The following is a 55,607-nucleotide window of genomic DNA, read 5'->3' on the forward strand; positions in this document are numbered from 1 at the left end:
TTGCATAAAATTCGTGCAGTTGGATTTGGGTGCAGGTGTTCAATCAAAGCATGGGACCTGGATACCCGTGGCCACAGGCCAAGCGGTGAGGCAACGCGGCTGATCCAGGAAAATGCGATCGGGATGGCGCAGACGCACCCGCCCTGACAAACGCTGTTGCCTTGTCACGGCGTTCGACGATGGATGATCTCTTCAATAAGTTTCGCGTCGGCTTCGTACTCCGCGGCCCGCGCAGCCATTTGGCTGGCCAGGCTGTGTCTTTCCCGCGCGGCTTCGCGTTTTGCCGTACGTTTCGCCAACTCAGCCCGCTGCTGGTGCGCTCTTAAAAGGCTCCAAAGAGCCTGTTCCGCATCGTCAGCCTGGGCCTGCATCAAAACGTCTGCCCCGAACGCATGTCCGGTGTGGCAGCGGTAACGGGTAATCGGCCCGTCTTCTATCTCCCATAGGGGGCCATGACATTCGGGGCAGACAAATGTCGAGGGGGCGCCAAGCTGGCCTTCGGTCAGTTCCATTGTGCTGTGCTCCTGAGCTGCAATCGCTGCCTCAAGGCGGATGCCGGACGGGATTTCTGGTGTCGGTCCTGCGATTTCGGAAGCAAGCCTGTGCAACAGGCCAGCCATTTCGGACAGAGGGACGCAATGGTCGATTTCCACATTCTGCAAGGCGCTCAGCGGCATGTCGGGTACTGCAGCGTCGCCGGGGTCCTGGACTACGCTGACGCCTCCGCACATCTTGATTGCGTGCAGGCCGGCGGTGCCGTCGGAGAGGCTGCCTGTGAGCACGACGCCGATCACGCTGCCGCCAAAGCTGCAGGCCGCCGATCGAAACAGGGGGTCGATGGCGGGGCGCGCCAGGTTCTCGCGCGGCCCGCGCCGCAGCAGCATATGATCGTCATGTAACAGAAGGTGAGCTCCGGGCGGTGCAACGAAGATGTGCCCGTTTTTAACCTTCATGCCGTTGGAGGCATTTGCAACGGGCATGTTGGCAGCGCGACCGAGAATGTCGCCGAGGTAACTCGTGGGACCAACGTGCTGTACGACGAGGAGAGCCGCCGGGATGTCCGGCGAAAGATCGCGGACAAGTCTCTTCAGCGCGTCAACGCCGCCGGCCGATGCTCCGATTGTCACGATGCACCGGTTCTCGCAACCGTCGGGACGGACCTTGTCCGGCTGGCCCGCACGCTCCGAATCTGATCGTGGTGCGGCGGTGGCCATGGTTGCTTCACCCACATTCAGCACAGATGTCGATGCGAGCGCTCCGGCCAGTCCGTTGCTGGTCGGGCGCCCTGCCTTCGTCGGTGTTAGCTTCCGGCCGCATCGCGGAACATAGATGCCCGCGTCGGCTCTGTACTAACGCCTACGTGCGCGTTTGACAGCAGCCTCTGCCACGGCCGGGGCCTCCTGAATGCTTGCCGCGCCGCCGAAATCGGCGTTCTTGGTACGGCCAGCTCCCGGGCCTGCTCCTAGATCAGCGCCTGTTGTCGGATCGGAAGCCGGATCGGAAAGCGTACGGTCGGCCATCCTGGCCACCACCTTCATGTCTTTGGCCCCCAGCTTGACAGTTGCCAGGCCGTCTCCGCCGTCGACGGGCATCACCTCTTCAAGGTCATCGATCCGATCCCACTCTTCGCCGGAATTCCATGGGCCAGCGACATCGCCGTCGCCTTGAGAGGTGTTGACATACATGCTGGCGTACTTCTCTACGCCTGGGAGCTTGCCGGAAGGGAAATTGTTTTCGATCGCGTAGAGTGCTTTCTCGAACGACTTCTGGTGCGCGATCTCGCGGGTCATCAGGAAGCCGAGCGCGTCCTTGATTCCCGGGTCGTCGGTGATGTTGATGAGGCGTTCGTAAACGATCTTGGCGCGGGCTTCGGCGGCGATATTCGACCGCAAATCCACCGTAGGTTCACCGCGCGAGTCGACATAGGCCGCGGTCCAGGGAACGCCGGCTGAGTCGCACAGCGCGGGAGCGCCGCCGAACAGAATTGATTCCTTGGCTGTTGTGCCGCTGGCGCCGATCATCAGGTAAAGGTCCGCTTCCTTCATTTGGCCCTCGGCCAGCTGTGCCTTGAGCCCCTTGTTGAGCATGGTGACGATTGATCCCACCACTTCGAGATGGCTGAGTTCTTCGGTCGCAATATCGAGCAACATGTCGCGACGGCCAAGATCGTCCTCGCCAAGCCCTTGCGTGAAATAGCGCATGGCCGCTGCAAGCTCGCCATCGGCGCCGCCGAACTGTTCCATGATCATGCAGGCCAGGCGAGGATTCGGCTCCGAGACGCGAACGGTGTATTGCAAGCGCTTGTTGTGCATGAACATGGACATCTCTCCGGTTAGATCATCCGAACATCCCGGCAAGTTGATTGTTCCATCCGGCCATCGGCCAGCGAGCATTTTTACGGCAGCTTCAGTGTTGAGCATCGCAGGGAGCCAGAGGCGGCATTTATTCTCCGACCGGTGACCGGCGGCAACGAGATTTCGATCGTGCTGCGCCATCACGGCAATGAGCAAGGCCGCGGATGGGCAAGAGGTAGACAAAATCTGGAGGGATACTGGCTCGGAAAAGTGAAGCCGGGCCATATTAATACGATGTCGGTGTCGACACCTTCGGCCCGTTTCGCCGCACACCTTACGCGGCAAACGCCGGGTTCGGTCACACGGCGAGCGTCGCGGGCTGTTGCCCGTTCACTTTCGATCCAGCACCTTCCGGACTTTCTCTGCCAATTCGTCGATCGTGTAGGGCTTGGTCAAAAGTTCGGTTCCGAAATCGAGCGTGCCGTTGTGGACAATCGCATTTCGTGTGTAGCCGGTGGTGTAGAGCACTTTTAGCGACGGGTGCATTGTCTTGACCTGATCCACCAGCTCCCGGCCCGACATCTCCGGCATCACCACGTCGGTGAACAGAAGCGACGGCACTTGCCCGCTTTCGACGGCCACCAGCGCTTCGCGTGGACCTTGCATTTCCAGCACGGAGTAGCCCAGTTCCCGCAGCGCTTCCGCGGCCATCAGCCGGACGCGATCTTCATCCTCGACAACCATGATGATCTCGTCTGCACAGCCGGGGTGCTCGCCTGCCACGACGTCGATTTGGCTGTCGAGCACGCCATGGTGCGAGCGCGGCAAATATATTTTCAAGGTGGTTCCGATGCCCTGCTCGGAATAGATCTTCACACTGCCGCCGGACTGGCGAACAAACCCATAGACTTGGCTGAGTCCCAGCCCGGTGCCTTTGCCGACCCCCTTGGTGGTGAAGAACGGATCGAAGGCTCTTGCGACAACATCAGCAGTCATGCCCGTTCCTGTATCGGTGACCGCTATCATCACATACTGGCCGGAGGGGATCGCGTTCTCCCTGGCATAGCGATCGTCGACGTGGGCGTTTGATGTCTCGATCGTCAGCTTGCCGCCAGCAGGCATGGCATCCCTTGCGTTGACGCAAAGGTTGAGCAGCGCGCTTTCCAATTGCCCTGCGTCGGCCTCGACATGCCATAGGCCCGCAGCGAGCACGGTCTCGATCTGAATGGTCTCGCCAAGCGTCCGGTTCAGCAATTCGCTCATACCGGAGACGAGGCGATTTGGATTCAGCCGCTTCGGCGCCAGTGGTTGCTGGCGGGAAAAGGCGAGCAGTCGCCTGGTAAGTTCTGCGGCACGTTGTGCTCCATCGATCGCGCCGGTTACGAATTGGTGGACGTTGGTATCGCCGTTTCTGAGCTTGCGCTGCACAAGGTTCAGGCCGCCGATGATGACGGCCAGCATATTGTTGAAGTCGTGCGCGATGCCACCGGTGAGCTGTCCGACAGCTTCCATCTTCTGGGCTTGGCGCAGGTGCTCTTCTGCTCTGGCGCGTTCCGCAACTTCATCTTTGACACGTTGTTCGAGCGTGCCGTTGAGTGTCTGCAGCGCCTTGAACAGCCGGGAGTTGTCGATGGCCGTCGCGGCATGGCCGGCAAGCCCCAGCAAGGCCGCTTCTTGCTGTTCGGCGAACACGCCGGTCTCTGAATGACCAAGGAAGAGGCCGCCCAGGACCTCGCCCGAACGCGAGACGACCGGCACGGCGAGATAGGAACGCACCGGCAGATGGCCCTCCGGCATTCCCTTGCGGGGCCAGTTCTTTCCGTAACGCGGATCGGTGAGGATATCGTCGGAACGCACCACGCTTGTGCCGCGGAAAGTGGGCTCGAACACCGCGGTGTTGCGCGGCATGGGAAAGTTTTCGAAAGCAGAACGAGGTGCCCCCGAAAGGGCGTAGAGCACATAGCTGTCGCCCTTGTCGTCGATCACATTGTAGAAGAAAGCTCCGAATTGTGCGCCCGACAGCACCACGCCGGCATCGGTTACCGTCTGGACAATTCGCTCTACGTCAAGCTCGGCCGCCACGGCTGCCGCAGTGGCGTTCATCAACTGAAGCTGATGCTCCACCCGCTTTCGCGCGGTGACGTCGACCACGGTGCCGATGAAGCGGATCGCACGGCCGGACTGGAAAAGCGCTTCCCCCGTTGCGGCAATCCAGCGCTCCTTGCCATCCCGAAGGCCGATCGTCCGGTATTCGATGTCGTAGCGGGAGGGGGTGCCTGGCGCGAGCGACTGGCGTACGGCCTCGTCGGCCCGTGCGCGATCTTCCGGGTGGAGGCCCGCCAGGAAGGCGCTTTCATATGTCACCTCCGCGTCCGGCGGCAAACCAAAAAGGGCTTTGCACCGGTCGTCCCAACGCAGCACTCCGCTGATGGGATCGTAATCCCAGGTGCCAATAGCGGCCGCGTCGGTGGCAAGCCTCAGCCTCTCCTCGCTGGCCCGTGCCGCCTGTTCCGAGCGAACGCGCTCGATGTGAGCCCAGGACCGCTCCGTCACCTCGGTCAGCAAGGACAGTTCGCGTTGCGACCAGACGCGGCGCTGCTTGTCGTGGATGGCCATCAGGGCAGTCAGTCGGCCTTGTTTGACCAAAGGCATACAGATGGTTGCCGTTATCCCGATATCCTGAAAGGTCTTCGCTTCCTCGGGAGCAATTTCCTCAAGGTTGTTGTTGATGATAAGCGGCTTGTTGGCGCTGAGGTTGGTGACAGCCAGGCGACCGAAATCGGCAAGACTGTAATATCCCCTGATGCTGGGCGAGCCAGGTGCGCTCCAATCGCCGCGGATGGTGAAATGGTCTTGGTCCTGCTCCATGTCGGCATAGGCGCAAATCGAGACGCCAAGATGTTCGCCGAGGAGCCGAGTGGTGATCTGCATGACAGCATCGGCGTCGGCCGCGAGGGCTATCTCCCTGCCGAGGCGGTCGAGAAAAGCAAGGCGTTCGGCGTTCTCGCGCAGGGCCAGTTCGGCGCGAAGGCGTTCTATCGCCGTACGCGTCCGGTCCGCGACTGCCGAAATGAGGGCTACTTCCTCCGTCGCCCAGCGTCTGGGCGCGGAGTGGTTCAGGTATAACAGCGCCACCAGCCCGCCATGCTCGGTAACGGGCATGTTGATGACGGATTGGGCGCTGATGGCTTTGAGTGCCTCCGCATGGCTGCTGGTTCGCGGATCTGTCTCGGCGTTTTCAAAGACAACGGTTTCGCCTCGCTTCAAATCCTCGATATACGAGCCGTAGTTCCTGAAATTCAGCGTCCCAGCCAGGCTTTTGATGCCTGGCGCGTTCCAGTCCCTGTCGATGGTGATCGTTTCTTTCTCTAGATCGATCGTGCCGTATCCGGCTCGGCTGATGCCAAAATGGTTCCCCAGCAGTTCCGCGGCTGCGTAGGCCAGTTCTGCGGGATCCGTAATCTCGCGAATACGGTCGCCCAGCGCTGCCAAAAGCTCGAAGCGCTGCAGTTCAGATCGCGGATTGCTTGAAGTGGCCCCCATTTCGCCCCCATTTTGCCCGGACTTAAATGCAGTCTGCGGCCAAGAGTTCCCCGCAGGACGGCAGTTTCTTTGGCGGGCCGGTCAGCCGAACACGCCGCACCGGTCATAGGTTAATGACAGCTTGGCGCGCTGTGGCGGATAAAGGGGAAACCAGCGGGCACTTGACGAGCTCCCGCTGGCTGGGTGCCCGAACCGCACTTCACTCGTTTGGAGACGTTTGATGCTTGACCGACCCATTCTTACGAATACGGACGCTCTCTATCCAGACGACCTGAAAACGCTTCGGTCGGTCTTCGACGCGCTGTGTCAGGAATTTGAGATTACGTCGGACACTACCGCGGCAGAATCCATCGCGAGAGAGCTGGTCAGACTTTTCCAGACCGGGATGACGGAAGCGGCCATGCTGATGATTGCCGTGCGCGCACGTTGGCTGGGTGATTGGAAAATGGGAGGCAGCAGCGCTGCCCAGGCTTAACGGTCCCAACTCCATGGAGAAGGCCTACTTTAGCCGCTTGAGCCGGTTGTACAGCGTTGTCTTGTCTGGCGGAACAAGCTTTCGCCCCGAGAGTTGGGGTCGGCAGATAGTTTCCAACAGGCACGGGCATGGCGTTCGACAGAGATGGACCGAAACTCGCGACCGGGTTGCTCGCGGCCTCGTTGGCGGCGCTGGCGGCATACAACGCCATCCACGCCAAACGTGCGATTGCCGGCCGGGCGTGCGGACGTGTGATGGAGATCTATGGTGTGCGCCTGCATTTTATCGAAGCCGGAACCGGCATGCCGCTCCTTCTCTTGCATGGCAATGGATCCATGGCGGAGGATTTCAAGTCGAGCGGCATCTTCGATGAGGCGGCAAAGACCTACCGGGTGCTTGCATTTGATCGTCCCGGTTTTGGGCGAAGCTCACGGCCGCGCGGCCGGCGTTGGTCCGCTCGCGACCAAGCCGACCTCATACATGCCGCGGCCTGCGGGCTGGGTATAGAGAAATACCTCGTGCTTGGACATTCCTGGGGAGCTTGGATCGCCCTCGAATTGGCGCGCAGGCATTCTCAATCGGTCGTGGGCATCGTGCTGGTCTCGGGCTATTACTATCCGCCACCGCGGCTGGATCTTGCACTGGCCGCACTCCCTGCACTGCCTGTGATCGGCACCGCGTTTCGTCACACCTTGCTGCCGCCGCTTGTAAGGCTTGCTTGGCATTGGGCAATGGAGAAGATCTTTAAACCCGCCGTCGTCGCCGGCGAGTTCGCCGCACTTGCCAAAGATGTCGCCAGCCGCCCTTCCCAACTGCGGGCGGTTTCTCTGGAGACAGCATCGATGCTGGCCGCGTCCCTCTTGGGAAAAGCCAACTATAGGGACATTGCCGTGCCCACCGGCATCATGGCGGGATCCGGGGACCGGTTGTTCGACGCGCAACGCGATGCACGACGCTTGCACGCGGAAGTCGGTGGGTCTCTCCTCGAGGTGGTTCCGGGCGCCGGCCATATGGTTCATCAGAGCGCCCCGCAGGCAGTGGTCGGCATGGTGCACACTATTGCAGGACGGCACGCCTTGTTCCAAGCGGGCCGTCGGCAGCGACCCAAGTCGTGTGCCGACGAGTTCAAGGCAGATCCGGCCTCGCGGGAGCCACCGGCGATAAGCGACGCCGCTTGCACGGAATGATCTCCAAACGGGGCTTTCAAATGAGCGACCAACGTCCAGCCGACATGCAGTCGGTGCTCCACCAGAACATACAGGCCCTGGTCGAGCACAGGCGGCAGCAAGAGGAGCACCAAGGCGTTCAAGCGTGGGTCGCCGGCGCTGTTTCGCGCTTCGCGGGAAGCATGACTTTCGTCTATCTGCACCTTGCAATTCTTGTCGTCTGGGTCCTCGCGAACCTTGGCGCGATACCAGCCGTCCCAGCCTGGGACCCGACTTTCGTGATCCTGGCCATGGTCGCCTCGGTTGAAGCAATCTTCCTGTCTACTTTCGTGCTGATCAATCAGAACAGAATGGCCGCCCACAGCGAGCGCCGAGCCGAACTGGATTTGCAGATCAGCCTTCTAAACGAACATGAAACCACGCGGCTGATCGAGATGGTGGCTGCCTTGACGGCGCGTCTGAATATCTCGACCCCGGCCGACAAAGAGCTGCCGGAACTCGCCGAGAATGTGGATCCCCAAAAGGTGATGACGCAGATCCAGCAAGCTTCTGGAGATCAGGAGAACGCTTGATCAAAGCGACCTCGTCGGCAACGGTTAAGCGTCGGCTACAACCTGTAATTCAGCCTCATTGTCCAAGGCTGTCGAAGCAGCTAAGCCGGTGTCGGCCTTTTCCAGGGTGGCTTCCCGACGTCACAAGTCCGCCGCGCAATCGAGGCAGCGTAGAGCTTCGATAACCAACAGGCTGCTGCGCGTCAGATGGAACCAAGTTGACGCCGAACTCGTATTAGCGGTGGCGGCTTGGGGAGATTCCGGATGAGCGAAGGTGCTGTTCTGATCGTCGAAGATGAGACAATGATCCTGCTCGACCTCGAGTCAGCTTTGGAGGAGGCCGGCTTCCAGGTCGTCGGCACTCGGAGTGCCGCCGAGGCGCTGGCGGCTTTCGACCCCGATCCGACCAAGTTCAAGGCCGTGCTCACGGACATCCGTCTGGGACCAGGACAGTCGGGGTGGGAGGTCGCTCGGCACTTGCGAAGGTCCAACTCGACCATCCCGGTTGTCAGTGGCGACAGCGCGGTACACTGGGGAGCGGAAGGTGTGCCCAACAGCATAATGATCACCAAGCCCTTTTTTCTGCCGCAGATCATAACTGCCGTTTCTCAACTTTTAAACGCGCAGCAAGGTGCAGAAACTCACCTCTAGGAATCGGACCGCGGCTCCACGAAAACCACGGAACATTCAATCGGCCAATCGGCGCCGTCCGGCGTAAAGCGTTCGCGTCTGCCTGGGTCAAATGTCGGCGGCCTCAACCAGATGTCGACCTCAGCTCCTTTCCCCTCGCCACCGGCTCGCATCCACTCGGGAGCCCTCCCGAAAGCAGGGGCGCTCATTGGTTGAGCTTTCGGTCGAGTTCGTCAAGCAATGACCGATGCTCGCTGGGCATGTCCGCGTCTGTCGGCAGATCCAGCAACTGGCGAAGCTGGCGACGATTGGCGTCCGATGAAATCCACTCCCGTATGAGGCGGGCTATGACCTTTTGTTGTGCCTTGCCGATTTCTTCCATGTTAGATTCCGAGCTTGTCCGTTGGACGAACTCGGCGGCTCTTTGATGGTTCCCCGTCCTGTACACAAATCGAGGCACAATCTATGGGTTAATGCATGTCGCTCAAAAGTGGCCCTGGTTTTGAGACACGACATGCCAGTGGATGTTTGCAGTCCCAGTCCGCTCGCCTAACGCTGCGCGTAGAGTGCAAATTTATACGTTCGATTTTACCCGAAGCGAGAGGCTCAGCCGCAAAATCTTGGCGCCATTTTCATCGCGCACTTCGATAAACAATTGCTGCCCGTCGACGCTCTTCAGTGACTCTCTCGTGAGGTCGACAAGGCCCTCGAATCCCGCGCGGCGGACCTCCTCGAGGCCAGCGCATTCGACACCTATTTCGTCCTCGAAGATGAGATCGCCATCGCCGCTGTCGAAGAAAAATCGTGCCATCGGAGAGCTTCCGTCACTGCTAATCTGCGGGGTTCCTTTGGTGCAGGTAGGTCGTGTCGAAATCTCCTGCGTGAGTGAGGCCAGCCCAGTCCAGTGCGTGAACTTTTGATCCCGAGGTGGCAATGAGGCCTCTGCGTCGTAGTTCCTGGAGCATCCGGTTGACGTGGACCGTGGACAAACCCAGTGCATCGCCAAGGGCCGCCTGGGTAATGGGAATATCTGCTACGTGATCCTCAATGCGCCCCATGGAGCGCAAGCGAAAAATCAGTTCGCACAGGATGTGAGCCATGCGGGTGTATGCCTCGCGTCTTCCCACATTGATGACCCACTCCCTGTAAATCGCGGCATCTATCAACGTCGACCGCCAAAAAGCGGTGGCGATGCGAGGGTGCTGGTCGCAAACGGCACGCAGAGTGTCATGCCGCATGAAACCTATTCGCGCCGGCGTAAGGGTCGAGAAGTTACAATCCATGACGGACAGATGCAGCCCATGCAGATCAGGAATGTCGCCGGCGACGAAGAATGATGTGATTTGTCGCTTTCCTTCGCCCGTATGTTTGGTGGAACCGACCAAGCCATCAAGAACGATAAACGAGTAAACAGGACGGTCGCCCTCACGCACCAGATCGTGGTTGGCCGAATATTCCTTCTCCTGGATCGGAATGCCTTTCAGAACGCCGATGTCGGCCTCTCGAAGATCCGAGATGGTCTGAAGCTTGCGAATGAGTACATCCGAGGATGAGGTGGGGAACAAATTGACTACCTGCCTGATGTTGGTGATCGAACTATTATCCGCGCCAAAAGTTCCGACTGGCATGGGGACATATGCGCGGCGGCAGAAGGCGCCGCCGTGCGGCATGGTCCCATGCCTGGAGCGTTTTGCCAGCGTCGAGCGTGGTTGAAGATCCCGGAATGATCGAAGCACCAGTTTTTTAGGACAGCCATAGGTGAGCAAGGCAGCAATGCATTAACCTATGACATAGGCTCGGTTAGAAATTTTCCCGCTGGGCAGCCAGCCCCAGGAGTTCGCCGATCACGGCGCAGCTTTGACCCTGTCGCTCCGCCCATTTCAAGGGCTGCACCCGCAGCCCGTCCTGGAACTCTTTGATGCGCCGCCAGGAACGGGGTGGCTCCGCTGACGTTGTCTCAGTGGCAAGGTGAGATTTCAGTGAACAGGCATATTTCGCGGACGGATGTCGAACAAATCGATCACACGGATGACAGCGGGTTTGCGATAGAGCATGGCGGACCGCCATCCTCAGCAATCGCGGTAGCGCTGGCCCGTGGCCTGGAGACCAGTCGGGATAAGCACATCATCCATATAGCTCCCTCGGAACGCAGTGCCGAGGAGATCGCCGGCGCCTTGCGTCAGTTCCTGCCTGACGCGGATATCATCTTGCTGCCGTCCTGGGATTGCCTGCCCTATGACAGGGTGTGGCCCACACGTGCCAATATGGGGCGAAGGCTTCGTGCGTTGCATGAGATCGCAACGAAGCCGGATCGCCCGCGCATCGCTGTAATGTCGCTCGAAGCCATTCTGCAGCGGGTGCCGCCTGCTCCCGTCATCGCTGGCGGTTTCACAATTCTGGAGGTAGGCCAAAAGCTCGACCGTGACGATTTCAGAACCAGGTCCGAAGCCATTGGCTATGTCGTCGACGAGAGGGTCGACGAACCGGGTGAGATAGCCTTTCGGGGCGATCTCATCGATATTTTCCCTGCTGGCGCGGATGGCCCCGTTCGCATCATCGTTGGTCCCGATGCCTGCATCGGCCAGCTCAAGACCTACGACCCGCTCAGTCAGCTCAGCGATCAGGTTCGAGACTCGGTTACGGTCGGACCGGCATCCGAGCTGATCTTTAAAGCTGGTGAGCATCCTGAGCTGACAGCGATGCGCGCGACGTCGATGGAAGAGCGCCTGGTCGCATCGTATGGCGCTATGCCATCCGTCTTCGATGCGGCTTCCAGCGCTTCGATCTCCTTCCTTGAAGGGACCGACGGGCAGCCGCTCGGCAGAATTCTGGATCTGGTCGAGGATGCACGTCGTGCCAGGCAGGAGGCAGCCGGAACGAAAAAACCTTTGCCGGGACGATTTTACCTATCCCGTGAAGAGTGGGACGCTGCTCTGCTTAACCGCTGCTGCGTGAGACTAGCCGTTTCTGCCGTGGGAGTTCCCAAATTCTTCCGCCAGGCCCGACCCGGGTATGATTTCGCGGAATTCATCAGAGGGCAGACGAGTGCCGGAGTCAGAGTAGTGTTCACCGGCGATGCCTCTGAACTGCAGCGAGCAGATCGCCTGCTCGATAGGAGACTAGGCCGGCGGGCAGAGGAAGCGGCCGACTTGCCGCAAATCCTTTCGGCCGCGAGGGGCTCTGTTCTCAAGGCTGAATTCGTCCTCGACGAAGGGTTTGTCGACGCGCAATCCAATATCGCCGTGGTGGCCGCATCCGACCTGTTTGGGCCCGCGTTAAAGGCGAGCGGGAGCGCGACCACGGGCATACTCGAACCCGAGTTGCGCATTGGCGATGTCGTCGTCCATGAAGACCATGGCCTGGGCGTGCTCGCCGCGGTCGAACAGGTCGAGTTGGCTGGCCAGCAACAGGATGTCGTCAGACTGGAATATCATGGCGGGGCTTCCTTGCTGGTTCCGGTCGACGACTTTGGACGAATATGGCGCTACGGCTCGGAACCGGAGGCAGTGTCGCTTGATCGCCTCAAAGGCGAGGGCTGGCCGAAGCGACGCGAAGCTGCGTTGCGCGAGATCGACAGGCTGGCCAAACGCCTCTTGAGTCTTGCCAAAATCAGGTCCAGCCAGCCTGCCGAGATCATAAAGCCCTCCCGCACGGACTTGGCCCGTTTTGCGGCGAGATTTCCCTATACGGAGACGCCCGACCAAGCGGCCGCCATCCGCGCTGTGCTCGATGATCTTTCGTCGGGAAGAACAATGAACCGGCTCGTCTGCGGCGATGTCGGCTTCGGCAAGACAGAGGTCGCCCTGCGTGCTTGCGCCGCCGCGGCTTTCTGCGGGAAACAGGTTGCTATCATAGCGCCGACAACGGTGTTGGCACGACAGCACTATGAGACGTTCAGCCGCCGCTTCGCAGGAACCGGGCTGCAGGTCGCCCACCTTTCAAGAATGGTCGGGGCAGCGGACGCGAGAGCGGCAAAAGAGGGTCTGCGGAGCGGCCAGGTTGCGGTCGTTGTGGGTACTCAGGCCCTGGCGTCCAGGAGCGTCACCTTCGCCAATCTTGGACTGCTGGTGATCGACGAGGAGCACCGGTTCGGGGTCAAGTTGAAGCGGGCCCTGCGGACCATGGCGCCTCGCCTCCATACGCTGAGCATGAGCGCCACACCGATACCCCGGACGCTGCAATCGGCGTTGTCAGGCATCCAGGACGTCAGCGTTCTAAACTCTCCGCCCGCCAAAAGACGTCCCGTTCGCACGATCTTGGCAGCGTTCGATCCAGCATCGGTGCGCGCGGCCCTCCTGCGTGAATTTCACCGGGGTGGACAGAGCTTCTTCGTGGTCCCGCGTATCGAGGATATTGCCCCGGCCTGTGACCAGCTGAACAGACTGGTGCCGGAACTCGGGGTCAAGACGGCGCATGGTGAAATGAAGGGGAGACAGCTGGACGAAGTCATGGTCGGATTCGCCGACGGTGATGGCGACATTTTGTTGAGCACCGACATCATCGAGAGCGGCCTCGATGTGCCGCGGGCCAACACCATCATCGTTTGGCGCCCCGACCGGTTCGGTCTGGCGCAGTTGCACCAGTTGCGGGGCCGGGTCGGAAGGGGGGCGGTGCAGGCCGTAGCGTTTCTTCTGACCCAACCTGGCGTTGAACTGGCCGAAGGCACCAAGGCCCGGCTTTCGACGATGCTTGCGCTCGATCGGCTCGGCTCCGGCCTGGCAATCAGTCAAAGAGACCTCGACCTGCGTGGCGCCGGAGATCTTTTCGGCGAAGACCAGGCCGGGCATATGAAGCTGATCGGAGTGGGCTTGTACGAGCACTTGCTGGAGCGGGCGGTCTCGGCGGCTGGCGGAGGGGCCGACTTCAGCAAGCAACTTGCCGAGATCAATGGCTCGGGAAAGGGGGCTTTTCCCGAGAGCTATGTCGACGAGCCTACGGTGCGCGTTGGCCTCTATGCGCGGCTCTCCCGCATCCGTTCGGAGCCGGACCTCGATACATTCAGCGAAGAGCTCGAGGACCGCTTTGGAGACATGCCTGGCGAAGTAGCCCTTTTGCTGGAATTTACCAGGTTGCGAATAGCAGCGTCGGAATTGGGCGTCGGCAAAGTCGATGTCGGTCCCGAGGCCATCGCGATCACCCCTCGGAACAAGCCGTCGGCGTCCCAATGGCGGAACAGCAAGGCGTTGGGCCTGGACTACCGGAACGGCCGCCTGATTTTCAGGCCTATCCAGCCCAGCGTCTCAGGCATCGATGCGGTTCGCTTAGCGCTTGATGCCCTACGCGCAGCCCAGCCAAAGCACGAGATCTGACGAGCCTTTTGTCTCCTGGGGCCATCCGTGCGAATGGCGCTGCGGGCGGCCGTGCGTTCGCGGGGAGCGTTCAAGGCATGGTTCCGGCTTGATGGGGTGTCATGGCAGCCATGTTTTCATTCAGATGGGCCATGATCCAGATAGAGCCCAGAACCACCAGCGCGACGATCAGCACGCCGAAGGCCAGCGCCAGGATGTTGTTGGTGTTGTCCGGCCCGGTGGTCAGGTGCAGAAAGAAGACAAGATGCACGCCCATCTGCGCAACGGCGAGCACCACCAGGGCCGAGATGACCGCGGGCTGGTAAATCAGGTCGGTTCGCGCCGCCAGGAATGACGCGATCGTGAGCAGGATAGCCAGGCCGAAGCCGAGCACATAGCCCGAGAGGCCCCCAGCCGTTTCGTGCTCGCTTATGTGTTCCTCGCCCGGCGCTGAATCGCGGCGGTCCTGCAACTCGCCGGTCTTGCTCTCGAACTCGGTCATGACGATGCTCCCAGCAGATAGACCAGGGTGAAGATGGCAACCCAGATGATGTCGAGGGCGTGCCAGAAGAGCCCGAAGCAGTGGAGCCGCCGCAAGATGTCGGGCCGAAAGCCCTTGACCCACAGCTGCGCCATCATCGTTCCCAGCCAGAGCAGGCCGAGACCGACGTGGGCACCGTGGCAGCCAACGAGCGCAAAGAAGGCAGAAAGAAATGCGCTGCGCGAGGGGCCTGCCTGCTCGCCGATCATTGCCGCGAACTCCTGTAGTTCCAGGAACAGGAACGCTGCCCCGAGCAACCCCGTGACGAGAAGCCAGAACTGCGTGGCAGCCATTGATCTGCGACGGGTGGCGAGTGTTGCCACGCCGCCGGTGAAGCTCGAAGTGAGCAGAAGGCCCGTCTGGACCGCAACCCGTGTCGGTTCGAACAGATCCTTGCCTGTCGGTCCGCCGGCGGTTGCCTTGGCGAGCACGGCGTAGGTGGCGAAAAATGCCGAGAACATGATGATGTCGGACAGGAGAAAGATCCAGAAGCCGTAGGTCACCGTGACGAACTTTGAGGCCGGGCCGCCTTCTCCGTGGCCCGTCGCAGAGCGCACCGCATGCCGACCGGTGTGATTAAGCCGATACGGGTCCCGTGCCTGGGTGCCGGCGCTGATGTCGCCGGGGAATGCGTGATCGCTCATGCCGGGCGCTCCCACCCGCGCAGCCAGGCAAACTGGGCTGCCTTGTGGTCATGATCGATGCGGGCGACCTCGTCGACAGGGATCTCGTAGTCTCCATGATCGCGCCAGGCGAATACGACGAAGGTTGCGTAGGCGCCGATGAAGCCGACGATCGCCAGCCACCATATATGCCAGATCAGCGCGAAGCCGATCAGTGTGCTGAAGAAGGCGGTGACGAAGCCAGTCGGGCTGTTGCGAGGCATCTCGATCGGCTCATATGCCTTTTCCTCGTCCGAGCTCTGTTCGATCCCTCGTTGCTTGATGCTCCAGTAGGGCTCTTCGTCTTCCACGTGAGGCAGCCGTGCATAATTGAAGACAGGAGGAGGAGAAGATGTCGACCACTCCAGCGAACGCCCGTCCCACGGGTCGCCGGTTTCGTCGCGAAACTTGTCGCGATGCCGGACCGAAACGAAAAGCTGTGTGATCTGCAGCGCCGCGCCGGCGATCATCACCACCACGCCGAAAGCGGCCACCACCAGCCACGGTGCCCAAAGGTCCATATCGATATGTTGCAGGCGCCGCGTCATGCCGAGCAGACCGACAATATAGAGCGGTACGAAGACCAGCATGTAGCCGGCCAAGGTGACCCAAAATGCCGCCTTTCCCCAGCCTTCGTGCAAACGGAAGCCGAACGCCTTGGGGAACCAGTAGGTGAAGCCGGCGAATGCTCCAAACAACACGCCGGAGATGATGACGTTATGGAAATGCGCGACGAGGAAAAGGGAATTGTGTAGCACGAAGTCGGCCGGCGGGACGGCAAGCAGGACGCCAGTCATGCCGCCGACGGTGAAGGTGGTCACGAAAGCCAGTGCCCAAAGCATCGGCGTGTCGAAACGAACGCGCCCGCCATACATGGTGAAGAGCCAGTTGTAGATTTTCACACCGGTTCCCACGGCAATGACCGACGTGGCGATGCCGAAGGCGGCATTAACGTCCGCTCCGGCACCCATGGTGAAGAAGTGATGCAGCCAGACCATGAACGAGACGATGCAGATGAACATCGTGGCCGCGACCATCGAACGGTATCCGAACAGCGGCTTCGATGAAAAAGTCGAGAAAATCTCGGAAAAGATTCCGAAGGCGGGAAGCACCAGGATGTATACTTCGGGATGGCCCCACGCCCAGATCAGGTTGACGAACATCATCTGATTTCCACCGGCTTCGTTGGTGAAGAAGTGGAAGCCGAGATACCGGTCCAGCGTCAGCATTGCGAGCGTGGCGGTAAGGATCGGGAAGGCTGCGACAATGAGCAGGTTGGACGCGAGCGAGGTCCAGCAGAACATCGGCATTCGCAGATAGCCCATTCCCGGCGCCCGCATCTTGAGGATAGTCGTCACCAGGTTGACACCGGTGAGCAGCGTGCCGACGCCGGAGATCTGGATCGCCCACAGATAATAATCGACACCGACGCCCGGCGAGTAGGTGGTTTCCGACAAAGGGGCATAGGGCAGCCAGCCGGTGCGCGCGAACTCGCCGATCACAAGCGAGATGTTGACCAGCAGGGCTCCGGAAGCCGTCAGCCAGAAACTGACGCAATTGAGCGTCGGAAAAGCGACATCGCGTACGCCAAGCTGCAGCGGCACGACGAAATTCATCAGGCCGATCATGAACGGCATCGCGGCGAAGAAGATCATGATCGTGCCGTGCGCGGAAAAGATCTGGTCGTAATGCTCCGGCGGGAGGTAGCCCGGCCCGTGAATCGCCAGCACCTGTTGTGTGCGCATCATGATAGCATCGATAAAACCACGAAGAAGCATGAGCATCGCCAGCACAATGTACATCACGCCGATGCGCTTGTGGTCGACCGAGCTTATCCACTCGCTCCACAGATATGGCCAGTACCCCTTCACCGTTATCCAGCCAAGCACGGCGGCTGCTGCCAGAAAGACGCCAAGGGCTGCGCCGAGGGGGATGGGTTGATCGAAAGGAACGGCCGACCAGTCGAGCTTGCCCAGCATCGTCATTCTGCGCCTTGTGGATGATGGGTCATCGTTGCCGCCGCCGCGGGTAATGCCCTTGGGCTCACCTGTGGCTCGCCGCTGGCTGCGCTCTCAGCAGGCCCCGGACCCGGTGGGAGCGTCTGCTGAACGACCGCTTCGAACAGCCCAGGCTGGACATGACCGAAGGAAGCCGGCGCCACATTTGTGCTTTGCCGGGCGAGTTCGCGATAGGCGTTGGCGTTGAGCACGCCGCCCCCGCCACGCAGCGATGACGCCCAGCGGGTGAAGGCATCGGCTGAAACCGCGCTCACACTGAAATTCATATCCGAGAAGCCGTCGCCGCTGAAGTGCGCCGACTGGCCGAAAAAGCTGCCCTCGCGGTCGGCCTGCAGATGCAATTCGGTCTGCATGCCGTTCATGACGTAGACCATGCTGCCAAGCTGGGGCACGAAGAACGTGTTCATCACGCTGGCCGAGGTCAACTTGAAACGCACTGGAACACCGGCGGGAATAACCAGTTGATTGACAGCGCCCACGCCCTGCTCGGGATAGAGGAACAGCCATTTCCAGTCGAGCGCCACCACCTGAATGTCGAGCGGCGGCTGGCTAGAAGGGATCGGTTTGCGCGGATCGAGCTGATACGATCCGTAGTAGATCAGACCGCCAATGAACAGGATGGTGAGCGTCGGGATCGACCAGACGATCAACTCCACGCGTCCCGAATAGGTGAACTCCGGGTTATAGCGGGCGTTGCTGTTCGAGGCGCGGAACTTCCAGGCGAATGCCAGAAGTGCAACAAGCGTGGGAACAACGATCACCAGCATCACCGCCAGCGAGTTCAAAAGGATCGTGCGATTGCCGACACCAATTGGTCCTTGGGGATCGAGCACTCCCCCCGCGCAACCGGGCAAGAATGCGCCTCCGACGATCCAGAGCAGTTGGCGTGTCAACTTAGGGCTGGATGGCAACAACACCGGCTCTGCAATCTCTCTTTGCGGGAACGCGGGCTAGAGGCATGCGTTCGTCGGGTTTCCATCTGAGCCTCCCCATGGCGCGGAACCTCGCGGCACTTCGCAGGGTGTCGCCACCTGAGCGAGTGCCCCAACTGTCGCCGGCCGGGTTTGTTCCGCTGGACCAAGTTACTCTGTCCGATGGTCCCGCCTTGGCCCAATCTGGCCATTCAGAACGATGGCGGCTCGATTGGCCTAGCTATCGGCGACGCTGGCTCTCGCACGAATTTCAATTTCGGCGGGACGGCGAATACCCTGAATCGCTCAGCCAGATTATCGAGAGCCTGACGCATGCCCACTCCCGCAGCAGCCGCACCGTGTCCACTGATGACCATCTGGGGGCCCAAGGCAGCCAGATGCTTCACGGACCTTTCCGCTGCATCCCAGTCTGGCGTGAAATAGCGCGGCGGACCGTGCATCTCGAGATCCTGAATGGCGACTTCATAGACCGACTCCTGACCGGTGGTGATGAAAGCGTCTCCTACGATGAGCGAGCGGTCTTGCTCGCGCCAGAGCGAGATATGCCCAGGGGCATGTCCGGGTGTGTGCAGCCATTGCCATCCGGGCATTCCGGGGATCGATCCATCGGCGGGCAAGGGTTGCAAACGGCTGCCAAGATCGATTGGCCCGCGTGGAAAAAGCGGTGAAAGCAGCGCCATCAGTCCACCCCCAACCCAGGGATCCGGTGGCGGATAGGATGTGGTTCCGTCCAAATAGGGGTGCTCGAGTGGATGGGCGAAGACAGGCACGTCCCAGCCATTTGCGAGTTCTAGAACCGTTCCCACATGGTCGAAATGGCCATGGGTCAGGATGATTGCAGCCGGCCGTGCGTTGACGCCGAACCGCTTTTCCGCGACCGCTAGAATGCTGCTGCGAGACGTCGGCAACCCGGTATCGATCAGCACCCAGTTCCGATCTCCGCTGCCCGGTGCGCCGAAGAACACGACATTGACGATTGCTAGCCGCAAGTAACCCAGGTCCGGTGCGATGCTCCAAGCGCCGTCGCCACGATCCTCGCGCCTGGCGTGGTCGATCTCGGAAAGTCGAATCTGAACGGTCATGTGATCCCATGCCTCTGTTGTTGCCGAGCAGCCGCTCGAGTGGATGACGGCGGCTGTACATCGCCCCGAACTTGGGACGGGCCTCCTTGTTCCTCATTTGCACGCGGCGCCCGGACAGTTCACCACCGGAACAAAGGCTCTACCAATGGGTTCGGCACTACCCGGCCACGCAAGGACGAGCTGGACTGAGCAACGAACATGGGGCGCGCCCGACTGAATTCGGTATTTCGCCAACGCGGTTCCCGGTCCGGACAAGGCGGCCGAGTTCGAAGCCGATTGCCCAAAGGAGACTTCGAAAAATGAGCGAAGTGGGACGCCAGACGGAGGCCTCGGTTCCGGAAGCTTCGCGCTTCGCCAGTTTTTTCATGGCAGGCTTTGAATGCTCCTCGCACCGGCGCAAGGACGGCGTTCGCCTCGATCTTATTCGTGCGACCTCGCATAATTTGCATGCCCTGGGCGACTACCGCGGCTGCGCCGAACTCGGCCTTCGCACCATCCGCGACGGCCTGCGTTGGCATTTGATCGAAACCGCTCCCGGAACCTATGACTGGTCAAGTTGGGCGCCAATGGTGGAGGCAGCCCGATCGGCAGGTGTTCAGGTAATCTGGGACATCTTTCACTACGGATCTCCGGACCATGTCGATCAGGGCTCGCTGCATTTCATCGACGCCTATGCCTCGTTCGCGGCAGAAGCCGTCAAGGTACACCGTTCGATCACCGGAACATCGCCTCTGTTGTGTCCCATCAACGAAATCTCCTTTTTCGCATGGGCTGTTGAGGTCGGCTATTTCCCGCGCGTGGGGCCGAACAAACGTGGATGGTTCAAGCGGCACCTCGTGAAGGCCGCCATCGCGGGTGTTCGTGCAATGCGGGAGATCGACCCCGCCTGCAGATTTGTCTGGGCCGAGCCGCTTATCCATATCGCCCCTCGCGACCGAACCCGCAGCGAACGGCGCCGGGCCGAAAACGCCCGACAGGGGCAGTTCGAAGCTTACGACATGTTGCTGGGCCGCGTCGAACCTGAGTTGGGCGGGAGCGAAGATGTTGTCGATGTCGTGGGCTTGAATTTTTATCCGCACAATCAATGGTACGTAAACGGGCCGACGATTCCGATGGGACACCACGAGTACCGCGCCCTGTCGGAAATGTTGCTAGAAGTTGCTCATCGATACGGCAAGCCGATGTTCATTGCGGAGACCGGCTCCGAGGGATCCGGCGGGCCGGCTTGGCTCCATTATGTCTGCGACGAGGTGCGTTCCGCAATCAGTCTCGGAGCGCCGATCGAGGGTATTTGCCTGTACCCGATAACGGCCTACCCGGGCTGGGACAATTCGCGACATGCCGAGGTCGGTTTGTTTTCCGTCATCCAGGCTGACGGCAGGCGACACCTGCGCAAACCCACAGCAGATGAACTGGCCCGTCAGCAAGGTCTTCTCGTGGCGGACACGACACCTTGAAGAGGCCTAAAACGAGGGAGGGGCGGGCGAGCGTCTGTCTCGAAACGCCGCCCGCGCCGGTGCGGTGCATCAGCTTTTTGCAGTCGCCCCAGCCTCGCGCAGCCTGGCATATCGCATGGTAACGTCGCTCAGATTTTCCTTGAGCCAGTTGGCCATGGCTTCCTCTTCGTTCAGGTTCTGCTTGAGGGCCCTTTCAGCATCCTGGAAGCCCCCGGCGTCGGCCAGTACCAGCAGCGAATTGTAGGCAGCGATCTCGTAGTTCTCGAATGCGAAATTCGCCAGGCTGTTCTTGATGATCTCGTCGCCGGCCATCGAATGTCCAATGGCGGCCACGCTGCCAACCATCGACAAGGCAGTGTCCTTGAGGGTGGAGTGCTCCTCGCCAAGGCCCTCCAGGACGGACTCGAGTCTCGTGATCTGGCCTTCGGTTTCCTGAATGTGCCGGCGCAAGCGATCGGCCACCTCCGGATAGTTCTCTATACGCTCGACCTGAGGCTTCATGATCGACAGCGCTTGATTTTCCATGGCGTGCGCGTTGCGCAAGCCGACGATAAATATCTCACGGCTTTCCGAGTTGAAGTTTGTATCCATCGAGTTTCTCCTTCTGATACCCGCCCGATCTTCCGTCTTGAAAGAAACTATCTTCTCGGCTCGGCCAACAACGGCTCGTCCGTGCGCGCCCAGGCCGGGAGGCTTTTTTGGATGCGCGAGAAAGTGGCCAGAGCCTGTCCGACTACCTGGTCCATGTTGTAATAGCGGTAAGTTGCAAGCCGACCGACAAACCAGACGTCTGGGCAGCTTGCCGCGAGCGCTTCATAGCGCTTGTAGAGCACTTCGTTTTCGGGCCGGGGCACGGGATAGTACGGGTCCCCGATGTCCGTGGGGTATTCGTAGGTCAGGCTGGTCCGCGAACTCTGCTGGCCGGTCAGATGTTTGTACTCGGTAATGCGCGTGTAATCTTCCGTCTGGGGATAATTGACCACGGCAACCGGCTGAAATTGCTCGCAATCCAGTGTAACGTGCTCGAAACGAAGCGAACGGTACGGAAGGTGCCCGAGCTGCCAGCCGAAATATTCATCGATCGGGCCGGTATAAACCATGCGCCTGAACGGTATCTTCTCACGAATTTCACGGAAGTCGGTCTGCAGCATGATCTTGATGTTCGGATGATCGAGCATGCGTTCGAACATCCGCGTGTACCCGCCGGCCGGCATTTTCTGGAAGCTGTCGCTGAAATAGCGGTCGTCACGGTTGGTCCTGGTCGGCACTCGTGCCGTCACGGATTTGCTCAGCTGACTGGGATCGACGCCCCATTGCTTTCTTGTGTAGCCGCGGAAGAATTTTTCATAGAGCTCGCGCCCCACGGTGCTGACGACGACGTCCTCAGCCGTTCGGACATCCTCCACCGTTTCGCGTCGCGACGCGAAGAAATCCTCCAGCTGTGCCGAGGTCAGGTCTAGCCCGTAAAGCCGGTTGATGGTGTCGAGATTGATCGGGATGGGAACCAGTTGCCCGTCCACGGCCGCCAACACCCTGTGCTCGTACGGCCGCCATTGCGTGAACTGCGAAAGGTGGTCCACGATCGTTTGGCTGTTGGTGTGGAAGATGTGCGGGCCGTAGCGATGGATGAGGATGCCGGCTTCATTGTAGCAGTCGTAGGCGTTGCCTCCCACATGGCTGCGGCGATCGATCAGCAAAACGCTTTCCTGACGCTGCGACGCTATCCGTTCGGCAAGCACACTGCCGGCGAAACCCGCGCCGACGATCAGCCAATCGAACATGGCTATGCACTCCTGCGAAGGGGCACGACCTTCTTGCGTTGGTAGGCGCGCTCAATGTGAGCTGCCATGGCATTCCATGTCCGTTCCCAGGACATGTCCGCAAGATAGGCATCGACTTGCTGCAGGAGCATCTGACGCGGTCGCGAAAGGACGGAGCGCAGCTTGATTTCCAGATCGTCACAGTCGGCGATTTCCACCAGCCCGGCAGCACCGTAACTGCGCACCACGTCGACGATTGCCGTCGAGATCACCGGCAGACCCGCCGCGAGAAATTCCGGCGTCTTGGTCGGGCTGATGAAACGCGTCGCCTCGTTGAGGGCAAACGGCATCCATCCGGCGTCCCAATGGCGCAAATAGTCGGGCAGATCGCAGTAGGCTTTCGGGCCAAGCCAATGCAGGTTTTCGGCTTGCGGCAGGCTTGCAGGGTCGATCTTGACAACCGGACCGAGCATGACGAAATGCACGTCCGGCATTGTCTTTGCCGCTAGCGCCACGAGATCGACGTCCAGCCGCTCGTCGATGACGCCGAAATATCCAACCCTCGGGGAAGGAATGCCCGCCTGGTCGGCTGGGTCCCTTCCTGGCCGTCTTGCGGTGTGAAAGTGCCTCACATCGATGCTGCTCGGAAATGGAAAGATGGCGGGATGGAGGTGACGCTTGGTCTCGAACAAGCTTAGACCACCGGTGAAAACCAGATCCGCGCGGCGCAGAAGCGCCTTTTCCATCTGGCCCAGCTCGGGGGGCGCATTCCTGAACGCAGAGAGTTCGTCCATGCAGTCATAGACGCATATGTCTGGGTCGAGGAATTCCGTAAAGCGAAGAGCCATTGGGGTGTAGTACCAGGCGATCAGCCGGCTATGCGGCATAGAAGCGATGGTCTGCTGCACAAATCTCCGCTGGACGGCATCTGCTTTCGCGGCCGACGTGCCAAGCGGCAGCACTGGTGTGACAATCAGAATGTTTTCCGATGCCACGCTCGTCCGCATCAGCGGCTGCGGCAATTCTTCGAAAACGGGTTCTTCAAAGTAGACCACTCGCTGCTGAGCGGATGCGAGAGTGAGGAGATGCTGCGGACGCTGGTGAACAAAATTCCATCGTAAGTGGGAGAAGCAAACCAGTATATTTTCGCGACGAACATATTGACTGCCGGTTACCCCGCCAAAGGCCGCTTCCATTGACATACTCCCTCTGTGACACTATTTATGTTACGATTAACATTTGTTAATCGCGAATGGAGAGAACTACTTAGTTCCAGCTCCTAACTTTCGATCAGGTGAGTTGTTCCAACTGAAATGAAGAAGGCCCGGTCGCCCGCTTGGTCCACGCACGAAGCGGGATCTGGTTGCGTAGGCGAGGGCGGCTGTCGGGACCCGGCCGCCACTGAAAGCGTGGTTGAACGACGAATGCTGGTGGACAGCGGCATTGCCGTATTTGCGTTCAACTCGTTGGCTATAGAATGTGCCTAACATCAATGATTCGCCTGTATCTCTGCGCGTCTCCGACTGCCGAGGCGAATTCCGGGGCTGACATGAACATCAACTTTGAAACCAACGTTTTTCCACTGTTTCATCCGCAAAGCGTGGATGATCTCAAGGACCCGTGTCCTGTCTTCGATGGCCGTGTCTGGCACGTCTTCGGGTCAAGCGGCACGGTCACCACCGAGACGTGGAGAATCTTGCATGCCACGGCGCCCGATCTTTATGGGCCGTGGGCCGAGCATGATCCGATCGAACTTCCAATCAACGGCACTGGTGTTGCGGCTCCCGGTGTGACCCACGAGTGCGGCGTCTTCCACATGTTCATTCAGACGGAATTCATGAAGTCGGGTGGCCGTTGCGAGCATGCGGTTTCCAACGACGGGTTCCATTGGGTAGTCCTCAGTCCGGCCATTCTGGCCATCCCGGACACGGAAGAGGACGGCATTTACGATCCGCATCCAGCAGTCATTGGCGGTGGGCGCTACCTGGTTTATTCGGCGATGCCAAAATTCACCAGGGTGCCTCAGCCCGACATCTATCTGGCACGTAGCCAGTCCGACTCGTGGTTCGGTCCGTGGAAGCGGATCGGCAAAATCCTCGACCACAACGATGTTCCCCACCATAACACCAGAGATGATCCCGACTACGAATGGGGCATTGAGGGCGCGCAACTGATCGAGCTGCCGGACGGCCGGGTGCTTCTCAACGCCACTTGCTTTCTTCCGAATGGCCTTCGGGGAAACCGGCAACGGGTGTTTTTTGCCATCGCCGACGAGGTCAGCGGGCCTTACGTTTCGATCGGCCCGGTGCTGGAGCCAGGTCAACCGGGCGAGAACGGCCACTCGACAGTGATGATCGATGGCAGTCAGCTTTCACTGTTCTACCAGAGCCGGGTTGCCACAACCGATCACCGATGGCGCTATGGTTTAGCCAGATGCGACGTCGCTCTCTTTTCAAAGGTCGCGTAATTTCCAGGCTGCCATTAGCGCCTTCAGGCGGATGCGCGTCATGCGGCCATGAAACTCCTGAGGGTTGAAGGTGATCCGCGTCGGTGACGGCAAGTAAAGTGTCATCCGACGCAGTAGGAGACACGACATGGCCGATGCGGATTGACGATTGCCGCGATCGCACTTGGCGGGCGGCAAGTCGGGAAGGCCGGCCCTAACTCTGTCGCTCTTAGCGAAATGACTTGAGCCGTTCGTCAATTTTCTCCGTGGCATTGATGACACCGCCAGATGCCCTGCCAATGAGCTCATAGCTATTTCTTCGGTCCCTTGACAGGGAATGTCGCGTCGCCGTCTTTTTTGCCGGAGATCACCCGCGGATCGGCGCTGGCGACGCCATCGCTTCCGCCGCCCTTGTGGTCCTTTTCCGACTGACCCTTTGCGTCCTGCTCGGGTGTCCGTTTTGATGTTCGAAGCGTCTTGTCCGCCATCATGGCCTCGCGTTTGCCATCCAAACTTCCGGCAATTTCGAAAGTTCCACCGCCGCTTAGCAGGTCGAAGGAACCAGTGAGTTGGAACGTCGTGGCGGGACGTGAGTTGTCAGCAAGGATATTCACCCGCAGGAGGACATCTTATGGCTAACCGCCGAGAGCAGCAGACGGACCTCACGCCCGCCGAGGCAACAGACCGCATCTGGGAACTCGCCGAAAACATCGACGTCTGCATGTTCGTGACCTGGGACGGCGAGTACAATCGAGCCCGTCCGCTATCTGCGCGTGTGGTCCGTGAAGAAAACGCCATATACTTCCTCGTCAATGACGACAGCGCCAAGAGCGAGCAACTGTCGACCTATCCAAAGGTCACATTGGCCTGGAGTGACAACAGCCACTACAAATACGTCACGATGTCAGGCCCGGCCACAGTGACAAATGATAGGGAAAAGATCACCGAACTCTGGGAGAAAACTGACGCAGCCTGGTGGGATAATGCCGATGATCCCGAGATTCGTCTGATAACGGTCAAACCCGACGAAGGCGAATTGTGGGACAGCCCGGGGCTAATCATGGCTACCGCAACGATGGTGTTTGCGGCCGTTACCGGCGCCAAGCCGAATGTGGGCGACAACGCAAAGGTCGAGCTCTGAGCGAGCGGCTAAACTAACCTCTGCTTTAGAGGCAGCGTCGATGAGCATTTTGGAAACCAGCAAGAAAGTGATCGAGAACGTCACCGGTTTCGCAAGACCGCGCAAGCAAGCTGTCGCCGGATTTGTGAGGCAGCGAAAGTCGAATGAGTTCTGGTTCAAGGATGATGGACTTGTACCCAATCATCCAGCATGGCCGCTCGTCGTTTATCGCGGCGCCGTCGAATTGCCCGAAGGACTTGATCCAGCAGCCGTCATGGAGGTGCTTTTCGATGCAAACGGATGGGGCGATAGCTGGCGAAACGGCATCTATGATTACGTTCATTATCATTCGCAAATACACGAGGTTCTGGGAATTGCGCGCGGAAATGCTGAAGTCCGGTTTGGCGGCAAGAAAGGACGAACGCTGTCGCTGAAGGCTGGCGACGTAGCGGTCCTCCCGGCAGGCACCGGGCACCAATGCCTCTCGGCATCCGATGATTTTTTGGTTGTCGGCGCGTATCCTCCGTTTGGGACTTATGACGAATGTAGGAGCAAGGATCAGCATAGCGATGCGCTCGCAACCATCCCCAAGGTGGGGCGTCCGCGCAAGGATCCTGCATATGGCAGCCAAGGTCCGCTGCTGAAAAGTTGGAAGCGCTAATTTAGTCGTCGGGGTCGAAAGCCTTGGCAACTGCGTCTTTCTCAGCCTGCGGCAGGACTGTCATTGTGAGAATGAAGGCTGACAGCAGGAGACAGACGCCATTCGTGATTATGATCGGCCACTCTGCCTTCATGATGCCGAAGGCCAGCCACAAGGCGAAGCCCAACACAGTGATGGCATACATCGGTGCGGAGATGCCGCTTGTCTCTCGTGTCCTGATGATTTTCCAGGCTTGCGGGGTGAAACTGCTCATCGAGCAGACGGTCGCGAGATAGCCGATGAGCGTGACTGTCTGCATGGAAGCGGCCCTGACCTACGTCGCAGATACGCGCTTGAGATCAGATACGCGGACCACGCCGTGCTGGCTGACAAAGGTCAGGGTGGAGTCCGTGCTCTGGCTCTGCGAAACACCGGATATGCGATGGTCGCCTGTGTCATAAATCTCCATCTTTCCATGATCGTCGATGACCAGGCGGCTTTGCTCAGGAAACGCTGCGTAGCGCATATTGTTTTGAGAACCAGCGGCAGACGGGCTCCCAAGCTCCTCAGGCCACCATGAGCCGGCGTGGGCCATAGCTGCAGAACGATAGCTCACATTCGTGTCGGCGCGTTTTGGCTTGGCGGGATGATCGCGCAGGTAGGCCGAGAGCTCCGCTGCGATAGCGTTGAGCTTCGCCTTGAGGCTGTCATTGAACATGCCGCCGACCATCGTCATGCCGGAGGACCATTGTGACATTCCTCCGAAGTCGACGTGGCTGAACTGGGCCATGGTTCCACCACCACGCCGCAACGCCTCAAGGACAGCCATGACAGCGCCGTCAGTGACGCCATGCTGGCGTGCAAGGCGCGCAATCAGTTCAGCTTCCTTTTGAGTGTTTGTCATCATTGCGTCCTTTGAATCGCTTGGCGCCGGCAGTCCTCATTGTTGACGATAGACATGCGCGGCCAAATGTAATCACGAAGGAGCGCCGCTAGGTCTTCAGGCTCCTTGCCGAGGAAGCTCAATCAAGTTCTATCCAGGCTGGCGCATGATCGCTCGGCTTGTCCCATGCACGCGTTTCGGCATCTACTCCGGCATTCTTCAGGCGATCCAATAGGGATGAACTCAGCAAGAGATGGTCCATCCGGAGCCCGGAACTCCGATCGTACCCGCCGCGGTAGGAGAAGTTCCAATAGGTGTAAATTCCTTTTTCTGGATGAATGCGACGAACCGCATCGAACCAGCCCTGAGCAAGCATTTCGGCGTACGCGCTCCGGCTCTCGGGGAAGTAAACGGCATCGCCAACCCAGCGCCCCGGCACCGCCGCGTCGATCGGGCCTGGAACGACGTTATAGTCGCCGCACAGGATGGTCGGTGAGCTATCGCCGAGCAGCACCTGGCCATAGGTGATCAAACGTCGGAACCAGCGAAGTTTGTAGTCGAACTTCGGCCCCGGCGCTGGATTGCCATTGGGCAAATACAGGCAGCCGACAACAAGCCCATTCACATCTGCCTCGATGTAGCGGCTGTGCGAATCGTCGGGATCGCCCGGCAGACCTCGACGACGTTCCAGCGGCTCAATCCCGCGAGCGAGGATTGCCACGCCATTGTAGGACTTCTGTCCGTGCCAGATTGCGCCATAGCCGGCGTTTCTAATCGCATCGACGGGAAATTTTTCGTCAGAGGTCTTCAGTTCTTGAAGGCAGACGATGTCATAGCCGGTTTCGCCAAGCCACTTGAGAAGCACTGGCAGTCGGCCGTTGACGCCATTGACGTTGAAGGTTGCGATGCGGGTCATCTCGACGATTTAACGTCTTCGCGCCGCTTCGATGCGACATAGGGTCGGTAGCCAAATCTTGCCTTTTGTCATCGTCCATCTGCATTTTTGCTCGAAGCATTGGTGCTTTGACCGGAAGCCGCGGATGTCTTTGCATCTTTGGAATGGGCAGCAATCGCCGGACCCGCGCCGGTAGCTTTCCGCATATCGCCGCTCCCCTTGCCGTCAGTCGATTTCTTGCTCAACAGTCCTGAGAAATATTTTCCAAAGAAGCCCATCCGACTCTCCATCTTGGCGCTCATTCGGCGACTTTGCGGGCCCTGAACTCATGTCTGCGCTCTTCTCGCAGCTGCCGAGGATCGCTGCGCGAACCACCAAGGGCGCGGCGCCTGACCAGCGCGGCCGAACACTCAAGCAGGAAACATTCCAGTCCTTTGTAGATATGCGTGATCATGTCCTTCATCTCCCGGGACCGCCTCGGCACATAGGTCGCCGAGGCGGTTGGGTAGGCGATCAATCAAGCCGCTTTCCGTTCTGCCGCTCGTTCGTTGACGCCGGCTTCACCGAGGGCAGTCAGCGCCTCGTCGGTGGCCTTCTCCTCCTCAAGTGTCGCATTGAGGAGCGCAACCACGTCATCCTTGCCGAGCGTCGTAGCCCAGGCAATCAGGGTTCCATACCTGGCAATCTCATAGTGCTCTACGGCTTGCGCGGCACCGACGAGCCCTGCATCGAGCGAAGTCGAACCCTTGTACTCCTGAAGGATTTCAGATCCTTCCTCCAGGATGCCGTCGATCGCCGGGCAGGTTTTGCCGCGCGCGGCCGCGCCGAGAATCTCGAAGACCTCCTCCAGACGTTCGACCTGCCCCTCGGTTTCAGCGAGGTGCTTCTCGAATGCTGCCGAAACTTGCTCTTCGGATGCGCCTTTGGCCATCTTCGGCAAGGCTTTCAGAATTTTCTTCTCGGCATAGTAGATGTCTTTGAGGCCATCGAGGAAAAGGTCCTCCAGGTCCTTGTTGTTGCCATTGGCTTTCTTGGCAGTGGGCATTGTGCCGTCTCCTCTGTTGAAAATTGCCCGTCGCGAGCATTTTCTTAACTCGGAAACCCGAACCCGGTTCCGGGATAATGGAGATATCTAAATTTAAAGGGTCCTGCGCTTCAGTGAGAACAACGACCACGTCATTCTCGTCGAAGAGCCGCGGCGGGGCGCACGCCATCGGGCTCCCGCCAACGGTCGTGCGGTCTGAGGGCCTGGCACTACAGGAGAAGCAAGTTCCGCGGCGGCAGCAGAGCAGTCGGGGCAACGCCTCTCAAGCCTCCTTACCGCTCTGCAGCCGCTTGATTGCTGGGCCCCGCTTGCATCCAGGAATTGGGTGATTGGACGCTGCGTATGCAACCAGAATACCTCAGAATGGTTCTAGCTATGATTTAAGCGGGATGGCGCGAGCGCCGTCCAAAGGTGGCAATTTTCATGGACGTATCGCTTTCGCGAACCGCAGACGACAACATCAAGGCCGGCAAGAGCGGCTTGCTGCTTGTCTCGGACAATTATGACGCTTTCGCCGTGCGCGTGCTGGCGGCAAGGAGCGCTGAGCGCAGTCTCGACCTGATGTATTACCTTTGGCATGATGATCACACCGGCCGCTTGCTGCTTCGCGAGGTTTTTCGAGCTGCTGAGCGCGGTGTTCGGGTGCGCATGCTCCTTGACGACGTCAATCCGCGTAAAAATGATGCGGCATATCTGGCGCTGAACAACCATCCAAACATCGAATTGAAGTTGTTCAATCCGAGCGGTATCAGGCGCGGTCGGATCATGCGTGGTGTGGAAGTGCTGTTGCGGCTCTTTGCATTGACGCGACGGATGCACAACAAGGCTTGGATCGTTGACGACAAATTTGCCATTGTCGGCGGTCGGAATGTTGGCGATGCCTATTTCGATGCGGCAGAAACCAATTTCCGGGACCTCGATCTGCTGCTCCTGGGGCCTGCGGTACGGCAAACCGCGGCGATATTCGATGCCTTCTGGGCTTGCAATGAAGCCAAGCCAATCAAAACCTTGGGATCAGTGGCTGAGCATGAGCATGCCAAATGGCTTGAAGGAAGCGATACCGGCCCCGATCCCAAATTCTTGAACGGCATCGGCAACCGGGGCTCGATCACAGAGTTTATTGCGGCCAGCAACGACGTTCATTGGGTGGATGGCGTGCGGGTCATTTCCGATCCGCCGGAGAAGGTTCGTGGTTGGAGACGTCGCAACTGGCTTATGAAAGAGCTGCGTCCCATCATCCAGTCGACGCGCGGGTGTCTGGAGATTGTGTCGCCCTATTTCATTCCCGGCAAAAGGGGCACAGCGATCTTGCTGGACCTTGTCGGCGCCGGTGTTGACGTTTCGGTTCTGACCAACTCCCTGGCCGCCACAGACGTCGCCGCAGTCCATGGCGCTTACGCAAACTATCGCAAGCGGCTGCTGAGGAATGGCGTCAAAATTTTCGAGCTTCAGCCGTTCAACCGGCGCTCGGCAATCTCGGTGTTTGGCTCGAAGGGCGCCAGTCTGCATACGAAAGCTTTCACCGTCGACGACAAGATCGGTTTCGTCGGTTCCTTCAATTTCGATCCACGGTCAGTGTCCTTGAATTCGGAAATGGGCGTGCTGTTTGAGGATCCGAAATTGGTCGCCGAGCTGCGGCATCGATTCCAATCAGAGATCTCTCCGGAAACAAGCTATCGGCTCGAACTGAAGCACAATGTTCTGCATTGGCATGGATGCGGCGAAGGCAAGATTCAGGACTATACGCATGAACCAGAAGCCGGATTTTTTCGCCGTATCCTGGCGGTCTTCGTCCGTCACCTCCCGATCGAATCTCAGCTCTAGCATCTGACGATGGGCGAGGACCTCGCGTTCTCAGCGAATTGCCGTGCCGGGGATCGCGTGAGCGAAACGTGAAACCCTGATCTACCACGGGTCAGCCAGACCGCATCACACCCGGTTCTTCGACAACCGCGTCGCCAATCCCATGCTGTCCGGCGTCCGGATCACTCGGCAACACGTCGGAAAAATTGACTGTGGCGACCAGGTATCCGGCTTCATCGTAGACCTTGATAGTCGATCCCGATTGCTTGGTTCCTGACCCAGGATCCGCCGCCACCGCTACGCGCGCCATCTCTATTGCTCTCGGACTGGCCATCTCCGCACTCGCTAGCTCTTCCTCGAGAGCGGTAGTCTGGCCGGATACTGTCGTCTCAAAGCGGAATTTTGGCATGGGCAACCTCCTGTTCCTATGCAATTCCGGTGTCCGGGTTGCGTTCCAAAGAAACAGAATTGGTGGGAAGCAGCTAAGATCGCCGCGATGGCCAGACCCGTGTCGCCACGAAGGTCAGCAAACCCGTGATCACAATCCAGGCCTGCACCTCGCGCTGGATGGTTGGCCCAGGGTTCGATGTCTGTCGCGACGGGCTCTCTGCCTCCACTATCGGTTGAAGGTCGGACCGACTGCCGAGACGGACGGAATAGGCCCGCGTGAACTCGGCGCCGAGCAGGAATATCTCAGACGAATAGTAAACCCAAAGCAGCACGACCAGCAGTGCACCCGCCGCGCCATAGGAGGATGCGATCGCGCTGGTTCCGATATACCAGCCAATCAGCGACTTGCCGATGGTGAAGAGCAAAGCGGTCACTGCCGCGCCAATTGCGACATCGCGCCAAGCGAGCGACCGGTCCGGCAGGATCTTGAAGATCGCGGCAAACAGAGCGGAAATCAGCACGAATGATACAATGCCGTTTATCGACGCGAGAATGATCGTGCCGAACGGCAGATGGGCGTTGATGACAGCGCCAAGCGCGGAAATGGCGGCACTCGCCGCCAACGACACAAGCAGTAGAAATCCCAACGCTGCAACCAGACCCAGGCTGGCCGCCCGCGCCCGCACCAATCGCGACACAGACATGGGTGGTGGGTCAATCTTCCAGATTGTGTTGAGCGAAAGCTGCATTTCGCCAAACACCCCGGAGGCTGTCACGAAGAGGGTGACGATGCCCACCAAGGTGGCAACAGTGCCGGCGGTTCTGTGAGAAGCGCTTTCGATGGTGCTGCGCAGAAGGTCGCCGGTTTGCGATCCCATCACGCCTGCGATTTCGGCCGACAGAGCGAGTTGAGCTGCTTCATGCCCAAAGACAAGTCCAGCAATCGCAACAACGATCAACAAGATCGGGGCCAGGGACGTAACGGCATAGAACGCCATCGCCGCACCGTGGCTGAGGGCATTGTCGTTGATGAATCCGAGGATGCTCTCCTTGCCAAGAACCCAGGCTTCGCGTGCCACCCGCATGGGGAATTCCTTTTGCCTCACGAGCAACCTAGTGCTGTCGGCAACGAAAGCGAGACCTGCCGCCAGTGCGCGAGGCGCGATTGCCGAGACACGCCCGCTTGTCTCTGCACGAACGGCCAGAAATGTTCCATGCGGCGCCGGAACTCGCCGGGCTCGTAATGGTTATCGGTCATCCGATTGGAGTGATCAAAAATGCCTGATAATGAAAACCGTCGCGAGACCGGCGCAACGAAGTACCCGGCTAGAACAGGTTCTGATCCTTCGGATGCGTTCTCTCAGGATGCGGCCGGCAACAAGAAACCCAAGAGTGGGGTCGGTCTGACGCGGCCAGTCAATGAGGTGGATGACAAGACGCACCAATCCGATGGCCAGAACGCCCCGGCGAGGCCGGGCGGCGGAAACACGGTCAAGCCATGAACGTTGCCAATCTTCAGCTTGAAGGGTTGATGATGGCGGTCGCGTCAATCAACAACCTGCTCGTTCACAAAGGTCTGCTGTCAATTGACGAGATCGATACCGCCCTGCGAAAGGCAGAGGCGTCCATGACAGGTGACGAGCGGACCTACGAAGACATGTCACCGGCCAACCGTGACGCGATCTGCTTCCCGATCCGGCTTCTGCAGATCGCAAACAACGCGCAAGGCGAACTGGACATCCCACCATTTTCAGAGCTTGCAAAAATGGTTGGGCAAACCAAGGAACCTTAACGTCAGCGGTGACGACACCTGTAGTCTCCGTGAAGGCCTCATTTGACGCCGATGCCACTCTGAGCGGAAAAGCAGCGTCGGCGTCGTCTCGGCTATGAACCGAACCAAATCTCACCCACTGCGTTGAGTCCCGGCGTTGCGTCATTAGTCGGGGCACTTCCATGAAAACGGGCGAGCTTTCAACCTACCGGGCCAAAAGGGATTTCGCGAAGACGAAAGAGCCCAGCGGCGAAAGCTCGATTGCGGGTTCGAACCGACTCCGGTTCGTCATCCAAAAACACGCGGCCACGCGGCTGCACTATGATCTTCGCCTCGAGCTTGGCGGGGTCTTCAAATCATGGGCTGTGACCAAAGGTCCATCACTGGATCCTCACGACAAACGACTTGCCGTGGAGGTTGAGGACCACCCGCTGGAGTACGGCGACTTCGAAGGCACAATTCCCAAAGGACAATATGGTGGCGGCACGGTGCAGTTGTGGGATCGCGGATATTGGGAACCGGAAGGCGCCATGTCTCCCGAAAAGGCGTTGGAAAAAGGCGACCTGAAATTCACGCTGCAGGGCAAGCGCCTGCATGGAAGCTTCGTCCTCGTGCGCATGAAGCATGACCGCAATGGCGGGAAGCGGACCAACTGGCTGCTGATCAAACACCGCGACAAATACGCGACAGAGGGCAATGGCGATGCGGTGCTGGCTCAGGACCGATCCGTCGCCTCCGGTCGGAGCATGGAAAGGATTGCAGCGGGAAAGGGGGCAGGTCCGAAGCCGTTCATGATGAAAGGTTCATCGTCGGCCGATGCGGATGCCGTTTGGGACAGCAAGCGCGGCCATGCCGACAAGCGCGCCGCCAAGTCGGCAAAGCCTGCTCCGCGGCCGAAGCGAGCCGCTGGTGCCTCAGCGGCGAAGATGCCCGACTTCATCCCACCACAGCTTTGCGCAACGCTTTCCCGGCCGCCGGCCGGGACGAACTGGGTTCACGAAATCAAGTTTGACGGTTATCGCGTCCAGTTGCGCGTGGAAGACAAGGACATCGCCCTTAAGACCCGCAAGGGTCTTGACTGGACGGAGAAATTTGGCGCCATCGCAAAGGAGGCCGCCAGCCTCCCCAACGTCATCATCGACGGCGAGATCGTAGCGCTTGGCGAGAACGGCGCGCCCGATTTTGCCGCACTGCAGGCGGCGCTGTCGGAGCGCCGGACGAAAGACCTGATCTACTTTGCTTTTGACCTGCTCTTCGCAAATGGCGTCGATCTGCGAAAGATGCCTCTCTCACAACGGAAGGAACGTCTGAGCGAGATGCTCGGCGAAGTCGATCGCGGCGCGCAAAATCTCATCCGCTATGTCGAGCACTTCAGCAATGGCGGCGACGCGGTGCTGCGTTCTGCCTGTCGCCTTTCGCTTGAGGGGATTGTCTCCAAGAGGGCCGATGCAACCTATGTTTCGGGGAGGACCGACACCTGGGCCAAATCGAAATGCCGCGCCGGGCATGAGGTGGTCATCGGCGGCTGGTCGACGACCAACGGCAAATTCCGGTCATTGCTCGTCGGCGTCAATCGCGGTGAACATTTCGCCTATATCGGCCGTGTGGGGACCGGATTCAGCGAGGCAAAGGTCAAGCAGCTGATGCCCAGGCTGCAGGAGATGAAAGCCGCGACGTCGCCGTTTACCGGCGATGGCGCACCGAAAAGGAATTCAACCGTCTTCTGGACGAAGCCGGAATTGGTCGCGGAAATCGAGTTCGCCGGCTGGACCGGGGGTGGCAATATCCGGCAGGCCGCCTTCAAAGGCCTGCGTGAAGACAAGCCCGCAAAAGACGTCGAGGCCGAGCGTCCAGCTGATCCTCAAGAGACGCCGATTGCCGACCCTGCCAAGGTGACTGGCAAGACAGGAAAAAGCCCGGTTGTCATGGGCGTCATCATTTCCAAGCCGGACAAGCCGCTTTGGCCGAATGCCGGCGACGGTCAGCCCGTCGACAAGCTCGATCTTGCAGAATATTTCGAGACCGTTGGCCCCTGGATGATCAGACATATCAAAGGTCGTCCCTGTTCACTCGTGCGCGCGCCGGATGGCTACGCCGGCGAGCAGTTTTTCCAGCGCCACGCAATGCCAGGCACATCCAATCTGCTGGAACTGGTAAAAGTCTTCGGCGATCACAAACCGTATCTGCAAATCGACCGCGTCGAGGGTCTGGCCGCGATCGCCCAGATAGGCGGCCTTGAGCTTCACCCCTGGAATTGCCAGCCGGGTCATCCCGAAATACCTGGCCGACTTGTCTTCGACCTTGACCCCGGTCCGGAAGTCCCTTTTGCGAAGGTGGTCGCGGCAGCCAAGGAAATGCGCGATCGTCTCGAAGATCTGGGCTTGGCGAGCTTCTGCAAAACCACGGGCGGCAAAGGCTTGCATGTCGTGACGCCATTGACGGCCCAACGCAGCAAGACGACATGGGCCGAGGCCAAGGCCTTCGCAAAGGCCGTCTGCATGCAGATGGCGGCAGACAGCCCCGATCTCTACCTCGTCAACATGGCCAAGAAGCTGCGGACATCCCGGATTTTTCTCGACTATCTCAGGAATGATCGCATGGCGACAGCCGTCGCCCCTCTCTCCCCTCGCGCCAGGGAAGGCGCGACTGTATCCATGCCGCTGACCTGGAGTCAGGTGAAGGCGGATCTCGATCCGAAAAAATACACCGTTCGCACGGTTCCGGGCCACCTCAAAAAGACCATCGCCTGGGCTGACTACGATGATGGCGAACGGTCGATCAGCAGTGCCATCAAACGGATTGGTTCAGCAAAGCTCGCCGCATGACGACGTCGGTTCGCGCAAGAACGCCATGACAGCTGCGGCTACCGCCTCGGCTGCTTCTTCGGCCATATGATGTCCGCTTTCGATCGGTTGGCCCTTCAGTTCGGTGGTCCAGGGTCGCCAAACATCGAGCACGTTGCCGTAGAGTGCCTCAAGGTCATCGCGGGCGGACCAGAGCGCCAAGGTCGGGCACGCGACCCGGCGACCAGCTTTCCTGTCATCGATATCGTGCAATTGATCGATGGCCAGACCTGCCCGATAGTCTTCAAGCATGCCGTGAACAACATTCGGATCGTGGATTGCGTCCTTGTAGTCGACATAGGCCTCAGCCCCCATGGACTCGGCTGAGCCGCCATACCACGCGTCAGGATCGGCCATGATTGCGCGTTCGGGCTTGTCCGGCTGTGCAAAAAAGAACCAGTGCCACCAGAGCTTCGCAAAGCGGGCGTCGCAGCGTTCGAGGGCTTCCAGGATAGGGACGCTATCCATGACGATCAGATGGCTGATCGCTGACGGGTGATCCATCGCTGCTCGGAACGCTGTGTAGCTGCCGCGGTCATGGCCTGCGATCGCAAACCGGCCAAAGCCGAGATGTCGCATGAGAGCGATACAGTCCCTGGCCTTGGCACGCTTGGAGGATCCAGCATGGTCTACGGCGTCCGCCGGTACCGAGGACCGGCCAAAGCCCCTCAGATCGGGGCAGACAACTGTGTGGTCGGCGGCGAGAAGTGGGGCTACCCGGTGCCAGGTAACGTGCGTCCGAGGATGGCCATGCAGCAAAAGAAGCGGCGGGCCTGAACCTCCATACCTGACTCTCAGTGAGGACTCGGGCAGATCCACGGTCTCTAGCTTGAATCCTTCAAACATCCGCTTCTTTGTCGTCAGACTGTGAAAACAAGTCCCGCATGTCCATCTTCAACCCACCCCGGTGAAATTGGTTTCGGGCATTTGTCCGTTTGGACATTTCTCTCATTCCAATGGTTCGGCCGCCGTTCAGGATCCGCCAGCCCTGGCGCTGACGCACGGATCCAGCCTCCTGCCTCACCGGTCTCTGGGATTGCCCTGGGTGGGGTCGCGCGCCCGGGTGTAGCCCTCGACGCGAGGCAAACCGTCATCCATCCTGATAAACGGCAGCCGCATTTCCCAATAGGCTTGAGCTTGGGGATGGAACTTCTCGGGCGCGTCCATGAATCCGATCGAGATGTAGAACTCGTTTGGCAAGCCTTCATCGGTGTACCCAATCGAGGTGCCACATTCCGAACAGAAGGAGCGCACGACGCCCCTGGTTTTCGAGAATGTTTTTGGTTTTGGGCCGAGCCAATGGACCTGATCTGGACGATAGCCAATCCAGATCGTCAGTGGGCTGCCGATCGCTCGTCGGCAGTCATCGTCGTGGTCGAAACAAATCCAAAAGGGATCGCCACTGAATTCAGCTGTGATGGCTCCGCAAAAGCAATGCCCTCGATCAATCCGGGCCGGTTTTCTGATCGTCGTTCGTGGTTTGTCGTCCATGGTAGTCTTCCGGCCAGCTTGGTGGCGTAACGCCGCGAACGGCAAGCAGTTCCTTTGGACGTCACAGAGCCGCAGATGCGCGCAACTTGCACGTTGCTCGTCAATATCATTTGAGGCAGATCAGGCCTTAGTTTGTTGGGAACATTTTTTCAGGTCCGCACTTTGTTCGCCGTCTGACCAAAGGAGGCGACCTTGAAAACACGACGCATCGACAGGGAAAAGATCGAGAGGGCGGATCGAGAAGCCAAGTTGCTGTTGGAAGCGGAGCGGCATGCCAGGGAAGCCAAGACGGCGCGGCTTAGAGAACAGCGACAGTTGTTGGAGGCATCGATAGCGCAGACCCCGCCGGCGCCCGTAGCCGCAAAGCAGCCGCCCCGCCAACGAAAGCCGACGCGCAAGGTAATCGAGGTGGACTGACCGTTTGGTCAGTTGGGGCTTTTGCCAAGGTGGGGAGTTGATATGACAGGGCAGGGGATCCGGCAGCATGAATACCAAAGCGGTAAGTCCGGCCGTCGCCAAAGCGGCTGCTCGGCGTGCTGGATCGGGGTCTCATCACCGGTGCGTCCGACGACGATCCTGCGAGAGCCGCTGAAAAAGGCGCCGAGCGGGCCGAGAATGTGATCCAGCGAGTCCGGCTGGACACTTACGTCGGGAACAATCGCACGCGCGGACCGTTCCCCAAGCGATCTTCACGCTCAGGATTTGCTCTTGTTGCAGCGACCGGATGAAATTTTCAACGAGGCCTCGCAAACGGTTGGTGATCCCCTTGAGCGCGACGCCTTAGGTGGGGAGGCTGAGCTAACTGGCGATCGCGCCATCCCGCGTCGTCTGGTTGTCGTCTCGAATAGGCTGGGGAGCATTCGCGATCTGTCGCAAGCCGGCGGACTTGCTGTAGGCATCGGGGATGCGTTGGCCGAGCGTGGAGGCCTGTGGCTAGGAGCAAGCGCCGAGTATCAGGACTACGCCGCGAGCGACGAACCGCTGATCCGCTTGGAACGGGTGGGAAAGATCGAGACGGCTGCGCTTACCCTGCCCTATGAGGAGTATTCGCTCTATTACAATGGCTATGCCAACAGCACGCTGTGGCCGCTTTTTCATTACCGACTCGACCTGGTGAACCACCGGGCAGAGTTTCTACACGCCTACCGGCAGATCAATGCGCGGTTCGCGAAGGCGCTCGCAGGACTGCTGTCGGGCAACGACGACCTGGTGTGGGTTCACGACTACCACCTTATCCCCTTGGCCGCCCAGTTGCGGCGGCTGGGAGTCCGGAATCGGATCGGGTTTTTTCTTCACATACCGTTCCCGCCGCCCGACCTGTTTGAAGCCACGCCCGACCATGAAGAACTCATCGATGACCTGCTTCAATATGACGTCGTGGGGTTCCAGACCGAAACGGACGTGGGGAATTTCCGGCGCTCAGTGCAGGCGGCCAACTCCACTACTTTTGATATCAATGGTTCGGCTGAGATGAACGGCCGCACGGTGTTATCGAGGTGTTTTCCGATAGGCATCGACGTCGATTCAATCGCACGCATGGCCAATGAGGCGGCGGAGGATGTGCAGATTGATTCCATGCGCCGCCAGATTCTGGGCCTCAAGCAAATCATCGGCGTCGATCGGCTGGACTACTCCAAGGGTCTCCCCGGCCGCATGCAGGCTTTCGCGCGTCTTTTGGAAAGGCATCCGGAACACGAGCGGGCGGCAACATATTTGCAGATTGCGTCGCCGACGCGCGAGGAGGTCAGCGCCTATGCCGACATCCGGGCCCAGCTTGAGGCAACCGCCGGCGCGGTCAACGGAAGATACGCGGATTTGGCTTGGACCCCGATCCGCTACATCCACCGTGCCGTATCACGCTCTCGGCTTGCTGGCCTGTTGCGCGCTAGCCAGGTCGGATTGGTCACGCCCCTGCGTGACGGAATGAACCTCGTCGCCAAGGAATACATAGCCGCGCAGGACGAAGCCGATCCCGGAGTGCTGGTATTGTCGCGTTTTGCAGGTGCGGCCGAAGAACTTGCCGAATCCTTGATCGTGAACCCGTATGCGGTCGACGAGGTTGCCGATGCGATCGCAAAAGCGCTCGCGATGCCGCTTGACGAAAGAATTGCAAGGCATAGTGCACTGCTCAAGCGCATCACGCGCAATGACGCAGCAGAATGGCGGCGGTCATTTCTCGCCACGCTCGCGGGCGAGAACTAGCGCCTGGCATCGATGCCTGAATCCGTCCGTGTGTCACGCGTTCCCACACGGTCGTAGCCCGGCCATAACCCGGCTGGCCGGAGCAGTTCGAAAGGCCTTGAAGCTGATCATGTACCTTGTCAGCCCGCATCAGAAACTTTTCGCTCATTGACGGAAGCGCGATAGCCCGCCTCAATCGGTGGACTATCGAAGGCTCCAGGGAACACACCGCCGGTCCGGTCGTTTGGGCTCTGATAGGAGATCTGCGATGACAAGGAACCCCACGCGAAAGGACAGTGATCTCTCTGAAAAAGAGGCAATCAAGTTGGCCGAAGCCACCGACGTGTCACCCGGGCAGGCCAAAGAGCTTGCAGCCGAGCACGGCAAAAACGGCGCCAAGAAGGAAGCAAGAAATTACAAGGCGGAGGGCTGACTATGGCGGCCAGTGGATCCGCAAACGACAGAGACGCACGAGCCACCCTCTACGCACAAGGAGTAATGGAAGCCGAGCGTAAAGCGCGGGAAGAGAAAACGGCGCGATTGCGCAAAGCCCGTTTGGCGCATGAGGCGGTCAATCCGCCTGCACCCGAGCAGAAACCGGCAGTGCCGGAAACGCCAAAGCGGGTCGCCAAACCAGGCAGCCGAAAAGCTGGAGAAGATTAGCTTCAGCTTTCTTCAGCTGTGCCGGTGGCCGGCGCCGGGGAAGAGCAGACCGTGCGGTCGATCTGCACGATAAATTTGTACTTCATCGAATGACACAAAGGAGTCCAGTGATGACGGAGCATGTGTCCCGGAAGGAAGAACAGCGTGGCACCCGAAATGTACTCGGGTGGGGCGTCGTCATTGCGGCTGTGATCTTCGTCGCACTGCTAGCCTTCTTTGTGTTCATACCCCTTTCAGACGGATCGTGGCAGACATCGCCAGTAAAGCGCACCCCGGAACAGAACCAAGGCGGCAATGCCCCCGCCGAGACATCACCCGCGCCCGGCGTTAAAAAGAACCCGCAAGAAAATACCGAGATGCCAGGGCAGCAGTGATCGACCTTGGGCTGCGACCCAAGTTGGCCCTGATCTTCCTGGTCGTCTCATCGGCGTCATGATGGGATCAGGGCCTTCTGGGCGCAGGAACCGCTGAGCTATTGAGACTGGGGTTTCGCTCACATCGAGCGCAGAAAGATTACCGCAGCAGCATCGGTCTGGCGAACGAGGCGATGACGCCATCGTGGAACTCGAGGCACATCAAGATGCCTAGCTGCAGGCCGTTCAGTTGGGATTTTTCAGCTGCTTTGACAACAGCAGTTGCTGCTGCAGCTCAAGGGCGAGCTTCAACAGCCGTTCAGGTGTTTCCTCTTCCGCGATTTCGTCGAGCAGCGCTGCGAGTGCGTCGCCCTCAACAGGATCGCGGAATGAGTCAGGTTTGGTTTGCGGAGGTTTGGCCACGAGGATTTCTAGCAGGAATGCGGCCGTATTTGCAAGACGAAGCGAAGCGCTCTTGGGGAGGGGTACCGTAGCGGGGGCGGCCGACAGGGCGGCCTGCGGCAAACTATCGGACAATCTCAATTCATGATGCCAGACCTGTCGTTGCGGAGCACCTCCTCCATGAGTGCATTGAGCCATTCGCTCAAGGGAAGGTCATGCCGCGTCGACAACCGCTCCTCCAGCGCCGCCTTCAATGTCCGTTCGACGAGGCGATCGGCCGCCTGTGGGTCGCCCAGCAGCAGCCGCGCGGACAGCCTCAGTTTTGGAAGAGCGCGGAAAACATTGTCTTCACCAAGCGCTGTTGATTGCGCGGCGAGGATCCCGGCAACCGTCCTGAACCCGGCCGGCTTGGAGAGGTTTTGGGTGTACCGGAACCGCTCCGGTAGGGTGATCTGATCGTTTCCGGAGAAGAATACGAACGGGATGCCTCTGTCCGTCAGCTCATCGGCGAGGGGAAAAACAGTCTCACCGTTAAGATCGATGTCCAGCACCGCCCCGTCCGCTGAATCGATATATCGTCGAGCCCGGCTGACTGACGACACCGGCCCCAAAACGGTCGCCCCACAATCGCTGAAATAGGAGGCAAGTTCGCTTGCCAGCAAGAATTCGTCCTCGACGAGCAGAATTCGCATGCCTAATAACATAGCAGCCCTCCGGGCTTTAAACGGCGATCGCGTCCATCGGTTCCGTGGCTATCGGCGGTGCGGGATGGGAATTCGACCAGGAACGGTTTACACATTGGATCGAAATCAGCGCTGCCGCGTTGCATTTCACTGAAGCAGGACAATTGATGCAAAAGCTGCCGAGGTTCCCCATAGTCGGTATTGGCGCCTCTGCGGGCGGCATTGCCGCCATGGAGGGATTTTTTCGCGGGATGCCGTCTTCGAGCGGGATGGCGTTCGTGATCGTCACGCATCTCAGCCCGGAACGGGAAAGTCTGCTGCACGAAGTGATTGCGCTTTACACCGGAATTCCGGTTCGTGTCGCTGAAGATGCAATGGATATCCATCCTGACACCGTCTACGTGATGCCGCACAACGCGATCCTCACCATCGAAAATTCCAGCCTAAAGCTGCGCCAACCGAATTCGGTGTCCAGGGAGCGCAAGCCCATCGATATCTTTTTCAGCGCGCTGGCCGAGGATCAGGGCGAATACGCCGTCGGCGTCGTCCTGTCGGGCGGCGATTCCGACGGTACGTTGGGCATCAAGGCAATCAAGGAGCATGGCGGCCTGACGCTGGCGCAACTCTCCGACGAGTCGGGTCCGAGCAATCCCGACATGCCGCGCAGCGCTATCAGTTCCGGTCTGATCGATATCGCCATCCCGGCCGATGAGATGGGTGCGAAACTCATGGAATTTGCCCACAGCTTTGAACTGCTCGACGAGCTTGAAGCTGACGATGGCAAGGCCAGTGCTTTGAAACTCCGCAAGGGCCAGGAGGAAATCTACGCGATCCTGCGCAGCCATTCGGGACATGATTTCTCGGGCTACAAGGCCAAGACGTTCTTGCGTCGCGTCAGGCGACGCATGCAAATAACACAGAACACCGCGATCGATGCCTATATAGAGTTGCTTCGTTCAAATGCGGAGGAAGTGCGCTCGCTGTTTCGCGACCTGCTGATCAACGTGACAAATTTCTTCCGCGACACGGACGCTTTCAAGACCCTGGAAGAAACCGTCATCCCCAAACTTTTCGAAGGCAAGGACGCCAACGATACGATCCGCGTCTGGGTGCCCGGCTGCGCAACCGGCGAGGAAGTCTTCTCGATCGGAATGCTGATGCGCGAGCATATGGATACACTTTCGGCTGTGCCGCGCATCCAGATTTTCGCCACGGACATCGATGACGCGGCGTTGGGCATCGCACGTTCGGCGCGCTATCCGGAGTCATTGCTTGCGGGCGTTTCGCCTGGACGTCGCGAACGCTTCTTCAGCAATGACGGCACAAGTTTCATCTTGAGCAAGAGCGTACGTGATCTCTGCATCTTCTCGGCGCACAGCGTCATCCGCGATCCACCCTTCTCGCGCATGGACATGGTGTCGTGCCGGAACCTCCTGATCTATTTCGGCCCCGATGTGCAAAAGCAGGTTATTCCGACCTTCCACTATTCGCTGAAGCCCGGTGGCTATCTGTTCCTTGGCACCTCCGAAAGCATAAGCCAGCATGCCGACCTGTTTGCACCGGTCGACAAGAAACAACGGATCTTCAAGGCACGAGAACATTCGGCGCCGCCGCGGCTGCCGATCTTGTTGAATGCTGCGCCTGCAACCAACTTTTCCAGCGCCAATGACACACATGCGCGCCGCGGCTTGTCTTATTCCCTAAGGCAAACCGTTGAAGCGCAGGTTCTCGAACGCTTCGCTCCGGCTCACGTCGTCGTCAATGGTGATGGAGATGTCGTCTATTACTCGGTCCGAACCGGCAAATATCTCGAGCCGCCGCAAGGGGTGCCGAGCAGACAATTGCTCACAATGGCACGCAGCGGCCTGCGTCTGGAATTGCGCGGCGCTTTGCGGGAAGCCGCCGAGGGCCGGCGCACGGTTGTGCGCGAAGCGGTAGCCATTGAAGAAGATGAAGATCGTGTCCAATTCGTCACATTGACGATCGAGCCCTTGACTGATCGCGGCAGCGGCGAGCCGCTGTTTCTCGTCCTGTTCGAGCCGGTGGGCCAGCCGCAGCCGCGGCTGGAGGCTCTAAAGGTTCGACAGCCGGTGGCATCTGGGATTGCTGATTTCGAACGCGAGCTCCGCGATACGCGCGAGCGCCTGCAATCGACGATCGAAGAATATGAGACCGCGTTGGAGGAGTTGAAATCTTCCAATGAGGAACTCGTCTCGGTCAACGAAGAGGCCCAGTCCTCCAATGAGGAGCTCGAGGCCTCCAAGGAAGAAATGCAGTCCCTCAATGAGGAATTGAACACCATCAATGCCGAACTGGTTTCCAAGATCGAGGATCTCGATCGTGCCAACAGCGATCTGAAGAACCTGTTCGAGAGCACACAGATCGCGACTGTTTTTCTCGATACCAAGCTGGTTATCCGCAGCTTCACGCCGGCGGCGTCTTCGTTCTTCAACTTGCTGCCGACCGACATCGGAAGACCGCTGACCGATCTTGCCAGCCGGCTCGATTATCCGCACCTGCGCGACCATATTGCCCAGGTTTTCAGGGCCGGCGAGATGATCGAGCACCAGCTGCCGCGCGATAGCAACGGCATCCACTATCTCGTGCGGCTGATCCCCTACCGCGACAGCGCGCGGAAAATCCAGGGCGTGGTGGTGACCTTTGTCGATGTGACGACCATGGCTGAAGCCGAAGCCCACCAGCGGGTATTGATCTCGGAACTCAATCATCGGGTCAAGAACATGCTGGCCGTTACGGTCAGCATTGCCAGTCAGACCCTGAAAAATGCTCCCTCTTCGGAGGCTTTCGCCGAAGCGCTCATCGGTCGCCTGCGCGCCATGGCGCGGGCCTACGGAGTGCTCTCGCGCGAAAGCTGGAAAGAGGTCTCGGTAGAGGAAATCGTGCGGCAGGAAGTCGAGCCGTTCGGGCTGGAACGCATCAACACCACAGGCGAGGACATTCGGCTCAAGCCTCAGCAGGGCCTGTCGCTTGGCATGGTGATCCATGAACTTGCCACGAATGCTGGAAAATATGGCGCCTTGTCCGTGCCAAACGGCGTGGTGTCCGTGACTTGGTCGGCGTCGGATCACGGTTTTCAGCTCGAATGGTTAGAAAGCGGCGGTCCCGCTGTCAGTCCGCCTGAGAAGACGGGATTTGGTCTTTCGCTGGTGAAAGGCGAAATTGAGTATCGGCTTGGCGGAAATTTTGAAACATCTTTCGGTTCCGATGGTTTGAGCTTGCGGATTGAGTTTCCGTTTGATCATCGGGAGAGCGAAACGTGACTGCATCTCGTATCCTTATCGTCGAAGATGAATGGCTGGTCGCGGAGGAGCACCGCGCAATTCTGGAAGAGGCCGGCTTCGCCATCGCCGGGCCAGTGCCGTCCGTTGCTCGCGCGAAAAAGCTGATCGAGGGTGAAGTCATATCTGCCGCGGTCCTGGACATTGGTCTCGGCGGCGAGACCAGCGCTGCCCTTGTCCCTCTTCTAGCGCACCGCGGAATTCCGTTTGTTTTCGTCAGTGGGTACACGGCATCCGACATCCCGCAAGATTTGCGTCATCACAAAATGCTGTCAAAACCCGTGTGGGCTGCTGCGCTGGTCGAGGCCGTGCGAAATATGCTCGGTGTTCAACCGACGTCTTTGGCAAGACACCAGGACAGCGGAACGGTGCCAACCCAACGAGAAGCCCGGTAACTGCACAAAGACACTGGTTTTCATCAGATATGCGACGACATTCGGGTCCAGGCCCGAGACGGCGTCGCCGGCAGGTGTCTGCGATCCGGCCGGCACGATTGGCATGCTCCCGGTCTGGCGTATTCCAGAGCTGGGCGAAACTTGGCGACCGCGCGACGATTGGTCAGGCGATGAGCCTAGCAAACAACGGGCAGTTCGCCCTCGGTTTGCTTCGCGTCGAATAGGACGCCAAGGCCGTAAGTGACGGCGCCAGCGGCAATCATCTCTGCCAACGCTGCGTTTGACACCGGGCAATGCGGCATGACCGCCTTGATCGCGAGTTCGGCATTCGCGATCGACACGAAATCGTGCCGTCGCTTACGGGTCTCCAGATATTGTTCGATCAACATCTGCAGTCGCCTTCTTTCTATTTCATCGCCAGCCATTGGTTCCTCCTGTAGACAGTCTGAAAGCCCACCACGCCTAAGGAGCGGTGGCCTTGGCGGCCCTTTTTGAGGACCGTGGACTCGAGTGAGGCGGGCAGCGTTGCTGACCAGGATGTCGAGACCGCCGAGGGTCGTTGCTGCTTCATCGGCCAGCTTTCTGCAAAAGGCCTCATTGCGGATATCGCCGGCAAGCCTTTTGACCTGCCGCTTTTATTAGGTCCACCAGTTCGTCGGCGTCTTCCTGTTCTTCGGGGAGGTAGCCGAAAGCAACGTCCGCACGCTCGCGCGCGAATGCAATCGCCGCCGCACGACCAATACCGGAATCGCCGCCGGTTATCAGCGCTTTGCGGCCGGCAAGCCTGCCTGATCCTTTGTAGGTCGTTTCGCCGTGATCCGGGCGCGGCACCATCTTGCTGGCCAAACCCGGCCACTTCTGTTCCTGTGGCTTGAAAGGCGGCTGGTGATATTGCGTCACCGGATTCTGTTTGAGCATCGGGCTCGCAGGGCCTGCTTTAGCAGGCACTGTTCCCGTATCGGCTGACGTCGTGGAAGCATAAGCGGCGAGAATTCCTCCCGCCATGCTTCCGACGACAAGTCTGCGCGCTGCGTCTGGTACATTGTCATGCTGGTCATGGTTCATCATGGGCTCGCTTTGACGGCAGGTGACCGTTACGGAAGTGGCACCTAACCGGCCGTCGACGCGAATGTTCCCTTGTGATTGCAGTGAGTGTCGGTCGCCTTGCCCGTCTTAGCTGTGAGGCCGCGTCACGACTTTGATACAGCCATCCTGCTTGTCGCGGAACGTCTTGTAGAGATCCGGCCCTGCTTTCAGATCGGCCCGGGGGTAATCACAAGGAGGGATCGATTGCGCCGTTCTGGACCATGGCCAATAAAGGTTCCAGGTAGCGTTGCGTATGCGTCTGGCCCATCCGGAAAGCCGGTCCCTCATTCATCGCCGCCAAACGGGATGTGATCGACCAGGCCAACACAGACGCCGGGAACCGAGATGGTGCCGCCTTGCGGCAGCGATAGATTGCCTCGCGCAGCACATGCGGTCTCTGCGAATGCCAGCCCGTTTGATGACGCGAAATATCAGCTCAGTCGCTGGACGCCGACCCCGGCTCGGCCATCCTACGGTGCTGTTCGGCCAAAGTGCCTGCCGGCGTGACATGCGCGGCGGCGACCTGCAGCTTGTTTTTCCAACCGCTGACGACCTGTTCATCACCGGCCATCATCGCCTCGTAACCCGTCTTGGCGACATCGGCCGGATTGTCCTTTTCATCGGAGCCGACCTTGGTATCCATCATTTCAGCGCGCTCGAAGAATCGCGTCTGCGTGGGGCCAGGCATCAGCACGGTGACCGTCACGCCGCTATCTTTCAGCTCATGGCGGAGCGCGATCGAGAAGGAATCGATGAACGCCTTCGTGCCGTTGTAGACGGCCTGGAATGTGCCGGGCATGAAGCCGGCGATCGATCCGGTGAACAGGATGCGCCCGCGACCTCGCCGGGCCATCTTGGCTCCGAGCTCATGCGCCAGATAGACCGTTCCGGTGACATTGGTGTCGATGATCCGGCGGACTTTTCGCCAGTCCTGGTCGACGAAGCCGTTGCCGAGCCCGCGTCCCGCATTGAGAAACAACAGGTCGATATCGCGATCGCCGATCTGGGAGATCAACCGATCGGCGCCCTCGACGGTCGCCAGATCGGCCTCAATGGCTTCGACCGTTACATTGTGGGTCTCAAGTGCCTCTGCCGCCTGCCGGATAGCCGGCTCGTCGGCGGCGATGATCAGGTCGTAACCGTCTTTAGCGCACAGCTTTGCGAGTTCCCTTCCGATGCCACTCGAGGCGCCGGTCACCACAGCGAGTTTGGCGTCCGTCATCATATCCTCCATCTTCGTGCCATCGGAACCACGAGCGGGCACAATTGTTCCGCGGCGTTTGGGCTGGATTGATCGTGCGCTGTCATGACGGTCAGGCGACGGTCGTCATCGCGGTCGTTGCGCGCATTCATGGATGGGCCGTTGCGACAAAAACCGTTCTACGCCATGAGAACTCGCCATGACCTACCTTCAAAAAGGCCCCCCAAACGCATGGATTGAGTACTCAGAACGGATCAGTTGAAGTTGGAACAAGTGGCCCGGTTGGAAGTTCGAATCGTGCAGCGTTGTTGCCCTCCCATGTTGATGCTGCGCGATCGGGTCATCCCCTCAGCCCGATCTGCCCGCGCTTCTCCGCGCCAAAGAGAAGCGCGGGCCCCCCCACTTTCACGGCTGTCCGGGATGGAGCGTTTTGTTACGTGGGACTAGCCGACCTCACAAGCTCGTCGTCGGTTTCGTTTGACGAGCTCTCCGAGCGCTCTAGATCATTGATGCCGGACGCAGTTGGTTCGGGCCGGGGAGGAAATCCGCGTGGCGCATCCAACGCGCGCTGTACCCCATAACGACCGTCATTTTCCGGTTGGCTGCCTGTGCTTGCTTCTGATTCTAGCCGGGTTGGCCGGATGCTCGTCTTCCAATCAGGTGGCGCAGCAATCACGAACAGCGGCCTCCGCGGCACAGACCGTATCGATGGTGCTGGATGCCTGGGTGGAGGGAGCGGCACCGTCCGCCTATGCCACGGCCGCACTGCACTCGGTCGGAAAAACGCTGGCCGATGTCGAGGCGCAAATTCGATCGGCCGAGACCGCTGAACCAGCCGGGCGAGCAGGACTGACGGCAGCAGTCAACAGTTTGTCGGTGGCGGTGGCGCATGCCGAGGCGGGATTGCGGGTGAACAATCGCACTGAGGTGGAAAGCGCACAACAGGATCTTCGGGCGGCCATGCGCTCGCTCGCCGCCGCTTACACCAGCGCTTTCGGACCAAAGCCGTGAAGAAGCTTCTGGAAATATCGCTTGGCGTCGTCACCAGTGTCGGAGGTTTCCTCGAAGTCGGGTCGATGGCTACGGCGGCGCAGGCGGGTGCCGCCTTCGGATTCCAGCTGATCTGGGCCATAGTTCTCGGCACCATATGCATCATCTTTTTGGTTGAAATGGCCGGTCGGTTCGCCGCGATGAGCCATCACACGATCTCAGAGGGCATTCGTGAAAGATTTGGGTTCAACGTCTTCCTATGGCCGTTGCTCGTCGTCCTTCTCGTCAATTTCATGGTGCTGTCCGCTGAGATCGGCGGTGTGGCCATCGCACTCGAACTTGCCACCGGCATAGGCTTCCAGTGGTGGGCACTGCCGGTGGCGTTGCTGGCATGGCTGCTGCTGTGGAAAGGCACGTTTGGCTTTATCGAGAAAGGCGTTTCGGTCCTCGGCCTCGTGACGCTGTGCTTCGTGGTTGGTGCGGTGATGTTAAAGCCCGACTGGACAGCGGTCGCTGGCAGCGCCGTGCCTTCGCTGCCGGCTCACGATGCCATCAATTACTGGTTCATGGCGGCCAGCATTCTCGGCGCGTCGATATCGCCATATCTTTTCATGTTCTATTCCTCGGGAGCTATCGAGGACAAATGGGATGAAAGCCACCTTGGGGCCAATCGTGCCATCGCCGGGCTGGGCATGACCTTCGGTGGGACCATTTCGATCGGCGTGTTGATCGTCGCTGCTCTCGTTCTCGCGACGCGCGGCATCGACCAGGTGGACGACTATCACCAACTGCCGTTGATGCTGATCCCTATATTCGGCTTCTGGGGGTTCGTTCTATTCGTTGCCTCGCTCGCCATTGCCTGTTTCGGCGCCGCACTCGAAGTCGGGTTGCAACAGGCATATCTGGTGGCACAGGGCTTTGGCTGGACCTGGGGCGAGGATCGCAAGCCGCGCGATGATCCGGGCTTCAGTGCCGTCTATACGGCATCATTGTTTTTGGCCGCCATTCCGATCATGCTTGGCCTCGACCCACTGAGGCTGACCATCTTTTCCATGGCGGTAACGGCGGCGAGCCTTCCGCTGACGGTAGTTCCATTTCTCTTCCTGCTGAATGACGAACGCTATGTCGGCGAACATCGCAACGGCATCATTTCGAATGCCGCCGTTGTCTTCATTATCGCGCTTGCCTTCGTGCTCGCCGTGGTGACGATTCCGCTGCAGATATTCGGAGGCACATGATGGAATTGATGCGTGATCTCCTGGACAAGCAGGTGTTCGACCGCCGGCGGGTCAAGATCGGCAAGGTCGACGGAGTGGTGGCCGAGTTGCGGCGGGGCAAACCACCAAGGATTGTCGCGATAGAACTCGGCTCCATCACTTTGGCGCGCCGCCTTGGCGCGCGGCCCGGGGAATGGATGGCGCAACTGGCGACGAGGGTGGGTGGCAAACGCCACGCCGAGCCACACAGGATTGCGTGGAAAAAGGTGCAGGACAACGGGCTCGACATCGAATGTGACATCGAGGTGGGCGAGACGTCGATTTTCGCCTGGCAGGACTGGTTGCGCGATCATGTCATCGGGCGCATCCCAGGAGCGTGATGATGAGGACAGTCAACCTCGAACATCTTGCCGGGCGACGCGTGCTCTCGCAGCGTGGAAAGAGCATCGGTCACATCGAAGAGATTCTCGCCGAACAGCGTGGCGACGAGCTCGTCGTTACTGAATTCCACGTTGGCATCTACGCCGCGTTCGAGCGTCTGTCGGCTTCGACCATCGGCATCGCGATGCTCGACCTGTTTCGGCTGCGCCGTCGCGACGGCCTGTACCGCATTCCCTGGGATAAACTCGATATCTCCGATCCGGCGCGACCGCGGCTGCTATGCCCGATGACCGAGCTTCCCGGATGGAAAGGGCAAAAGGACCTTCGGGAGTAGATGGCTACGGCTGGGAGGGCTAAGGCGCCGGCGTTTTGCCGGCGAACAGCCGTTCGTGCAGATGGCGCCTCCGCAAAGATTACTGCAGGTTCTTGCGAAGGAAGATGCGGGCGTGTCCTGGAATAACGAATTCGACCTTGCCGAATTCCTCAAACCCATGAAGCCGGTAAAATTGAGGCGCCTGGAAACTGCTCGTCTCGACGACGGCTCTCTTACATCCACGCCTAACGGCTTCCTCCTCAATCGCCATAAGAAGCTGTGATCCATAGGATCGGCCACGCAATTTTTCAGGCAAGAAGAACATGTCGAGAAACAGGAGCCCCAGTTCCGTTCTGCCCCAAATTCCACCCCAGATCTTTCCCGAGGGGTCGGTAAGCTCCGCGCCGATCACTGCCCGGTCATCGATTCCGGTTTGTTCGATGTTGTGTCGATAGAGCGCAGCGGCCGCCTGCGTTCGTGCATCCCCGTTGTGAGCCAGAGCGATTGTAAATCCTTTGGATCGAGCCGGCATGCGTTCTGCTCCTGCGTCGGAATGGTCTTGAGATTCAACCGTCAGATTAACATCAAGGCGGCCGGTTCGCTCGCAGCTCTGATCGCCGCTTCTGTTGTAACCCGTCTTGCCCACATTCCGCATCGCGATCCGCGTCGGATGCATGCAGCCGCGCCCAACATATCGCTTTGGTGTTGAACAAAGCCCATCCTGCCCTTGTCAGGTCTCATCACAATTCGTGCGCCGTCAAGAGTGTCCACCTCGACGAAGGCTGCTGCGGATCACAATCCATTACGCCGGGAACAATGAGAAAAACCTGTCGTTGGGAAAGCGATCGCAATTCGGCGATTCAAACACGGAGACTCCAATGTTGAAGAAAATTCTAGCCGCGTCGGTGCTAACTATTGCCTTGGCCGGTTCCGCCTTGGCGCAGACAAATGGAACGGGTGCTGGCGGCACGGCTGGCACGGGTAATGGAACTGGTACTGGAACTGTTGGCAGCGGCGGCGCCGCTGGCAATGGCACTGGCAGCGGGAATGCGGCCGTGCCAACCGATCCGAATTCCACAAACTCGACTACAAAATCGAACGGCATGACCGACCGTTGCAAGGACGCCGCAGGCAATGACATCGATAACAACACTGCAAGTGGCGCAACGACCTCGACCGTGCAAAATTGCAACAAGTAGCCGATGGACCTAGCGGCTTCGGCCGCCCGAAGGCCCGCCATCAAGACAATGGCGGGCTTCGAACACGTGCCTCGCATGCTGCCTGGATACATAGGAGCACATGTGTCCAAAGAGACCCGGCGGGCCAAACTCGATCGCTTAGCAGCCTCCATTCCGAAGCACGAATTCGAATTCCTAATGAAGATTGCAAAGCTAAGCCGTCATGACTTACTTGGCCTGATCGCTAAACACGATGGCGGCAGGGACAAGGTCTATAGGGACCTTGCGGCCCACTTGGCCGCAACTGAGGCCGCCCCGGAGCCCGTACATGAGGCGGCAGCTGACGACGGCCAAACAGCTGGAGCATCTCCAGCCACGAACTCGCCCGCCGGCAAGTAGCGGCGAAGATCATTTCGGTGCCAGCCCTGACGCTCCACGGAAGCGACGACCGTGTCGTCCTTCTAAAGTCTTCGAATGGGTTGGACGAGCATTTCACCGCGCCTTACCAACGAGAACTGCTGGATACGGCGAGCGGGAGGCGCTTTAAGTCAGGCCCGCCATTCAGGTTCATCGGACATGCCGGAACCTGAAGCGCCGCCGCGCATTTCGTCTCCAGGCATGACCGATCTTGCGGTAATCGCCAGGGAGAAATTCAGATGCAAACTTCAGGCGCAACTTCACAGCAAAACCTTGGCCGATTGGCCATAGAACCGTTTTCCGGCACGGTGACGGTGCGGTTTTCCGACGCCATCGTCGCAGCTACGGAGCGGGCGAAGGTCCTGCGTGAAGACGGGCACGAGCCCGTTTTCTATATCCCCTTCGAGGACATCTATTTCGATCTTTTCGAAAAGACCGACACCACCACCCGGTGCCCGCTCAAAGGCACCGCAAGCTACTGGCGTGTCCACGCCGTCGGCAGTTCTTCCGACGATTTCATGTGGGCCTACGAAACGCCCGATGCGGCTGCTCTGGCTATTGCAGGTCACGGCGCTTTCGATCCGGAAAAGGCCCGTATCGATGTAGACCCTGCCGAGGACAAGCGACACACGCCACATATCGTCGAATAGGTTTCATCAGGCAGAGGCAATCACGGTAACGACAGGCGCGATGAGCATTTTCTACCAGGCGGCAAAGATTGCGGAGGAGGTTCACGCGCCGCAGCGCGATAAGACCGGGCGGCCCTACATCGAGCATTGCCGCCGTGTCGTCGACGCTGTCGAGACAATCGATCAGAAGACTGTTGCCTACCTTCATGACGTTCTGGAGAAAGGCGAAGGCTGGACCCGCGCCAAGCTCGAAGAAGCAGGCTTCGGACCTACAATTACCGCGGCGGTCGATGCCATGTCGCGCAGGCCGGATGAGGAGTATTTCGCCTTTGTCCGGCGGGCTGCGTCGAACCCAGTGGCGCTCCCCGTAAAACGCGCCGATCTGGAGGACAACATCTGGCAGTCGAGGCAGGTCGGAGCGTCGGCGGCCAAATATGAAGAGGGCCTTCGCATACTTGACCAAGAGTTCTCCCGACAATAGTGCGCGCCCGACGCTGGCATTGCATTTGTCGAGGCAGCCATCGCCTGCGAGAGCTTGCGGCGCAGAGCACGTTTCCGCTCTCCTGGCCGTCAGTTTTTCCGCGCCGGCGTGCGCCTTGGGGTCGTCGTCTGGACCATGGAACGTGTGATCGGGTCAAAGCTCCTTTGGAGATGGATCGCAGCGTCTCGAAAAGAAGTAACGGCCCGGCTCGGAATCAGGAACTCCTCCAGCACCGGTGCGTTGACCAGCAAGCCGGGACGAGTTCCCGGCCTCCGCGGGTGGCGGGCAAGCCGCCGCCGAACCCGAACTTCTGCACAATGAAAGGTAAGGCCATGGGCTTCTTTTCGAAGGACATCAAGACACTCGACGATCTCTTCGTGCACACGCTGCGCGACATCTATTACGCCGAAAAGCAGATCGAGAAAGCGCTGCCGAAGATGATCGGCAAGGCAACCGATCCGCAATTGAAGGCCGGATTCGAAAAACACCTCGAGCAGACCAAAGGCCATATCGAGCGCGTCGAACAGGTGTTCGAATTGCATGGCGTCAAGGCCAAGGAGGTCAACTGCCCGGCGATAGACGGCATTCTCGAAGAAGCCGACGATGTGAGCGGCGACGTCGACGACAAGGAGGTCCTAGACGCGGCACTGATAGCCTCGGCGCAGGCGGTCGAACATTATGAGATGACCAGATATGGCACGCTCATCGCCTGGGCCAAGCAGCTTGGCCGCAGCGACTGCGCCAACGTGTTGGCCAAGAACCTGAAGGAAGAGCAGGCGACCGATCGCAAGCTCACCGAAATGGCGGAAAGCAAGATCAACATGCAAGCTGCCGAGTAGACCGTCCCAGGTCATGATGAGATCTGGTTGAAATCTCATCATGACCTAACCCTGTTGGAGCAGGATTTTTTCCAAAGCCGGCACCAGTGCTGCGTTGAGTCGATCTCCATCGTTGTCCACGGAACTTTCATGACGGGCGAATCTGCCATCTCTCGCGATCTGCCGACGAGTGTAAAATCGTCTTTCGGCGTGGCGTTGAGCACGGCGCCGATGGAAGCAAAGGCTGCCGACACGTTGCCGGCCGATGCTGGCCGATGGCAATACGAACCCAAATGGGACGGGTTCCGCTGCCTGGCCTTTAAAGCCGGCGCGGCCGTGGAGTTGCGTGCAAAATCCGGCAAGCCGTTAGGGCGGTATTTCCCGGAAGTCGTCGCGATGTTGCATGAACTGAAAACAAAAGAGTTCGTGGTCGATGGTGAGATCGTCATCGAAATTGCAGGCGCTCTTTCTTTCGACGCCTTGCAGATGCGGCTGCATCCGGCGGAAAGCAGGATCCGGAAACTGTCGGTCGCGACGCCGGCAAAGCTGATCCTCTTTGACATGTTGGCGACCTCCGAGGCCGCCTTGATGCAGCAGCCGCTCTCGGTTCGGCGCGCTGCACTCGAACTGTTCGTAAAGTCGGCCGGGCGAAAGGATCTCGAACTGTCTCGGGCAACGCGTGATTTGGCGGCGGCAGGCAGATGGCTTGGCCAATCCGGACAAGGTTCGACCGACGGGGTCGTTGCCAAGCTTCTCGATGACGAATATCGACCCGGCGAGCGCGCCATGGTCAAAGTCAAGCGCCTGCGCACGGCCGATTGTGTCGTCGGAGGGTTCCGCTACCTGGCGAATTCGCGTGAAGTCGGCTCCCTGTTGCTTGGCCTGTACAATGACCAGGGGCAACTCGACCATGTCGGGTTCACTTCGACGATCGCCCGGGAGGACAGGGCCAAGCTTACGCGACAACTTGAAGCTTTGCGATCGGCTCCTGGCTTCACGGGAAAAGCGCCGGGCGGTCCCAGTCGGTGGAGCACGGAAAGAAGCGGACAATGGGAGCCATTGCGGCCCGAACTGGTGGCGGAGGTGCGGTTCGATCATGTCACCGGGGATCGTTTCCGTCATGGCACCAAATTTCTGCGATGGCGTCCTGACAAAAGCCCGAAGCAATGCACGTTCGAACAGATACTTGGAAAA

57 protein-coding genes and 1 pseudogene (1 of these 58 cut by a window edge) are annotated in these 55,607 nt (G+C 59.3%); 28 read left to right on the plus strand and 30 right to left on the minus strand.

What is annotated here, in order from left to right:
- Positions 1-164: 164 nt before the first annotated feature.
- From NKI15_RS07910 to NKI15_RS07920, 3 genes are all read right to left on the minus strand, one after another.
- Entirely contained in the window at positions 165-1,214 is a 1,050-nt protein-coding gene (locus NKI15_RS07910) for a chemotaxis protein CheB (RefSeq protein ID WP_023681123.1), read from the minus strand.
- 135 nt (positions 1,215-1,349) lie between these two features.
- Positions 1,350-2,318, minus strand: a complete 969-nt coding sequence (locus NKI15_RS07915) for a manganese catalase family protein (protein ID WP_023681124.1) — start codon at positions 2,316-2,318, stop codon at positions 1,350-1,352.
- A 366-nt stretch (positions 2,319-2,684) separates the two neighbouring features.
- Positions 2,685-5,837, minus strand: a complete 3,153-nt coding sequence (locus NKI15_RS07920) for a GAF domain-containing protein (protein ID WP_023821879.1) — start codon at positions 5,835-5,837, stop codon at positions 2,685-2,687.
- 220 nt (positions 5,838-6,057) lie between these two features.
- Between NKI15_RS07920 and NKI15_RS07925 the strand changes: the two genes are divergently transcribed.
- The 4 genes from NKI15_RS07925 (at position 6,058) to NKI15_RS07940 (ending at position 8,680) form a co-directional block, all read left to right on the plus strand.
- Positions 6,058-6,312, plus strand: coding sequence for a hypothetical protein (locus NKI15_RS07925; protein ID WP_352513837.1), 255 nt, complete (start codon positions 6,058-6,060; stop codon positions 6,310-6,312).
- 128 nt (positions 6,313-6,440) lie between these two features.
- Entirely contained in the window at positions 6,441-7,499 is a 1,059-nt protein-coding gene (locus tag NKI15_RS07930; protein ID WP_352513836.1) for an alpha/beta fold hydrolase, read from the plus strand.
- Positions 7,500-7,519: 20 nt separating this feature from the next.
- Positions 7,520-8,050 carry a DUF1003 domain-containing protein gene (locus tag NKI15_RS07935; protein WP_023681128.1) on the plus strand — a complete coding sequence of 177 codons (531 nt, stop codon included), beginning with the start codon at positions 7,520-7,522 and terminating at the stop codon, positions 8,048-8,050.
- A 243-nt stretch (positions 8,051-8,293) separates the two neighbouring features.
- Positions 8,294-8,680, plus strand: coding sequence for a response regulator (locus NKI15_RS07940; protein ID WP_352513835.1), 387 nt, complete (start codon positions 8,294-8,296; stop codon positions 8,678-8,680).
- 184 nt (positions 8,681-8,864) lie between these two features.
- Here the strand turns inward: NKI15_RS07940 and NKI15_RS07945 are convergent, their stop codons facing one another.
- The 3 genes from NKI15_RS07945 to NKI15_RS07955 all read right to left on the minus strand — a co-directional run bounded on the left by NKI15_RS07945 (position 8,865) and on the right by NKI15_RS07955 (position 10,425).
- Entirely contained in the window at positions 8,865-9,041 is a 177-nt protein-coding gene (locus tag NKI15_RS07945; protein ID WP_023687819.1) for a hypothetical protein, read from the minus strand.
- Between the two features lie 192 nt (positions 9,042-9,233).
- On the minus strand, positions 9,234-9,470 hold the full coding sequence (locus NKI15_RS07950; protein WP_023668023.1) for a DUF6894 family protein: 237 nt from the start codon (positions 9,468-9,470) through the stop codon (positions 9,234-9,236).
- Between the two features lie 19 nt (positions 9,471-9,489).
- Positions 9,490-10,425, minus strand: a complete 936-nt coding sequence (locus tag NKI15_RS07955) for a Crp/Fnr family transcriptional regulator (protein ID WP_352513834.1) — start codon at positions 10,423-10,425, stop codon at positions 9,490-9,492.
- A 213-nt stretch (positions 10,426-10,638) separates the two neighbouring features.
- Here NKI15_RS07955 and NKI15_RS07960 point away from each other — a divergent pair, with 213 nt between their 5' ends.
- Complete coding sequence (locus NKI15_RS07960) at positions 10,639-13,968, plus strand: DEAD/DEAH box helicase (RefSeq protein ID WP_352513833.1); 3,330 nt, start codon at positions 10,639-10,641, stop codon at positions 13,966-13,968.
- Between the two features lie 70 nt (positions 13,969-14,038).
- On the opposite strand, the gene cyoD is transcribed toward NKI15_RS07960, so the two are convergent.
- From cyoD to NKI15_RS07985, 5 genes are all read right to left on the minus strand, one after another.
- Positions 14,039-14,449 carry a cytochrome o ubiquinol oxidase subunit IV gene (cyoD, locus tag NKI15_RS07965; RefSeq protein ID WP_023668026.1) on the minus strand — a complete coding sequence of 137 codons (411 nt, stop codon included), beginning with the start codon at positions 14,447-14,449 and terminating at the stop codon, positions 14,039-14,041.
- A complete protein-coding gene (locus tag NKI15_RS07970) occupies positions 14,446-15,132 on the minus strand; it encodes a cytochrome (ubi)quinol oxidase subunit III (protein ID WP_352513832.1) in 687 nt (228 codons plus the stop codon). The genes cyoD and NKI15_RS07970 overlap by 4 nt, the downstream gene beginning before the upstream one ends.
- The gene (cyoB, locus tag NKI15_RS07975; RefSeq protein ID WP_352514042.1) at positions 15,129-17,129 is read right to left on the minus strand and encodes a cytochrome o ubiquinol oxidase subunit I; all 2,001 of its coding nucleotides are present in this window, start codon (positions 17,127-17,129) and stop codon (positions 15,129-15,131) included. Before cyoB ends, NKI15_RS07970 begins: the two co-directional genes overlap by 4 nt.
- Before the next feature lie 2 nt (positions 17,130-17,131).
- Positions 17,132-18,097, minus strand: coding sequence for a ubiquinol oxidase subunit II (gene cyoA / locus NKI15_RS07980; protein WP_198024395.1), 966 nt, complete (start codon positions 18,095-18,097; stop codon positions 17,132-17,134).
- Positions 18,098-18,291: 194 nt separating this feature from the next.
- Positions 18,292-19,182, minus strand: coding sequence for an MBL fold metallo-hydrolase (locus NKI15_RS07985; protein WP_023668030.1), 891 nt, complete (start codon positions 19,180-19,182; stop codon positions 18,292-18,294).
- 299 nt (positions 19,183-19,481) lie between these two features.
- Here NKI15_RS07985 and NKI15_RS07990 point away from each other — a divergent pair, with 299 nt between their 5' ends.
- Entirely contained in the window at positions 19,482-20,639 is a 1,158-nt protein-coding gene (locus NKI15_RS07990; RefSeq protein WP_023668031.1) for a hypothetical protein, read from the plus strand.
- Between the two features lie 69 nt (positions 20,640-20,708).
- Here the strand turns inward: NKI15_RS07990 and NKI15_RS07995 are convergent, their stop codons facing one another.
- From NKI15_RS07995 to NKI15_RS08005, 3 genes are read right to left on the minus strand one after another with little or no spacing between them, the layout of a single operon-like run.
- A complete protein-coding gene (locus NKI15_RS07995; RefSeq protein WP_023687824.1) occupies positions 20,709-21,230 on the minus strand; it encodes a ferritin-like domain-containing protein in 522 nt (173 codons plus the stop codon).
- 47 nt (positions 21,231-21,277) lie between these two features.
- The gene (glf, locus tag NKI15_RS08000) at positions 21,278-22,420 is read right to left on the minus strand and encodes a UDP-galactopyranose mutase (protein ID WP_023668033.1); all 1,143 of its coding nucleotides are present in this window, start codon (positions 22,418-22,420) and stop codon (positions 21,278-21,280) included.
- A 2-nt stretch (positions 22,421-22,422) separates the two neighbouring features.
- A complete protein-coding gene (locus NKI15_RS08005; protein ID WP_023704621.1) occupies positions 22,423-23,595 on the minus strand; it encodes a glycosyltransferase family protein in 1,173 nt (390 codons plus the stop codon).
- 353 nt (positions 23,596-23,948) lie between these two features.
- Here NKI15_RS08005 and NKI15_RS08010 point away from each other — a divergent pair, with 353 nt between their 5' ends.
- A complete protein-coding gene (locus tag NKI15_RS08010) occupies positions 23,949-24,866 on the plus strand; it encodes a glycoside hydrolase family protein (protein WP_023668035.1) in 918 nt (305 codons plus the stop codon).
- Positions 24,867-25,156: 290 nt separating this feature from the next.
- Here NKI15_RS08010 and NKI15_RS08015 read toward each other — a convergent pair whose 3' ends face one another.
- Positions 25,157-25,459: a hypothetical protein gene (locus NKI15_RS08015; RefSeq protein WP_155929678.1), complete on the minus strand. Its 303-nt coding sequence runs from the start codon at positions 25,457-25,459 to the stop codon at positions 25,157-25,159.
- Between the two features lie 17 nt (positions 25,460-25,476).
- On the opposite strand from NKI15_RS08015, the gene NKI15_RS08020 reads away from it, so the two are divergent.
- A complete protein-coding gene (locus NKI15_RS08020; RefSeq protein WP_352513831.1) occupies positions 25,477-25,986 on the plus strand; it encodes a pyridoxamine 5'-phosphate oxidase family protein in 510 nt (169 codons plus the stop codon).
- Positions 25,987-26,026: 40 nt separating this feature from the next.
- On the plus strand, positions 26,027-26,626 hold the full coding sequence (locus NKI15_RS08025) for a cupin (RefSeq protein WP_023668038.1): 600 nt from the start codon (positions 26,027-26,029) through the stop codon (positions 26,624-26,626).
- 1 nt (position 26,627) lies between these two features.
- Here the strand turns inward: NKI15_RS08025 and NKI15_RS08030 are convergent, their stop codons facing one another.
- The 5 genes from NKI15_RS08030 to NKI15_RS08050 form a co-directional block, all read right to left on the minus strand.
- Positions 26,628-26,924, minus strand: a complete 297-nt coding sequence (locus NKI15_RS08030; RefSeq protein WP_023687830.1) for a SemiSWEET family sugar transporter — start codon at positions 26,922-26,924, stop codon at positions 26,628-26,630.
- A gap of 15 nt (positions 26,925-26,939) precedes the next feature.
- Positions 26,940-27,512: a hypothetical protein gene (locus tag NKI15_RS08035; RefSeq protein ID WP_023736061.1), complete on the minus strand. Its 573-nt coding sequence runs from the start codon at positions 27,510-27,512 to the stop codon at positions 26,940-26,942.
- Positions 27,513-27,627: 115 nt separating this feature from the next.
- On the minus strand, positions 27,628-28,404 hold the full coding sequence (xth, locus tag NKI15_RS08040) for an exodeoxyribonuclease III (protein WP_023668041.1): 777 nt from the start codon (positions 28,402-28,404) through the stop codon (positions 27,628-27,630).
- 68 nt (positions 28,405-28,472) lie between these two features.
- Positions 28,473-28,685, minus strand: a complete 213-nt coding sequence (locus NKI15_RS08045; protein WP_245259911.1) for a hypothetical protein — start codon at positions 28,683-28,685, stop codon at positions 28,473-28,475.
- A 215-nt stretch (positions 28,686-28,900) separates the two neighbouring features.
- Positions 28,901-29,428, minus strand: a complete 528-nt coding sequence (locus NKI15_RS08050) for a YciE/YciF ferroxidase family protein (protein WP_023681150.1) — start codon at positions 29,426-29,428, stop codon at positions 28,901-28,903.
- Positions 29,429-29,851: 423 nt separating this feature from the next.
- Here NKI15_RS08050 and NKI15_RS08055 point away from each other — a divergent pair, with 423 nt between their 5' ends.
- Entirely contained in the window at positions 29,852-31,252 is a 1,401-nt protein-coding gene (locus NKI15_RS08055) for a phospholipase D family protein (protein WP_023824797.1), read from the plus strand.
- Positions 31,253-31,343: 91 nt separating this feature from the next.
- On the opposite strand, the gene NKI15_RS08060 is transcribed toward NKI15_RS08055, so the two are convergent.
- Together NKI15_RS08060 and NKI15_RS08065 are read right to left on the minus strand one after the other, a co-directional pair.
- Positions 31,344-31,640, minus strand: a complete 297-nt coding sequence (locus NKI15_RS08060; RefSeq protein WP_023668045.1) for a hypothetical protein — start codon at positions 31,638-31,640, stop codon at positions 31,344-31,346.
- Between the two features lie 73 nt (positions 31,641-31,713).
- A complete protein-coding gene (locus tag NKI15_RS08065; RefSeq protein WP_023748070.1) occupies positions 31,714-32,706 on the minus strand; it encodes a YihY/virulence factor BrkB family protein in 993 nt (330 codons plus the stop codon).
- A gap of 192 nt (positions 32,707-32,898) precedes the next feature.
- Here NKI15_RS08065 and NKI15_RS08070 point away from each other — a divergent pair, with 192 nt between their 5' ends.
- The 3 genes from NKI15_RS08070 to ligD all read left to right on the plus strand — a co-directional run bounded on the left by NKI15_RS08070 (position 32,899) and on the right by ligD (position 36,217).
- A complete protein-coding gene (locus NKI15_RS08070; RefSeq protein WP_352885976.1) occupies positions 32,899-33,123 on the plus strand; it encodes a hypothetical protein in 225 nt (74 codons plus the stop codon).
- Positions 33,120-33,413, plus strand: a complete 294-nt coding sequence (locus tag NKI15_RS08075) for a hypothetical protein (RefSeq protein WP_023687836.1) — start codon at positions 33,120-33,122, stop codon at positions 33,411-33,413. Before NKI15_RS08070 ends, NKI15_RS08075 begins: the two co-directional genes overlap by 4 nt.
- A gap of 161 nt (positions 33,414-33,574) precedes the next feature.
- Positions 33,575-36,217, plus strand: a complete 2,643-nt coding sequence (ligD, locus tag NKI15_RS08080; RefSeq protein ID WP_352513830.1) for a DNA ligase D — start codon at positions 33,575-33,577, stop codon at positions 36,215-36,217.
- Here the strand turns inward: ligD and NKI15_RS08085 are convergent.
- Together NKI15_RS08085 and NKI15_RS08090 are read right to left on the minus strand one after the other, a co-directional pair.
- A complete protein-coding gene (locus tag NKI15_RS08085; protein ID WP_023736055.1) occupies positions 36,197-37,081 on the minus strand; it encodes an alpha/beta fold hydrolase in 885 nt (294 codons plus the stop codon). The genes ligD and NKI15_RS08085 overlap by 21 nt on opposite strands.
- Before the next feature lie 174 nt (positions 37,082-37,255).
- The gene (locus NKI15_RS08090; protein WP_023691407.1) at positions 37,256-37,726 is read right to left on the minus strand and encodes a GFA family protein; all 471 of its coding nucleotides are present in this window, start codon (positions 37,724-37,726) and stop codon (positions 37,256-37,258) included.
- A 192-nt stretch (positions 37,727-37,918) separates the two neighbouring features.
- Here NKI15_RS08090 and NKI15_RS08095 point away from each other — a divergent pair, with 192 nt between their 5' ends.
- The 4 genes from NKI15_RS08095 to NKI15_RS08110 all read left to right on the plus strand — a co-directional run bounded on the left by NKI15_RS08095 (position 37,919) and on the right by NKI15_RS08110 (position 40,944).
- Positions 37,919-38,143 (plus strand): hypothetical protein, encoded by a 225-nt coding sequence (locus NKI15_RS08095; RefSeq protein ID WP_023668054.1) that lies wholly within the window; start codon positions 37,919-37,921, stop codon positions 38,141-38,143.
- A gap of 291 nt (positions 38,144-38,434) precedes the next feature.
- Positions 38,435-39,928, plus strand: coding sequence for an alpha,alpha-trehalose-phosphate synthase (UDP-forming) (locus NKI15_RS08100; RefSeq protein ID WP_352513829.1), 1,494 nt, complete (start codon positions 38,435-38,437; stop codon positions 39,926-39,928).
- Between the two features lie 477 nt (positions 39,929-40,405).
- Positions 40,406-40,570, plus strand: coding sequence for a hypothetical protein (locus NKI15_RS08105; RefSeq protein ID WP_352885978.1), 165 nt, complete (start codon positions 40,406-40,408; stop codon positions 40,568-40,570).
- Positions 40,571-40,680: 110 nt separating this feature from the next.
- On the plus strand, positions 40,681-40,944 hold the full coding sequence (locus tag NKI15_RS08110) for a hypothetical protein (RefSeq protein WP_023691404.1): 264 nt from the start codon (positions 40,681-40,683) through the stop codon (positions 40,942-40,944).
- 225 nt (positions 40,945-41,169) lie between these two features.
- Here NKI15_RS08110 and NKI15_RS08115 read toward each other — a convergent pair whose 3' ends face one another.
- Together NKI15_RS08115 and NKI15_RS08120 are read right to left on the minus strand one after the other, a co-directional pair.
- The gene (locus NKI15_RS08115) at positions 41,170-41,460 is read right to left on the minus strand and encodes a hypothetical protein (protein WP_352513828.1); all 291 of its coding nucleotides are present in this window, start codon (positions 41,458-41,460) and stop codon (positions 41,170-41,172) included.
- 2 nt (positions 41,461-41,462) lie between these two features.
- On the minus strand, positions 41,463-42,017 hold the full coding sequence (locus tag NKI15_RS08120) for a response regulator (protein ID WP_352513827.1): 555 nt from the start codon (positions 42,015-42,017) through the stop codon (positions 41,463-41,465).
- Between the two features lie 158 nt (positions 42,018-42,175).
- Here NKI15_RS08120 and NKI15_RS08125 point away from each other — a divergent pair, with 158 nt between their 5' ends.
- Positions 42,176-45,289, plus strand: a complete 3,114-nt coding sequence (locus NKI15_RS08125; RefSeq protein WP_352626362.1) for a CheR family methyltransferase — start codon at positions 42,176-42,178, stop codon at positions 45,287-45,289.
- The gene (locus NKI15_RS08130; RefSeq protein WP_352512491.1) at positions 45,286-45,702 is read left to right on the plus strand and encodes a response regulator; all 417 of its coding nucleotides are present in this window, start codon (positions 45,286-45,288) and stop codon (positions 45,700-45,702) included. The genes NKI15_RS08125 and NKI15_RS08130 overlap by 4 nt, the downstream gene beginning before the upstream one ends.
- 176 nt (positions 45,703-45,878) lie before the next feature.
- On the opposite strand, the gene NKI15_RS08135 is transcribed toward NKI15_RS08130, so the two are convergent.
- The 3 genes and pseudogenes from NKI15_RS08135 to NKI15_RS08145 form a co-directional block, all read right to left on the minus strand.
- The gene (locus NKI15_RS08135; RefSeq protein WP_023681163.1) at positions 45,879-46,127 is read right to left on the minus strand and encodes a hypothetical protein; all 249 of its coding nucleotides are present in this window, start codon (positions 46,125-46,127) and stop codon (positions 45,879-45,881) included.
- 90 nt (positions 46,128-46,217) lie between these two features.
- A pseudogene (locus NKI15_RS08140) lies at positions 46,218-46,620 on the minus strand (SDR family NAD(P)-dependent oxidoreductase); the annotation flags it as partial.
- 604 nt (positions 46,621-47,224) lie between these two features.
- Complete coding sequence (locus NKI15_RS08145) at positions 47,225-48,022, minus strand: SDR family NAD(P)-dependent oxidoreductase (RefSeq protein ID WP_023696321.1); 798 nt, start codon at positions 48,020-48,022, stop codon at positions 47,225-47,227.
- A gap of 516 nt (positions 48,023-48,538) precedes the next feature.
- On the opposite strand from NKI15_RS08145, the gene NKI15_RS08150 reads away from it, so the two are divergent.
- The 4 genes from NKI15_RS08150 to NKI15_RS08165 are packed head-to-tail and all read left to right on the plus strand — an operon-like array spanning position 48,539 to position 50,911.
- The gene (locus tag NKI15_RS08150) at positions 48,539-49,000 is read left to right on the plus strand and encodes a hypothetical protein (protein WP_050586847.1); all 462 of its coding nucleotides are present in this window, start codon (positions 48,539-48,541) and stop codon (positions 48,998-49,000) included.
- The gene (locus NKI15_RS08155; protein ID WP_023668066.1) at positions 48,997-50,217 is read left to right on the plus strand and encodes an NRAMP family divalent metal transporter; all 1,221 of its coding nucleotides are present in this window, start codon (positions 48,997-48,999) and stop codon (positions 50,215-50,217) included. Before NKI15_RS08150 ends, NKI15_RS08155 begins: the two co-directional genes overlap by 4 nt.
- Positions 50,214-50,576: a hypothetical protein gene (locus NKI15_RS08160; RefSeq protein ID WP_245260251.1), complete on the plus strand. Its 363-nt coding sequence runs from the start codon at positions 50,214-50,216 to the stop codon at positions 50,574-50,576. Before NKI15_RS08155 ends, NKI15_RS08160 begins: the two co-directional genes overlap by 4 nt.
- 2 nt (positions 50,577-50,578) lie before the next feature.
- Complete coding sequence (locus NKI15_RS08165; RefSeq protein WP_023681169.1) at positions 50,579-50,911, plus strand: hypothetical protein; 333 nt, start codon at positions 50,579-50,581, stop codon at positions 50,909-50,911.
- A gap of 79 nt (positions 50,912-50,990) precedes the next feature.
- On the opposite strand, the gene NKI15_RS08170 is transcribed toward NKI15_RS08165, so the two are convergent.
- Positions 50,991-51,566 (minus strand): GNAT family N-acetyltransferase, encoded by a 576-nt coding sequence (locus NKI15_RS08170; protein ID WP_352513826.1) that lies wholly within the window; start codon positions 51,564-51,566, stop codon positions 50,991-50,993.
- A 202-nt stretch (positions 51,567-51,768) separates the two neighbouring features.
- On the opposite strand from NKI15_RS08170, the gene NKI15_RS08175 reads away from it, so the two are divergent.
- From NKI15_RS08175 to NKI15_RS08195, 5 genes are all read left to right on the plus strand, one after another.
- Positions 51,769-52,089, plus strand: a complete 321-nt coding sequence (locus NKI15_RS08175; RefSeq protein WP_031195797.1) for a hypothetical protein — start codon at positions 51,769-51,771, stop codon at positions 52,087-52,089.
- A gap of 635 nt (positions 52,090-52,724) precedes the next feature.
- Positions 52,725-53,135 carry a DUF427 domain-containing protein gene (locus tag NKI15_RS08180; RefSeq protein ID WP_023704637.1) on the plus strand — a complete coding sequence of 137 codons (411 nt, stop codon included), beginning with the start codon at positions 52,725-52,727 and terminating at the stop codon, positions 53,133-53,135.
- 40 nt (positions 53,136-53,175) lie between these two features.
- Entirely contained in the window at positions 53,176-53,595 is a 420-nt protein-coding gene (locus tag NKI15_RS08185) for an HD domain-containing protein (protein ID WP_352513825.1), read from the plus strand.
- A gap of 332 nt (positions 53,596-53,927) precedes the next feature.
- The gene (locus tag NKI15_RS08190; RefSeq protein WP_023668075.1) at positions 53,928-54,434 is read left to right on the plus strand and encodes a YciE/YciF ferroxidase family protein; all 507 of its coding nucleotides are present in this window, start codon (positions 53,928-53,930) and stop codon (positions 54,432-54,434) included.
- A 129-nt stretch (positions 54,435-54,563) separates the two neighbouring features.
- On the plus strand, positions 54,564-55,607 hold the 5' portion of the coding sequence (locus tag NKI15_RS08195) for an ATP-dependent DNA ligase (protein WP_352886025.1). 3 nt of this gene lie beyond the right edge of the window; only the first 1,044 of its 1,047 coding nucleotides appear in the window; its start codon is at positions 54,564-54,566; its stop codon lies off the right edge, out of view.

This window comes from Mesorhizobium sp. M0862, from assembly GCF_040319795.1.
In the GTDB taxonomy this organism is placed as follows: Bacteria; Pseudomonadota; Alphaproteobacteria; order Rhizobiales; family Rhizobiaceae; genus Mesorhizobium.

Excerpts from the sequence above, each read along its gene's own strand:
- NKI15_RS08010 (WP_023668035.1), top strand. The coding sequence starts at position 23,949 with ATGAACATCAACTTTGAAACCAACGTTTTTCCACTGTTTCATCCGCAA.
- NKI15_RS07940 (WP_352513835.1), top strand. The coding sequence starts at position 8,294 with ATGAGCGAAGGTGCTGTTCTGATCGTCGAAGATGAGACAATGATCCTG.
- NKI15_RS08110 (WP_023691404.1), top strand. The coding sequence starts at position 40,681 with ATGACGGAGCATGTGTCCCGGAAGGAAGAACAGCGTGGCACCCGAAAT.
- cyoB (WP_352514042.1), bottom strand. The coding sequence starts at position 17,129 with ATGCTGGGCAAGCTCGACTGGTCGGCCGTTCCTTTCGATCAACCCATC.
- NKI15_RS08020 (WP_352513831.1), top strand. The coding sequence starts at position 25,477 with ATGGCTAACCGCCGAGAGCAGCAGACGGACCTCACGCCCGCCGAGGCA.
- NKI15_RS07985 (WP_023668030.1), bottom strand. The coding sequence starts at position 19,182 with ATGACCGTTCAGATTCGACTTTCCGAGATCGACCACGCCAGGCGCGAG.
- NKI15_RS07990 (WP_023668031.1), top strand. The coding sequence starts at position 19,482 with ATGAGCGAAGTGGGACGCCAGACGGAGGCCTCGGTTCCGGAAGCTTCG.
- NKI15_RS08135 (WP_023681163.1), bottom strand. The coding sequence starts at position 46,127 with ATGGCTGGCGATGAAATAGAAAGAAGGCGACTGCAGATGTTGATCGAA.
- glf (WP_023668033.1), bottom strand. The coding sequence starts at position 22,420 with ATGTTCGATTGGCTGATCGTCGGCGCGGGTTTCGCCGGCAGTGTGCTT.
- NKI15_RS07995 (WP_023687824.1), bottom strand. The coding sequence starts at position 21,230 with ATGGATACAAACTTCAACTCGGAAAGCCGTGAGATATTTATCGTCGGC.
- NKI15_RS07950 (WP_023668023.1), bottom strand. The coding sequence starts at position 9,470 with ATGGCACGATTTTTCTTCGACAGCGGCGATGGCGATCTCATCTTCGAG.
- cyoD (WP_023668026.1), bottom strand. The coding sequence starts at position 14,449 with ATGACCGAGTTCGAGAGCAAGACCGGCGAGTTGCAGGACCGCCGCGAT.
- NKI15_RS08175 (WP_031195797.1), top strand. The coding sequence starts at position 51,769 with ATGTTGAAGAAAATTCTAGCCGCGTCGGTGCTAACTATTGCCTTGGCC.
- NKI15_RS07925 (WP_352513837.1), top strand. The coding sequence starts at position 6,058 with ATGCTTGACCGACCCATTCTTACGAATACGGACGCTCTCTATCCAGAC.
- NKI15_RS07935 (WP_023681128.1), top strand. The coding sequence starts at position 7,520 with ATGAGCGACCAACGTCCAGCCGACATGCAGTCGGTGCTCCACCAGAAC.
- NKI15_RS08090 (WP_023691407.1), bottom strand. The coding sequence starts at position 37,726 with ATGGACGACAAACCACGAACGACGATCAGAAAACCGGCCCGGATTGAT.
- NKI15_RS07915 (WP_023681124.1), bottom strand. The coding sequence starts at position 2,318 with ATGTTCATGCACAACAAGCGCTTGCAATACACCGTTCGCGTCTCGGAG.
- NKI15_RS08145 (WP_023696321.1), bottom strand. The coding sequence starts at position 48,022 with ATGGAGGATATGATGACGGACGCCAAACTCGCTGTGGTGACCGGCGCC.
- NKI15_RS08085 (WP_023736055.1), bottom strand. The coding sequence starts at position 37,081 with ATGTTTGAAGGATTCAAGCTAGAGACCGTGGATCTGCCCGAGTCCTCA.
- NKI15_RS08025 (WP_023668038.1), top strand. The coding sequence starts at position 26,027 with ATGAGCATTTTGGAAACCAGCAAGAAAGTGATCGAGAACGTCACCGGT.
- NKI15_RS08165 (WP_023681169.1), top strand. The coding sequence starts at position 50,579 with ATGAGGACAGTCAACCTCGAACATCTTGCCGGGCGACGCGTGCTCTCG.
- NKI15_RS08050 (WP_023681150.1), bottom strand. The coding sequence starts at position 29,428 with ATGCCCACTGCCAAGAAAGCCAATGGCAACAACAAGGACCTGGAGGAC.
- NKI15_RS08075 (WP_023687836.1), top strand. The coding sequence starts at position 33,120 with ATGAACGTTGCCAATCTTCAGCTTGAAGGGTTGATGATGGCGGTCGCG.
- xth (WP_023668041.1), bottom strand. The coding sequence starts at position 28,404 with ATGACCCGCATCGCAACCTTCAACGTCAATGGCGTCAACGGCCGACTG.
- NKI15_RS07970 (WP_352513832.1), bottom strand. The coding sequence starts at position 15,132 with ATGAGCGATCACGCATTCCCCGGCGACATCAGCGCCGGCACCCAGGCA.
- NKI15_RS07920 (WP_023821879.1), bottom strand. The coding sequence starts at position 5,837 with ATGGGGGCCACTTCAAGCAATCCGCGATCTGAACTGCAGCGCTTCGAG.
- NKI15_RS08035 (WP_023736061.1), bottom strand. The coding sequence starts at position 27,512 with ATGATGACAAACACTCAAAAGGAAGCTGAACTGATTGCGCGCCTTGCA.
- NKI15_RS08030 (WP_023687830.1), bottom strand. The coding sequence starts at position 26,924 with ATGCAGACAGTCACGCTCATCGGCTATCTCGCGACCGTCTGCTCGATG.
- NKI15_RS08005 (WP_023704621.1), bottom strand. The coding sequence starts at position 23,595 with ATGGAAGCGGCCTTTGGCGGGGTAACCGGCAGTCAATATGTTCGTCGC.
- NKI15_RS07910 (WP_023681123.1), bottom strand. The coding sequence starts at position 1,214 with ATGGCCACCGCCGCACCACGATCAGATTCGGAGCGTGCGGGCCAGCCG.
- NKI15_RS07930 (WP_352513836.1), top strand. The coding sequence starts at position 6,441 with ATGGCGTTCGACAGAGATGGACCGAAACTCGCGACCGGGTTGCTCGCG.
- NKI15_RS08160 (WP_245260251.1), top strand. The coding sequence starts at position 50,214 with ATGATGGAATTGATGCGTGATCTCCTGGACAAGCAGGTGTTCGACCGC.
- NKI15_RS08190 (WP_023668075.1), top strand. The coding sequence starts at position 53,928 with ATGGGCTTCTTTTCGAAGGACATCAAGACACTCGACGATCTCTTCGTG.
- NKI15_RS08185 (WP_352513825.1), top strand. The coding sequence starts at position 53,176 with ATGAGCATTTTCTACCAGGCGGCAAAGATTGCGGAGGAGGTTCACGCG.
- NKI15_RS08120 (WP_352513827.1), bottom strand. The coding sequence starts at position 42,017 with ATGCGAATTCTGCTCGTCGAGGACGAATTCTTGCTGGCAAGCGAACTT.
- NKI15_RS08055 (WP_023824797.1), top strand. The coding sequence starts at position 29,852 with ATGGACGTATCGCTTTCGCGAACCGCAGACGACAACATCAAGGCCGGC.
- ligD (WP_352513830.1), top strand. The coding sequence starts at position 33,575 with ATGAAAACGGGCGAGCTTTCAACCTACCGGGCCAAAAGGGATTTCGCG.
- NKI15_RS08045 (WP_245259911.1), bottom strand. The coding sequence starts at position 28,685 with ATGAGCGCCAAGATGGAGAGTCGGATGGGCTTCTTTGGAAAATATTTC.
- NKI15_RS07945 (WP_023687819.1), bottom strand. The coding sequence starts at position 9,041 with ATGGAAGAAATCGGCAAGGCACAACAAAAGGTCATAGCCCGCCTCATA.
- NKI15_RS08180 (WP_023704637.1), top strand. The coding sequence starts at position 52,725 with ATGCAAACTTCAGGCGCAACTTCACAGCAAAACCTTGGCCGATTGGCC.
- NKI15_RS08170 (WP_352513826.1), bottom strand. The coding sequence starts at position 51,566 with ATGCATCCGACGCGGATCGCGATGCGGAATGTGGGCAAGACGGGTTAC.
- NKI15_RS08070 (WP_352885976.1), top strand. The coding sequence starts at position 32,899 with ATGCCTGATAATGAAAACCGTCGCGAGACCGGCGCAACGAAGTACCCG.
- NKI15_RS08125 (WP_352626362.1), top strand. The coding sequence starts at position 42,176 with ATGCAAAAGCTGCCGAGGTTCCCCATAGTCGGTATTGGCGCCTCTGCG.
- NKI15_RS08060 (WP_023668045.1), bottom strand. The coding sequence starts at position 31,640 with ATGCCAAAATTCCGCTTTGAGACGACAGTATCCGGCCAGACTACCGCT.
- NKI15_RS08105 (WP_352885978.1), top strand. The coding sequence starts at position 40,406 with ATGGAAGCCGAGCGTAAAGCGCGGGAAGAGAAAACGGCGCGATTGCGC.
- NKI15_RS08065 (WP_023748070.1), bottom strand. The coding sequence starts at position 32,706 with ATGCGGGTGGCACGCGAAGCCTGGGTTCTTGGCAAGGAGAGCATCCTC.